General features: G+C 69.6%; 52 protein-coding genes, 1 pseudogene and 1 riboswitch (2 of these 54 cut by a window edge). Of the genes and pseudogenes, 20 read left to right on the top strand and 33 right to left on the bottom strand.

Annotated features, from left to right (window positions below; all coding sequences use genetic code 11):
- Both OED01_RS05325 and nudC read right to left on the bottom strand, forming a co-directional pair.
- Positions 1 to 711: the start of an ATP-dependent helicase gene (locus OED01_RS05325; protein WP_264157341.1), read on the bottom strand. 1011 nt of this gene lie to the left of the window's left edge; 711 of the gene's 1722 nt are visible here — the first part of the coding sequence; it begins with the start codon at positions 709 to 711; its stop codon lies off the left edge, out of view.
- Entirely contained in the window at positions 708 to 1586 is an 879-nt protein-coding gene (gene nudC / locus OED01_RS05320; RefSeq protein WP_264157340.1) for an NAD(+) diphosphatase, read from the bottom strand. The genes OED01_RS05325 and nudC overlap by 4 nt, the downstream gene beginning before the upstream one ends.
- A 64-nt stretch (positions 1587 to 1650) precedes the next feature.
- Here nudC and OED01_RS05315 point away from each other — a divergent pair, with 64 nt between their 5' ends.
- Positions 1651 to 2916 (top strand): phosphotransferase, encoded by a 1266-nt coding sequence (locus OED01_RS05315; RefSeq protein WP_264157339.1) that lies wholly within the window; start codon positions 1651 to 1653, stop codon positions 2914 to 2916.
- On the opposite strand, the gene OED01_RS05310 is transcribed toward OED01_RS05315, so the two are convergent.
- Complete coding sequence (locus OED01_RS05310) at positions 2862 to 6365, bottom strand: ATP-dependent helicase (RefSeq protein WP_264157338.1); 3504 nt, start codon at positions 6363 to 6365, stop codon at positions 2862 to 2864. The two genes, OED01_RS05315 and OED01_RS05310, sit on opposite strands and share 55 nt — an antisense overlap.
- Complete coding sequence (locus OED01_RS05305) at positions 6362 to 9607, bottom strand: ATP-dependent helicase (protein WP_264157337.1); 3246 nt, start codon at positions 9605 to 9607, stop codon at positions 6362 to 6364. The genes OED01_RS05310 and OED01_RS05305 overlap by 4 nt, the downstream gene beginning before the upstream one ends.
- A gap of 140 nt (positions 9608 to 9747) precedes the next feature.
- Between OED01_RS05305 and OED01_RS05300 the strand changes: the two genes are divergently transcribed.
- Both OED01_RS05300 and OED01_RS05295 read left to right on the top strand, forming a co-directional pair.
- Positions 9748 to 9972 carry a DUF3107 domain-containing protein gene (locus OED01_RS05300; RefSeq protein WP_264157336.1) on the top strand — a complete coding sequence of 75 codons (225 nt, stop codon included), beginning with the start codon at positions 9748 to 9750 and terminating at the stop codon, positions 9970 to 9972.
- Position 9973: 1 nt separating this feature from the next.
- Positions 9974 to 10261, top strand: coding sequence for a hypothetical protein (locus OED01_RS05295; RefSeq protein WP_264157335.1), 288 nt, complete (start codon positions 9974 to 9976; stop codon positions 10259 to 10261).
- An 18-nt stretch (positions 10262 to 10279) separates the two neighbouring features.
- Here OED01_RS05295 and OED01_RS05290 read toward each other — a convergent pair whose 3' ends face one another.
- Positions 10280 to 10990 (bottom strand): ferritin-like domain-containing protein, encoded by a 711-nt coding sequence (locus OED01_RS05290; RefSeq protein WP_264157334.1) that lies wholly within the window; start codon positions 10988 to 10990, stop codon positions 10280 to 10282.
- Positions 10991 to 11180: 190 nt separating this feature from the next.
- Here OED01_RS05290 and OED01_RS05285 point away from each other — a divergent pair, with 190 nt between their 5' ends.
- A complete protein-coding gene (locus OED01_RS05285) occupies positions 11181 to 12704 on the top strand; it encodes a DEAD/DEAH box helicase (RefSeq protein ID WP_264157333.1) in 1524 nt (507 codons plus the stop codon).
- Here OED01_RS05285 and OED01_RS05280 read toward each other — a convergent pair.
- Together OED01_RS05280 and OED01_RS05275 are read right to left on the bottom strand one after the other, a co-directional pair.
- Positions 12680 to 13609: a DUF817 domain-containing protein gene (locus tag OED01_RS05280; RefSeq protein WP_264157332.1), complete on the bottom strand. Its 930-nt coding sequence runs from the start codon at positions 13607 to 13609 to the stop codon at positions 12680 to 12682. The genes OED01_RS05285 and OED01_RS05280 overlap by 25 nt on opposite strands.
- A gap of 62 nt (positions 13610 to 13671) precedes the next feature.
- Complete coding sequence (locus tag OED01_RS05275; RefSeq protein WP_264157331.1) at positions 13672 to 14541, bottom strand: PHP domain-containing protein; 870 nt, start codon at positions 14539 to 14541, stop codon at positions 13672 to 13674.
- A gap of 99 nt (positions 14542 to 14640) precedes the next feature.
- Here OED01_RS05275 and OED01_RS05270 point away from each other — a divergent pair, with 99 nt between their 5' ends.
- Complete coding sequence (locus OED01_RS05270) at positions 14641 to 15660, top strand: endonuclease/exonuclease/phosphatase family protein (RefSeq protein WP_264157330.1); 1020 nt, start codon at positions 14641 to 14643, stop codon at positions 15658 to 15660.
- Positions 15661 to 15664: 4 nt separating this feature from the next.
- Here OED01_RS05270 and OED01_RS05265 read toward each other — a convergent pair whose 3' ends face one another.
- Positions 15665 to 16051, bottom strand: coding sequence for a DUF3054 domain-containing protein (locus tag OED01_RS05265; RefSeq protein ID WP_264157329.1), 387 nt, complete (start codon positions 16049 to 16051; stop codon positions 15665 to 15667).
- 42 nt (positions 16052 to 16093) lie between these two features.
- Between OED01_RS05265 and OED01_RS05260 the strand changes: the two genes are divergently transcribed.
- Positions 16094 to 17512: an aminopeptidase P family protein gene (locus OED01_RS05260; protein WP_264157328.1), complete on the top strand. Its 1419-nt coding sequence runs from the start codon at positions 16094 to 16096 to the stop codon at positions 17510 to 17512.
- An 85-nt stretch (positions 17513 to 17597) separates the two neighbouring features.
- A pseudogene (locus OED01_RS05255) lies at positions 17598 to 18287 on the top strand (phosphotransferase); the annotation flags it as partial.
- A 186-nt stretch (positions 18288 to 18473) separates the two neighbouring features.
- Here the strand turns inward: OED01_RS05255 and OED01_RS05250 are convergent.
- The 5 genes from OED01_RS05250 to OED01_RS05230 are packed head-to-tail and all read right to left on the bottom strand — an operon-like array spanning position 18474 to position 21797.
- On the bottom strand, positions 18474 to 19139 hold the full coding sequence (locus OED01_RS05250; protein ID WP_264157327.1) for an SDR family oxidoreductase: 666 nt from the start codon (positions 19137 to 19139) through the stop codon (positions 18474 to 18476).
- Positions 19140 to 19149: 10 nt separating this feature from the next.
- Entirely contained in the window at positions 19150 to 19575 is a 426-nt protein-coding gene (locus OED01_RS05245; protein WP_264157326.1) for a VOC family protein, read from the bottom strand.
- The gene (locus OED01_RS05240) at positions 19575 to 20321 is read right to left on the bottom strand and encodes a metallophosphoesterase family protein (RefSeq protein ID WP_264157325.1); all 747 of its coding nucleotides are present in this window, start codon (positions 20319 to 20321) and stop codon (positions 19575 to 19577) included. Before OED01_RS05240 ends, OED01_RS05245 begins: the two co-directional genes overlap by 1 nt.
- A 19-nt stretch (positions 20322 to 20340) precedes the next feature.
- Positions 20341 to 21015, bottom strand: coding sequence for an alpha/beta hydrolase family protein (locus OED01_RS05235; RefSeq protein ID WP_264157324.1), 675 nt, complete (start codon positions 21013 to 21015; stop codon positions 20341 to 20343).
- Positions 21016 to 21017: 2 nt separating this feature from the next.
- Positions 21018 to 21797, bottom strand: coding sequence for a general stress protein (locus tag OED01_RS05230; protein ID WP_264157323.1), 780 nt, complete (start codon positions 21795 to 21797; stop codon positions 21018 to 21020).
- Positions 21798 to 21875: 78 nt separating this feature from the next.
- Here OED01_RS05230 and OED01_RS05225 point away from each other — a divergent pair, with 78 nt between their 5' ends.
- The 4 genes from OED01_RS05225 to OED01_RS05210 are packed head-to-tail and all read left to right on the top strand — an operon-like array spanning position 21876 to position 25348.
- Entirely contained in the window at positions 21876 to 23141 is a 1266-nt protein-coding gene (locus tag OED01_RS05225; RefSeq protein ID WP_264157322.1) for a magnesium transporter MgtE N-terminal domain-containing protein, read from the top strand.
- Entirely contained in the window at positions 23141 to 23710 is a 570-nt protein-coding gene (locus tag OED01_RS05220; RefSeq protein ID WP_264157917.1) for a DUF1003 domain-containing protein, read from the top strand. The genes OED01_RS05225 and OED01_RS05220 overlap by 1 nt, the downstream gene beginning before the upstream one ends.
- Positions 23707 to 24825, top strand: a complete 1119-nt coding sequence (locus OED01_RS05215; RefSeq protein ID WP_264157321.1) for an Mrp/NBP35 family ATP-binding protein — start codon at positions 23707 to 23709, stop codon at positions 24823 to 24825. The genes OED01_RS05220 and OED01_RS05215 overlap by 4 nt, the downstream gene beginning before the upstream one ends.
- A 22-nt stretch (positions 24826 to 24847) precedes the next feature.
- Positions 24848 to 25348, top strand: a complete 501-nt coding sequence (locus OED01_RS05210; RefSeq protein WP_264157320.1) for a hypothetical protein — start codon at positions 24848 to 24850, stop codon at positions 25346 to 25348.
- 21 nt (positions 25349 to 25369) lie between these two features.
- Here OED01_RS05210 and OED01_RS05205 read toward each other — a convergent pair whose 3' ends face one another.
- Complete coding sequence (locus OED01_RS05205; protein ID WP_264157319.1) at positions 25370 to 25768, bottom strand: Sec-independent protein translocase family protein; 399 nt, start codon at positions 25766 to 25768, stop codon at positions 25370 to 25372.
- A gap of 84 nt (positions 25769 to 25852) precedes the next feature.
- On the opposite strand from OED01_RS05205, the gene OED01_RS05200 reads away from it, so the two are divergent.
- Positions 25853 to 26491 carry an O-methyltransferase gene (locus tag OED01_RS05200; protein ID WP_264157318.1) on the top strand — a complete coding sequence of 213 codons (639 nt, stop codon included), beginning with the start codon at positions 25853 to 25855 and terminating at the stop codon, positions 26489 to 26491.
- Positions 26492 to 26566: 75 nt separating this feature from the next.
- Here OED01_RS05200 and OED01_RS05195 read toward each other — a convergent pair whose 3' ends face one another.
- From OED01_RS05195 to dapE, 3 genes are all read right to left on the bottom strand, one after another.
- Positions 26567 to 26737, bottom strand: coding sequence for a DUF3117 domain-containing protein (locus OED01_RS05195; protein ID WP_264157317.1), 171 nt, complete (start codon positions 26735 to 26737; stop codon positions 26567 to 26569).
- Positions 26738 to 26830: 93 nt separating this feature from the next.
- On the bottom strand, positions 26831 to 28042 hold the full coding sequence (locus tag OED01_RS05190; RefSeq protein ID WP_264157316.1) for a hypothetical protein: 1212 nt from the start codon (positions 28040 to 28042) through the stop codon (positions 26831 to 26833).
- Entirely contained in the window at positions 28024 to 29097 is a 1074-nt protein-coding gene (gene dapE, locus OED01_RS05185; RefSeq protein ID WP_264157315.1) for a succinyl-diaminopimelate desuccinylase, read from the bottom strand. Before dapE ends, OED01_RS05190 begins: the two co-directional genes overlap by 19 nt.
- 62 nt (positions 29098 to 29159) lie before the next feature.
- On the opposite strand from dapE, the gene dapD reads away from it, so the two are divergent.
- On the top strand, positions 29160 to 30113 hold the full coding sequence (gene dapD, locus OED01_RS05180) for a 2,3,4,5-tetrahydropyridine-2,6-dicarboxylate N-succinyltransferase (RefSeq protein ID WP_264157314.1): 954 nt from the start codon (positions 29160 to 29162) through the stop codon (positions 30111 to 30113).
- A 219-nt stretch (positions 30114 to 30332) separates the two neighbouring features.
- Positions 30333 to 31808, top strand: a complete 1476-nt coding sequence (locus OED01_RS05175) for a DEAD/DEAH box helicase (RefSeq protein WP_264157313.1) — start codon at positions 30333 to 30335, stop codon at positions 31806 to 31808.
- Between the two features lie 90 nt (positions 31809 to 31898).
- Here the strand turns inward: OED01_RS05175 and OED01_RS05170 are convergent, their stop codons facing one another.
- The 6 genes from OED01_RS05170 to OED01_RS05145 form a co-directional block, all read right to left on the bottom strand.
- Positions 31899 to 33194, bottom strand: a complete 1296-nt coding sequence (locus tag OED01_RS05170; protein WP_264157312.1) for a citrate synthase — start codon at positions 33192 to 33194, stop codon at positions 31899 to 31901.
- Positions 33195 to 33354: 160 nt separating this feature from the next.
- Positions 33355 to 34467 carry a succinyldiaminopimelate transaminase gene (dapC, locus tag OED01_RS05165; protein WP_264157311.1) on the bottom strand — a complete coding sequence of 371 codons (1113 nt, stop codon included), beginning with the start codon at positions 34465 to 34467 and terminating at the stop codon, positions 33355 to 33357.
- Positions 34468 to 34469: 2 nt separating this feature from the next.
- Positions 34470 to 34790: a ferredoxin gene (fdxA, locus tag OED01_RS05160; RefSeq protein WP_264157310.1), complete on the bottom strand. Its 321-nt coding sequence runs from the start codon at positions 34788 to 34790 to the stop codon at positions 34470 to 34472.
- Between the two features lie 9 nt (positions 34791 to 34799).
- Positions 34800 to 35258, bottom strand: a complete 459-nt coding sequence (locus OED01_RS05155; protein WP_264157309.1) for a histidinol dehydrogenase — start codon at positions 35256 to 35258, stop codon at positions 34800 to 34802.
- A gap of 40 nt (positions 35259 to 35298) precedes the next feature.
- A complete protein-coding gene (locus OED01_RS05150) occupies positions 35299 to 35613 on the bottom strand; it encodes an AzlD domain-containing protein (RefSeq protein ID WP_264157308.1) in 315 nt (104 codons plus the stop codon).
- Positions 35610 to 36317, bottom strand: a complete 708-nt coding sequence (locus tag OED01_RS05145; protein WP_264157916.1) for an AzlC family ABC transporter permease — start codon at positions 36315 to 36317, stop codon at positions 35610 to 35612. The genes OED01_RS05150 and OED01_RS05145 overlap by 4 nt, the downstream gene beginning before the upstream one ends.
- Positions 36318 to 36410: 93 nt before the next feature.
- Here OED01_RS05145 and OED01_RS05140 point away from each other — a divergent pair, with 93 nt between their 5' ends.
- Complete coding sequence (locus OED01_RS05140; protein WP_264157307.1) at positions 36411 to 36959, top strand: helix-turn-helix domain-containing protein; 549 nt, start codon at positions 36411 to 36413, stop codon at positions 36957 to 36959.
- A gap of 39 nt (positions 36960 to 36998) precedes the next feature.
- On the opposite strand, the gene OED01_RS05135 is transcribed toward OED01_RS05140, so the two are convergent.
- From OED01_RS05135 to typA, 4 genes are all read right to left on the bottom strand, one after another.
- On the bottom strand, positions 36999 to 38114 hold the full coding sequence (locus tag OED01_RS05135; RefSeq protein WP_264157306.1) for an aggregation-promoting factor C-terminal-like domain-containing protein: 1116 nt from the start codon (positions 38112 to 38114) through the stop codon (positions 36999 to 37001).
- Positions 38115 to 38250: 136 nt separating this feature from the next.
- Positions 38251 to 39888, bottom strand: coding sequence for an MFS transporter (locus OED01_RS05130; RefSeq protein WP_264157305.1), 1638 nt, complete (start codon positions 39886 to 39888; stop codon positions 38251 to 38253).
- Entirely contained in the window at positions 39885 to 40895 is a 1011-nt protein-coding gene (gene glsA, locus OED01_RS05125) for a glutaminase A (protein ID WP_264157304.1), read from the bottom strand. Before glsA ends, OED01_RS05130 begins: the two co-directional genes overlap by 4 nt.
- A gap of 87 nt (positions 40896 to 40982) precedes the next feature.
- Positions 40983 to 42893 (bottom strand): translational GTPase TypA, encoded by a 1911-nt coding sequence (gene typA / locus OED01_RS05120; RefSeq protein ID WP_264157303.1) that lies wholly within the window; start codon positions 42891 to 42893, stop codon positions 40983 to 40985.
- Positions 42894 to 42991: 98 nt separating this feature from the next.
- Here typA and OED01_RS05115 point away from each other — a divergent pair, with 98 nt between their 5' ends.
- Entirely contained in the window at positions 42992 to 43765 is a 774-nt protein-coding gene (locus OED01_RS05115) for a CPBP family intramembrane glutamic endopeptidase (protein ID WP_264157302.1), read from the top strand.
- A gap of 1 nt (position 43766) precedes the next feature.
- On the opposite strand, the gene OED01_RS05110 is transcribed toward OED01_RS05115, so the two are convergent.
- From OED01_RS05110 to OED01_RS05090, 5 genes are all read right to left on the bottom strand, one after another.
- A complete protein-coding gene (locus tag OED01_RS05110) occupies positions 43767 to 44345 on the bottom strand; it encodes a PH domain-containing protein (protein WP_264157301.1) in 579 nt (192 codons plus the stop codon).
- The gene (locus OED01_RS05105; protein WP_264157300.1) at positions 44338 to 46011 is read right to left on the bottom strand and encodes a dipeptide ABC transporter ATP-binding protein; all 1674 of its coding nucleotides are present in this window, start codon (positions 46009 to 46011) and stop codon (positions 44338 to 44340) included. Before OED01_RS05105 ends, OED01_RS05110 begins: the two co-directional genes overlap by 8 nt.
- The gene (locus OED01_RS05100; protein WP_264157299.1) at positions 46008 to 46949 is read right to left on the bottom strand and encodes an ABC transporter permease; all 942 of its coding nucleotides are present in this window, start codon (positions 46947 to 46949) and stop codon (positions 46008 to 46010) included. Before OED01_RS05100 ends, OED01_RS05105 begins: the two co-directional genes overlap by 4 nt.
- On the bottom strand, positions 46942 to 47868 hold the full coding sequence (locus tag OED01_RS05095; protein WP_264157298.1) for an ABC transporter permease: 927 nt from the start codon (positions 47866 to 47868) through the stop codon (positions 46942 to 46944). The genes OED01_RS05100 and OED01_RS05095 overlap by 8 nt, the downstream gene beginning before the upstream one ends.
- A gap of 94 nt (positions 47869 to 47962) precedes the next feature.
- Positions 47963 to 49597, bottom strand: coding sequence for a peptide ABC transporter substrate-binding protein (locus OED01_RS05090; protein ID WP_264157297.1), 1635 nt, complete (start codon positions 49595 to 49597; stop codon positions 47963 to 47965).
- A 284-nt stretch (positions 49598 to 49881) separates the two neighbouring features.
- Positions 49882 to 49973: riboswitch (glycine riboswitch) on the top strand.
- A gap of 130 nt (positions 49974 to 50103) precedes the next feature.
- Between OED01_RS05090 and OED01_RS05085 the strand changes: the two genes are divergently transcribed.
- The 4 genes from OED01_RS05085 (at position 50104) to OED01_RS05070 (ending at position 53782) form a co-directional block, all read left to right on the top strand.
- Positions 50104 to 50865, top strand: a complete 762-nt coding sequence (locus OED01_RS05085) for a DUF5058 family protein (RefSeq protein WP_264157296.1) — start codon at positions 50104 to 50106, stop codon at positions 50863 to 50865.
- Between the two features lie 32 nt (positions 50866 to 50897).
- Positions 50898 to 51632, top strand: a complete 735-nt coding sequence (locus OED01_RS05080; protein WP_264157295.1) for a hypothetical protein — start codon at positions 50898 to 50900, stop codon at positions 51630 to 51632.
- Positions 51633 to 51657: 25 nt separating this feature from the next.
- Positions 51658 to 53112: an amidohydrolase gene (locus tag OED01_RS05075; protein WP_264157294.1), complete on the top strand. Its 1455-nt coding sequence runs from the start codon at positions 51658 to 51660 to the stop codon at positions 53110 to 53112.
- Between the two features lie 67 nt (positions 53113 to 53179).
- Positions 53180 to 53782 carry a TetR/AcrR family transcriptional regulator gene (locus tag OED01_RS05070; protein WP_264157293.1) on the top strand — a complete coding sequence of 201 codons (603 nt, stop codon included), beginning with the start codon at positions 53180 to 53182 and terminating at the stop codon, positions 53780 to 53782.
- Positions 53783 to 53821: 39 nt separating this feature from the next.
- Here the strand turns inward: OED01_RS05070 and gcvP are convergent, their stop codons facing one another.
- Positions 53822 to 56465, bottom strand: the 3' portion of a protein-coding gene (gcvP, locus tag OED01_RS05065) for an aminomethyl-transferring glycine dehydrogenase (RefSeq protein ID WP_413231626.1). Its footprint extends 230 nt past the window's final position; the window shows 2644 of its 2874 coding nt (coding positions 231-2874); its start codon lies off the right edge, out of view — the gene reads right to left on this strand; it ends in the stop codon at positions 53822 to 53824.

The following is a 56465-nucleotide window of genomic DNA, read 5'->3' as shown; positions in this document are numbered from 1 at the left end:
GCGCCGGTCCCCCAGCCACAGTTCGAGCAGGCGGTTCTGCAGCGGCGAGACGTCCTGGTACTCGTCCACGGTGAAGTGGCGGTACTGCTCGTGCACGGATGCCGCGACCCGCGTCTCGGCCTCCAGCATGCCGGCGCAGGCCAGCAGGACGTCCTCGAAGTCCAGCTGATGCCGTTCGTCCTTGAGCTGCTCGTAGCCGTGCTGCAGGTCGACCAGTTGCTCGCCGGTGATCCCGCTGACGCTGCGCCCGAGCGCGGCGTGCTGATCGATGCCGATCATGGAGACCTTGCGCCACTCGATCTCGCTCGCGACGTCCCGCAACGTGGCGCGATCGAGCCGCAGTCGCAGCGCGTCGGCCGCCTGCCCGAGCACGCGCACCTTGTTGTCGACGATCTTGGGCGCGGGCGATCCGGTCAGCGTCGGCCAGAAGAAGTTCAGCTGCGCCAGAGCGGCGGCGTGGAACGTGCGCGCGGCCACGCCGACGGCGCCGAGAGCGCGCAGCCTGCCGCGCAGCTCGCCGGCCGCCTTGGAGGTGAACGTCACCGCCATCACCCGCGAGGGCGAATAGGCACCGGTGTCCACGCCGTGCGCGATGCGGTGGGTGATGACCCGCGTCTTGCCGGTTCCGGCTCCGGCCAGTACGGCTACCGGGCCTCGGAGCACCGTGGCCGCCTGTCGCTGCCGTTCATCGAGCGCGTCGAGCGCGCTCACTTCGACTCGAACCAATCGACGATCAGTGCACGGGCGATGGACGCGGGGCCCGGCAGTCCGACGGGGCCGTCGCCGGCCAGCGCCGAGCGGATCTCGTCCCGGGTGAACCACCGGACGTCGACGATCTCCTCGCCGTCCGGGCGCGCGCTGCGGTCGGTGCCGGCGGTGGCGCGGAAGCCGAGCATCAACGAGCGCGGATACGGCCACGCCTGGGATGAGATGTAGCGGACCTCGGTCAACCGGACGCCCGCCTCCTCCTCGATCTCGCGATGCACAGTCGTCTCGAGTGACTCCCCCGCCTCGACGAATCCCGCGAAGGTCGAGTACATCCGACCCTTCCACTGCGCGTTGGCGCCCAGCAGAAGACGCTCGCCGTCCTCGCTCTGGACCGCGACGATCACGGCGGGATCGGTCCGCGGGAAATGCTCGCGTCCGCAGTCCTCGCACCAGCGCGACCAACCGCTCTGACGCACCTGCATCGCCGCTCCGCAGGTCGGGCAGAATCGGGCATCGCTCAACCAGCCGGCGAGGGTCACGGCTTCGACGAGGAGCTCGGTGTCCAGTTCGTTCAGCATCCCGCCGGTCTCGCGCAGACCCAGCCACGTCTCGGCGGGGGCGGCGTCCATCGACTCGGTCGAGGTGTCGACAACGGCCAGCAGCAGCGGTGTGCCGGAGGCCCGTCTGCCGAGCAGCGCCCACTGCGCATCGCCGACGGCGGAGGGGGCTGTCGTGACCAGCGCGCCGTCCTCGACGCGCGCGCGCCCTTCGCGCACCACGACGACCTCGACATCGTCCGACGAGCGCAGCGCATCCAGGATGCCCGGCTCATCGCGCAGGTGGGCTGCGCGATCCAGCAGGGCGCGACCGATGGTCATCGACTCCCCCTTCTCCGGGCGTGGCGTGGACGGATGGGGCGTGCGGCCGACCTACCCTGGGGGCATGGCACGCTCTGCATTCACTCTAGCGGCGGCGGTGACGGCGGCATTGCCCGGCGCGGAGGTCGCGGGGGCGCGAGCGCTCAGCGCAGGCGGCGACGGACGATTCGATTCCGCGGTCGCCACACTCGCCGACGGCCGGGAACTCGCGATCCGCGTCGCGGACGCCGACGACACCGCACGCGAACTCGCGTCCGAAGCCCTCGCGCTGCGTGCGCTGACTTCGGGAGCGCGAGCCATCCTGCCGTTCCGCGCGCCGGAGTACATCGGAGAGACGCGGCTGGGTGACAGCCGGGCCCTGGTGACGGAGCTGCTCGACGGCTTCCTCGTGGATGCCGCCGACATCCCCGCCGGACGCGGGGCCGCCGTGTCGATGGGGCGCGCGATCGCCGCCATCCATGCTCTTCCGGCGTCCGTCGTCCGGACCGCCGGTCTGCCCGCGCGGTCCGCCGACGAGGTGCGCGCCGAGATCCGTCAGCTCGTCGACCGCGCCGCGTCCACCGGGCGCGTACCGGCGCGTCTCACCGTGCGCTGGCGTGAGGCGACCGACGACGACGAACTCTGGCGCTTCGAGTCCGCCGTGACTCTCGGTGGTGTCCAGGCGACGTCGTTCCTGTTCACCGACGACGCGACGGAAGGCCCGCAGGTCACGGGGGTCATCGGCTGGCACGGGCTCTGCCTCGGCGATCCGGCCGTCGATCTGGCCTGGCTGTCGACCGCGCCGAACGCGGCGGCGGACGTGCAGGCCGCGTACACGGCGGCATCCGGTCGCGCTCCGGATGCGGCGCTCGGCGTCCGGGCGAGGCTCACCGCCGAACTCGAGTTCGCGCGCTGGCTCGTGCACGGCGACGCGCTGCGCCGTCCCGACATCGTCGACGACGCTGCTGCACTTCTCGATTCGCTCGCCGCCGGCCTGCGCGACGACGACCTCGCTGTGATCGCCGAGCGCGGAGACGGCGTGGATTCGGCGCTCGCAGCCCTCGATCGGGTGCCGGAGCAGCCGTCGACCGGGGTCGACACATCGATGCAGACCGACGCCTACAACCCGGAGGATCTCTGGCTGGAGACGGCCGAGGCCGAACCGGTCGGCGACCCGCACGCGACCGAGGACCTCACCGCTCTCGCCGATTCGGGCGTCCTGCCACGGGACGATGACCGCGCTGATCGCGGCGCCCGCGCATCCGAGGACGCCGACGAGGCCTCGGAGGACGAAGCTCAGCGTGCGGCGCGTGCCGCGCTCCAGCGCTGGACCAACTCCTCCTCCGAGTAGACCCGGTCGCCGCGGATCACCAGGTCGTCCGCGACGTAGTAGAGCGCGACGTCGATGTCCTCCAGAGGGACGCCGAACCGCCGATGGTAGGCGAGCCGGTACAGCGCGAGCTGCAGCATCCGCTCGTCCTTCTCGGCAGCCGTGCGAGGCGCCTTCCCCGTCTTCCAGTCGACGATCTCGATGCGGCCGCCGCGGTCGGCACGTCGGTACACCGCGTCGAGCTTGCAGATCACGATGTGACCGGCCGGATCGGGCGAGGTGACACCGTCCCTGTGGGACGCCCCCAGCGCGAAGTCGATCTCGATCTCGACCGCGATCGGCCGCAGGCCCGCCCACTCGCTGCGCTCGAAGATCTCCTTGAGCCGGTCCATGTCGGCCTGATCGGCGGCCGATCCCTCCTGCGCCTCCGGCTGCTCCTCGTCCAGTTCCCAGAGCGCTGCGTCGGGTGCGCGGCCCGCGCCGACCAGGCCGGAACGATGCTCGACCCAGGCGTGGAACAGGGTGCCGAGGCGCGTCTGCCGGTACGGCCGCTCCGGCATCGGTCGGGCGAGCGAGCGGACCGTGCCGCCGTAATCGGTCACATAATCCTTGAAGCGCGACGCGGGAATGCGCGTCGGTGCATCGGCGGCGGTGCCGTTCTGTCGCGCCGCACGTTCTGCGAGCAGCCGGGACAGCTCGGGACTCGGCTCGAGCTCGGTCCGTCCGAGCGCCGCGCGCACCGCATTCGCCGCCGCTGTCACCGCCTGTCGTCGTGCGCCGAGCGGATCCAGGGGCCAGTGGCTGGTCTTGCCAGGACCGTCGTACGGGTTCTCGTCCCCCGGATCGCCGGGGAGCACGGCGCCCAGGACGTCGAGCGCCTCGAGCAGGTACGGCGAGGGCTTGCGGGGGCTCTTCTGCCCCGCCCAGTGGGACCCGGTCAGCAGCAGATCGGTGCGCGCCCGGGTGACCGCGACGTAGGCCAGCCGGCGCTCTTCCTGCTTCTGGTACTCGCGATAGCGGTCCTTGAACACGGTGAGCGCACCCGGCGTCGCCTTGCTCGCGCTCGTCAGCGACGCGACACCGGCCTTCTTCCGCTTGACGGGGTCGAGCTCCTCGTCCGTGGGCGGGATCCAGGTGAAGCGTGGCAGCGCATCGGCGTCGCCGCGCAGCGCGAACGGGAGCACGCCGAACCCGAACCAGCCGGACGTGTCGGAGGGCCGTGACGGGAGTTCGTCGTCCACCAGGCGGACGACGGCGACGGCATCCCACTCCAGGCCTTTCGACCCGTGGATCGTGAGCAGCTGCACGACACCCGGTTCGGGGGGCTCCGGGCGCGGCATGAGCTCATCCGTGCTCTCGGCCTTGTCCAGCCAGGCGATCAGGCTGCCGATGGTCCCGCGGTCGTCTGCGGCGAGGAACGCGCGCACCTCGTCGGAGAAGGCGCGCAACTGGGTCGCCGCGACACGGGCCGGTCCGCGCGTCTCGTTGGCGGCCAGCTCGATGTCCAGTCGCAGCTCCAGCTCGATGAGCCGGATGAGCTCAGGGATCGGCTGGGCCGCCGCCCTCCGAAGCCGCTCCAGCATCTCCCCCGCGGCGCGCAACCGCGCGCGGCCGTCGGGGGTGATGCCCTGGACGAGCCGGTAGTCGTCGCGCAGGCCGCGCACGACATCGACCGCGTCGATGATCGACACCGCCTCGTCCGCTCCGCGTGAGGCACGGATGCGCTGACGCAGCTCGTCCGGCAGCGGGAGCAGTCCGCTGTCGCGTCTGGCCAGCTCGCCGGCGAGATCGTACAGCGCTGCCATGTCCGCGACGCCTACGGCGAAGCGCGGTCCGACGAGAAGCCGGATCAGCGACGAACCCGCGTTCGGGTCATGGATGATCCGCAGGACGGAGACCACGTCGACGACCTCGGGAGTCGTGAGCAGTCCTCCGAGGCCGAGGATGCGGTGCGGGATGCCGCGGCCGGCCAGCGCCGAGGCGAAGGTCTGCATGTGCCGCTTCGAACGGAACAGGATCGCGCCGGTGTGCGGCTTCGTCCCCGTGTGGGCCGCGCGGCGCTCGGCGAACCAGTCGGCGACCTCGGCGGCTTCGTCGTCGACCGTGAGCGGGAAGCGGACACCGACCTCCCCGCGGCCGGCGCCGGGGCGCGGCTCCAGCGGCGGGACGTCGAGGCCCGGACGCTGCAGCGGGCCGAGGATTCTGTTGGCGACGTCGAGGATGCGGGCGTCGTTGCGCCAGCTCGTCATCAGGCTGTAGGTGCCGGCGGTCGTGGACTCGGTGAACGTGCGCGCGAACGCGTACAGGTTGTCGGCGCTCGCGCCGCGCCAGCCGTAGATCGACTGATGCGGGTCGCCGACGGCCATCACCGCCGAGTCGCGGAACAATGCGGCGAGGAAGCGGGTCTGGATCACGGAGGTGTCCTGGTACTCATCCAGCAGCACCACGCGATGCTGCTCGCGCAGCTCCGCGCGCACGTCCGGCGACGACTCCACGATGTCGAACGCGCCGGCCACCTGATCCGCGAAATCCAGCACGCCGCGACGCTGCTTCTCGGCGATGTACTCGCGCACCAGCGCCGTCAGGGTCGGCAGCGCCAGCAGGTTCGCCGTCGCCTTGTCGATGTCTCCGGTGCCGCCGCTCGTGTACGGTTCGAACGCCTCGGCCTGGCGGAGGGCGATCCGGTCGGCCCTGTCCAGGTCGGCGCGATGGTCGAGCGCATCTCCCGCGAGGCGCTGCACGGCGTCGACCACCGTGCCGACCGCGCGGTCGATCTCCTCGAGGCCCGGGAGTTCGGCTCGCAGCACGACCTCGCGCGCGAGCATCCAGGATGCCGCCTGACTGAGCATGGCGACGTCGGGGTCGCGGCCGATCCTGGCGGCGTGTGCGCGCACGATCGAATCGGCGAACGCGTTGTAGGTCGACACCCGCGGTCGGATCAGCAGATCTTCGGCTGTGCGAGCGGATGCGGGGTTCCACCCCGTCTCGTATCGAGCGGCGAGCTCGTCGAGCACCTGCCGCCGCACGGTGTCGCGCTGCGCGCCGGCAGCCGCGGCATCCACGCGGTCGAGCACGCCGGACGCGACGATGTCGCGCAGGTGCGGCAGCAGGCCGCGTCGACCGTATTCGTCGATCAACGACAGGCGGACCCCGATACGCTCGGCCAGTTCACCAGCCGCCTTGCGCGTGAACGTCAGTCCGAGGATCTCGTCTCGGCGGACGTGGCCGTTGGCGACCAGCCACACCACGCGGCCGGACATGGTCTCGGTCTTGCCACTGCCGGCGCCGGCCACGACCAGCGCCGGGGTCGGATCGGCCTCGATCACGCGTTGCTGCGCGAGCGTCGGGGTCGGCAGGCCGAGCGCTGCGGCGACGTCCGTGGCCGAGATGCCGTGGCCGGCATCCGTCCAGTCCGTGTGTGCGGCGCCGACCTCGGCTGTCGTCGTCGCGGTTCCGGCGATCTGCGTCATGCGCTCACCGCCGGGACCGTGTGGATGCGGCACGGTTGCACGCGCCACTGCGTGTCGGCGCAGTGCGCTTCGACCTGCGCGGTGAAGCTGCTCGCGGACATCCCGCGCGCGGCGTCCGCGATGCGGTTGAGGAAGACCGTCCGCGTCTGATCATCCAGCGTGTGCTGGTGCGCGACGCGATAGTCGCTGCCGGACAGCGTCTTGGCGACCAGGACGAGACGGGCACCGGTGAGGGCCGCGGGGTCGGCGCCTGCCACGAGGCCCTGCTGCACCGCGATCTGGTAGGCCGCGAGTTGCGCGTGCTCGGCGACCTTCTGCTCGCTCTCGGGCTCGTACTTGCCGGTCTTCAGGTCGACCACGACCACGCGGCCGCCATCGGTCCCCGCCGCCATCCGCTCCCATTTCTGCCCTCGGGCCTTGGCGTGCTCACCCGCGCCGGGCGGGTACGCCTCGACCCGGTCGATGAAACCGTGCACCACTGCGCGCTGCGGGTTCGGCGCTGCGTCGCCCGTGACGCCGTGGACCGCTGGCGCCGCCGCGTTCCCGCCGTCCGGCGTCTCCAGGTCGACCGCGAACCGGAACTCGACCTCGCTCGCGAGGACGCGACCGCCCTCGGTCGCGACGTCCTGGATGTAGGAGTGCAGGCGTTCGATGTACTGATCTGCACGGCGGCGCTCCTTGCGACCGATCCATGCCGTCTCGAAGTCCAGCTCCGGCCAGTGCGCGGCGAGGATCTCGCGCATGCGTTCGAGATCGCCGTCCGGCACCTTCTCCATGGCCTCGTGCACGATCGTGCCGATCCCGGCCGATGGCGGAAGCACGGTGTCACCGCCCAGCGCGGACACCACCCAGTTCAGCTCGCACTCCTCGAACGATTCCATCCGCGACGGCGACACGCGCGCGGCCTCCACGGAGAGGTCGTGCAGCGGAGCGAGCGTCGACGGATCCGCTACGCCGTACCACTCGTCCGGATGGGCACCGGCGACCCCCTCGTCCGCGAGGATCGCGAGCTGTGCGGCGGCCTCCTCGCGGACCCGAGGGGAACCGGATGTCGTCAGCGCGCGACGGTGGCGGGCGACCAGCCCCCGCAGCGTGAGCGGATGCTCGGCCGATGGATGCAGTTCCGGAGCATCCGGCGCCGGCAGGAACGCGAAGAAGCCGCTCGGTGTCATATCGTCGTCGTCGACCGCGGTGATCAGCAGACGCGAACGCGCACGCGACACGGCGCGAACGAACAGCCGCAGCTCGTCATGGAGAGCGGATCGTCTCCGATCCAGTACACCGGGCGCGGGCACCGCCGTTCCGGTACGCGCAGCCATGACCGCGTCCGCGAGACGCCAGGTGCCCAGCATCCCGCCGCGCAGACGCACGTTCGGCCAGACGCCGTCCTGGACACCGGCGACGATGACGGCCTCGTACTCGCCGCCGAGCGCGGTCGCCGGCGTCAGCAGAGTGACCAGGCCCGGGCGGTCCGGCGTGGACAGTGTGTCCTCCGGCACTTCACTGTCGAGGATGTCGTGGATGAACACCACCGGCTTCTCCTCCGGCGAGCGCTCCACGAAGCGCTTGGCCGCATCGAACAGCGCGACCAGACTGTCCAGCGCACGCGCGAGGTCGGCGCCGCCCGGCTGCTCGGCCGAGGCGCGCCAGGACTTCTCCAGTCGCGCGCCGTCGAGTCCTCGAGCGCGGTCCCAGACCCGCCAGAGCAACTCGTGGATGGTCTCGCCCGACTCCGCGGCCGCTGCCACCTCGGCCAGCGTCGCGGCGAAACGGTCGGCGGCCCTGGCCTCCGGAGCGTCGATGCGGTCGAACTGCGCGGGATGCATCATCGCCAGCCGCAGCAGTTCACCCGCCGGAGTCGCACCGCCGTCGGCCAGTTCGAGGTGGCGCAGCCGCGCGCGAAGACGGCGCAGACCGACGGCGTCCATGCCACCGAACGGTGTGCGAAGCGCCTCGGTCAGCGCGTCGATCTGACGCTCGTCCGCGGGTGTGAGCGCCAGTCGCACGATGCCGACGATGTCGCGCACGACCCCTTCGCTCCCGAGCGGGCGCTGCACGCCGGCGGCGCGGGTGGGCACCTCGCGGGCGGCGAGTTCGGTCTCGAGGGCGGTCACCTGACGCGTGTCGTGCGCGATGACGGCCATGTCGCTCCACGCGACGCCGTGGGAGAGATGCCAATCGCGCAGCACACCGGCGATCCGGTCGAACTCCTCGTAGGGGCTGGATGCGACGAACGTCGACACGTCCGCGGCGGACTCCGCGGACACGGCCTCCGGGGCACGACGATGCTCGACCCGGCCGGCGACGCCGATCGCCTGCGTCACCGTGCGCGTGAGCGCGGTCAGCGCCGGTGCCTGCCGATGCGGGCGGTCGAGCACGTGGACGTGCTCGAGCAGGGCCGCGAGTTCGTGGAAGAGCTGCGGAGTGGCTCCGCGGAACGCGCCGGAGGAGATGTCCGGGTCGCCGAACGCGAAGACCGCGATGCCTCTGGCTCGGAGTGCCCGCACGAGCTCGATGCCCCCGCGCGTCAGTTCCTGCGCGTCGTCGATCAGGACGATGCGCAGGTCGGCGAGGGGGCCCAGGACGGCGGCATCCGCGCCGCGCAGCAGCGCGGCCGCCTCGCTGACGAGATCCGGGATGTCGCGGTGCGCGGCCCGCATGCCGCCCAGCACCTGGCGGTAGTCGCGCAGGAAGCCGCCGATCGCTCGCCAGACCTCGTCGTCCGAGCCGCTCAGCTCGTCGGCGTCCACGCCGAGTTCGGTGCACTCGGCGAGGAACGCGCGCAGCTCGGAGCGGAACCCGGTCGACGCCCGCATCGCGGGGCTCAGCTGCGCCGGCCAGCGCGATGTCTGCCCGTCGCCCTCGTCCGCCGCGTCGCCCTCGAGCAGGTCGGCGATGATGCGGTCCTGGTCCGCCCCGGTCAGCAGAGCGGGCGGCTCTGCACCGGCGTGCACGGTCGCGCCCCTGACCACCTGGAAGGCGAAAGAGGCCAGTGAACGTGCGAGCGGCCCCGGTGTGGCCTGGCGCGTCCGCACCCCGATGGCGTCGCGCAGCGCCGTCGCGGCCTGCCTGCTCGGAGTCAGCACGAGCAGAGCCTCCGGGGGCATGCCATGGCGCTCGAGGAGGGCGGCCACCCTCGCGACGAGCGCGTGCGTCTTGCCCGTCCCCGGGGCTCCGATCACGACGGCTGACGCGTCTGCGGCGGCGCCGATGACGGCGAGTTGCGCGGCGTCCTCTGTCATGTCATCCACGGTAGCCGGACGCACGGACACCGCCCCGCACGAACGGTTGTGCGCCGTGGGCGAAACCGCGCCGCAGCCCCGATCCGGCCCGTGCCCTGCGCGGTAGAGTTGCCTGAGTCCCCGATCTTCAAGGAGCACGCGTGGAAATTCGCATCGGCATCGTCAACACCGGCCGTGAGCTGAACTTCGAGTCCGCTTCCAGCGCCGACGAGGTGCGGACGCAGGTGACATCCGCGCTCGAGCAGAACGCCACCCACGTGAGCTTCGTCGACGTGAAGGGCAGCTCGTACCTGGTGCCGACCGCGAACCTCGCGTACATCGAGCTCGGCACAGAGGAATCGCGTCGCGTCGGCTTCGTCGCCTGACATGTACATCCTGCTCGCGCTCATCGCCGCGTGCGCGCTCGGAATCGGCATGCACTACCTGCTGCCGGCCCGCGAGCTGCGCGGTGTGATGGTGACGCCCGGCATCGCGACCGCAGCCGCGGCCATCATCTACACCGGCATGCAATGGGCCGGCGTCGGCCAGGACAGCTTCTGGCTGTGGCTGGCGAGCATCGTCGGGTCGCTCGCGGTCGCCGCCCTCGCGACGATCGCCCTGTCATCGGCGCGGACGCGCTCGGATGCCGCGAGGCGGGCCGCGCTCGGCCTCTGAAGGCGGCAGGCCGCGAGGCTACGCGGCCAGACCCAGAGCGTCCATGCGGCGCGCATGCGCGCCCATGAGCTCGGTGTAGACCGGTTCGATGCGGTCGTCGTCAACGACCAGGCGCTCCGGGCGCAACGCGGAACGTGCGACCAGCAGCGTGTCGCCCACGAGTCGGCGCGCCCACATCGACAGCAGCGACCGCCACTCGACGTCGGACTCGATCGTCGCGGTGAGGATCGCGACGATCTCGTCGCTGCGATCATCCTCCCGCAGGATCTCCGCCACGCGGCGGCCCGTCTCGCCGTAGCTGCCGGCCAGTGCCAGGTAGAAGTCGTCGAGCATACCGGCGGTGATGTGCACCGCGAGCAGGGTCTCCCGCGGTCGGGCACCGATCGTCTTACGACGGAACGCGTCCAGGTGCTCGCGGAACGGCAGCATCAGTTCGGTCGGATCATCCCCGCGCTCGGTGATGAGGTCGACGATCCCGCGGTGCTTGTCCAGCGCCGCACCAGCCGCGCGCGAGATGGCTTCCTTCTCGCTGAGCTCGGGCGTCGCCCGGATCAGACGGCTGAGCGTCTCGAAGTAGCCGAGCTGCAGATACGCGGCCTGGCCGAGGAAGCGCGCCTCCTCGGGCGCCAGCTCGGCGAAGTCGATGCGCGTCGCGCCGCTGTCCTCTCCGCGGCTGCGCAGGGTGAGCGTGCGCCGCGGCGCCTTGCGCTGCCAGAACCACTGAACCATGGACTTCAGACTACCGACCCGCTCACCGCCGCAGCATCCGCTCTACCGGCCGCGACGGGGTGCTCGGGTAGGCTGGTCCCACGCCCTGCCATCGGAGCAGGGCCCCGCGCCTGTGGCACATGAGACGGCGTGGATCCGTATATACGTGGCGCGCCCCGCGCACGGGCCGCCGGACAGGCAACATCACATCGTGACAACCTTCGCCGAACTCGGCATCGATCAGGACATCGTCGACGCCCTCGCCGCCAAGGGCATCGTGGACGCGTTCCCCATTCAGGAGCAGACCATCCCCCTCGGCCTTCCGGGCCAGGACATCATCGGCCAGGCCAAGACCGGAACCGGAAAGACGTTCGGCTTCGGCATCCCCGTCGTCCAGCGCCTGGGTGAGAACCCGGAACCTGGCGTCAAGGCGCTCATCGTCGTCCCGACGCGCGAGCTCGCCGTCCAGGTCTACGAGGACATGGACCTGCTCACCAGCAACCGCTCCACCAGCGTCGTCGCCATCTACGGCGGCAAGGCCTACGAGGGGCAGATCGACCAGCTCAAGGCCGGCGCACAGATCGTCGTCGGCACACCGGGTCGTCTGATCGACCTCGCAGGCCAGCGTCTGCTCGACCTCTCCAACGCGACCGAGGTCGTGCTGGACGAGGCGGACAAGATGCTCGACCTCGGCTTCCTCGCCGACATCGAGAAGATCTTCCAGAAGGTTCCGGACAAGCGCCACACCCAGCTCTTCTCGGCGACCATGCCGGGCCCGATCGTCGCGCTGGCGCGCCGGTTCATGTCGAACCCGATCCACATCCGCGCCAACGACCCCGACGAGGGGCTGACCCAGGCGAACATCAAGCACCTCGTCTACCGCGCGCACTCGCTCGACAAGGACGAGGTCATCGCCCGCATCCTGCAGGCCGAGGGCCGCGGCAAGACCGTCATCTTCACGCGCACCAAGCGCGCGGCGCAGCGCCTGGTCGACGAGCTCGGCGACCGCGGATTCAACGTCGGCGGCGTGCACGGAGACATGGGACAGGAGCAGCGCGAGCGCTCGATGGCCGCCTTCAAGGCGGGTAAGCGCGACGTGCTCGTCGCCACCGACGTCGCCGCCCGCGGCATCGACGTCGACGACGTCACCCACGTCATCAACCACACCATCCCGGACGAGGACAAGACGTACCTGCACCGCGCCGGCCGCACCGGCCGCGCAGGCAAGACGGGTATCGCGGTCACGTTCGTCGACTGGGAGGACCTGCACAAGTGGGCCCTCATCAACCGCGCCCTGGAGTTCGGCCAGCCCGAGCCCGTCGAGACGTATTCGTCGAGCCCGCATCTGTACAGCGACCTGAACATCCCCGAAGGCACGAAGGGCCGGCTGACGACGGCGCCGAAGACGCAGGCGGTCAAGACGCAGCGCCAGCGCCCGGAGAAGGCCGCGGATGCCGCAGCCGAGGGCGCTTCCGAGGGAACGACCCGCCGCCGCCGTCGCCGTCGCACCGCGACCGAGCCCGTCGGCTCGACGTTCGCCGAGGGCGACGCGTCCAAGGACGAGACGTCGAAGGACGCCCCAGCCGTCGATCGCAGCGCTGAGGGCGCAGGCACCCACGACGGTGCGGGCAAGGAGCACCACGACGGCAAACCGGCTCCGGCACGTCGCCGTCGTCGCCGTCGCGGCGGATCCGGTGGCGGTACGGTTCCTCAGGCTCCGGCCGCCGGGGCCTGAGACTCTTCCTCGAGGGGCGGATGCTGCGGCATCCGCCCCTCGTCGTCTGCGCCGGTGGAGGCCGGCGCACGCGGCGGATACACCCAGGTCACCATGACCACCGAGATGATCATGAGCAGGAACCAGGAGCCGAGCTTGCTCGGCGAGACCGGCTGCCATGCGGCCACCTGGTCCGGATACGCCCATGCCCCGGCCCAGGTGCCGATGTTCTCGGCGAGATAGATGAACACCGCCACGCCCGCGAACACGATCAGCAGCGGCAGCCGGAGCACGCGCCGCCACACGCGGGCGTACATGACCGTCGGCAGCCAGAGCAGCACGACCGCGCCGAGCAGGACCCACCGGGCATCCCACCAGAAGTGATGCGCGAAGAAGTTCAGGTAGACGGCCGCCGCGACCGCCGTCGTGAGCCAGCGGCGGGGATAGCGGACGAACCCGAGGTCGAAGAGCCGGTGGACGCGCACCATGTACGACCCCACCGCCGCGTACATGAACCCGCTGAACAGCGGGACTCCGCCGAGGCGCAGCACGCCGTCGGCGGCGTACATCCACGAACCCACGTCGGTCTTGAACAGCTCCATCACCGTCCCCGTGACATGGAACAGGACGATGACCCACAGCTCGCGGCCCGTCTCGAGCCGGAACACGAGCATGGCGACCTGGATCAGAACGGCCGCCATCGTCAGCGCATCGTTGCGGGCGATGACCGCGTCATCCGGATACCACAGGCGAGCAGCGACGATCGCGACCAGCAGGGCGGCGCCGAACACGCACGCCCAGGCCTGCTTGAGCACGAAAACGGCGAACTCGATCAGACCGGCACGGATGCCGTTCGCCGAGGCATCCCGGAGGAGGCGATGGGCGACCTCGTCGATGCGCCGTTCCAGGGATGTCGCCCGCTGCATGCCGGACAACCTATCGGCCGGACCGCACAGGTGTCCGGGAGAATCCCGACAGTTCGCCCGGCTCAGGGATACCGCGGATCCGTGCCGGTCGCGCGGTCGATGATCCGCGCCACCATCTCATCGGCCGTGGTGTTCTCACCAGGCACGTTGGGTTTGCCGGCACCGTGATAGTCGCTCGACCCGGTGACGATGAGATCGTGCTCGGCCGCGAGCGCCCGCAGCAGCCGCTTGCCGTCCTCGGTGTTCTCGCGGTGATCGATCTCGAACCCGCCCAGCCCCTCGGCGATCAGACGCTCGATGAACGAGACCGGCATCATCCGATCTCGTCCTGCCGTCACCGGGTGCGCGATGATCGCCACGCCCCCGGCGCGCGTGATGAGCCGCACCGCCGTCAGCGGGTCGGGCGCGTAGTGCGGTTCGTAGTACCCCTCGCGCGGGTGCAGGATGCCGTCGAACGCCTCGGCTCGGTCGCGCACGATGCCGCGGGCGACCAGAGCATCCGCGATGTGCGGGCGGCCGACCGTGGCATCCTGCATCGTCTGCGCGATGACGTCCTCCCAGTTCAGGTCGTAGTCGCGGCCGATGTTGCGCACGATCCGTTCGGCTCTGCCGATGCGGTCTCCGCGGATGCGATCGGTCTCGGCGGCGAGCGCCGGATCGACCGGATCGAAGAGATAACCGAGGACGTGGACGCTGCGCCACTCGTGCTTGGCGGACAGCTCCATCCCCGGAAGGAACGTCATCTCCAGCTCGCCGGCGGCGCGTGCGGCCTCGTCCCAGCCGGTGGTGCGGTCGTGATCGGTCAGGGCGAGGGTGCGGATGCCGTGCGCCTTCGCCTGTCGGACGACCTCGGCCGGTGACTGCGTCCCGTCGGAGTGATTGGAGTGCAGGTGCAGGTCGCTGGGACCCTCGAACCGTTGCGCGCTCCTCATCCTCCGAGCGTATCGCCCGCCAGGAGCGCGGGATCCATCCGCCGCGCGGTGCCTGCCGCACCAGATGATTCACAGATCCCGCCCCTAGGCTGATGGGCGATGTTCCGAGTACTGGGGATTCTGCTGACCGTGCTGTTCGCGATAGCGACGGCCGTCGTGGTGTGGCCGCAGTTCTTCAAGCTCGAGCAGACCTATCCGTTCGCCCAGCTCGTGGCGGTGCGCGGTGCTGTCGCGGCGGCGTTCGCGGTCGTGGCCGTGCTGGCGCTGCTGCTGCTGCTCGCCAAGCCGCTGCGCGGTTTCGCGGCGTCCATTCTGATCGTCGCGATCATCGGGGCCGGAGCATCCGTCGCGATCGGCGCCGTGCGCGGCCTCGGTTCCGAGACTCTTCCGGAGAAGACCGACGGCAGCGTGCGGGTGCTCACCTGGAACACCGCAGGCGAGGCCATCTCCGCCGACGCCATCGCCGCCGAGATCCTCGAGCAGGATGCCGAGATCGTCGCCCTTCCGGAGACGGCCGAGTCGGTCGGCGCCCGCATCGCGGTGATGCTGCGCGAGCAGGGGCATCCGATGTGGGTGCATCACGTGCAGTTCAACCCCGACGTCGAGAACGGGCCGCAGGCCTGGCAGACGACGATCCTCATCTCCCCCGACCTCGGCGACTACTCGGTGATCCAGTCCTCGGTGGACGGGACCAGCAACACCAGCTCCGTGCCGAGCGCGGTCGCGATGCCGGTGGACGGCGACGGCCCGACTGTCGTCGCCGTGCACGCGGTCGCCCCCCGCCCCGAAGCGATGGATCGCTGGCAGAGCGACCTCGCCTGGATCGCCGACCAGTGCCCTCAGGGCGATTTCATCCTCGCCGGTGACTTCAACGCGACGATCGACCACATGGCCTCGCTCGGCGTCGACGGGGGCGACATGGGCTATTGCCGCGACGCGGCCGCGCGCACCGGGAACGGTGCGGTGGCGACCTGGCCGGCGTCCTACCCCGAGCTGCTCGGGGCGCCGATCGACCACATCATGGCCAGCCCCAACTGGGAGCCGACCGGATCCGTCGTGCTCGATGCCGACGGCAGCGACCACCGCGGGCTCGTCGTGCAGCTGGAGCCCGTGGGCTGAGCGCTCAGCGGCGGCGCCGGACGATCGTGTTCACGGCGCGCCAGCCGATGAGGAAGACCGCCAGCGTCACCGCCGCGACGATCACGAACGCCCACGCCGTACCCTGCCCGGTCAGCGCCCGCAGCGCCATGCCGCCGCCGAGGGTGACGAGCCAGATCAGGATGCCCGGTACCACCCGCGTGGCATCCGTGCCCACGGCCAGCGCGACTGCGTGCACGACGATGAGCGCGGCGAGGAACGGCCAGATAGAGACCACGATCCGGGCGACGGCATCCGGCTCGCCGACCGAGTGCGACAGTCCTCCGAGCACGCAGAACACGACGACCAGCGCCGCGTCGATGACGATGGTGACGGCGGGTGACGGGCGCTGGGCGGGGCGTTCTGGGCTCACCCATCCACCCTACGCGGCGACGCGGAGTGAGAGACTGGAGGCATGAGCACCGGATCCAGCGACACGATCGCACAGGCCACCGACGACGACGCGGCGAAGACGCCCGTCACCAACCGCAAGCAGCCGTTCCCTCGCGGCTTCCTGGACACGATCTCGACCGGATGGGCCGAGCGCCCGGAGTCGCTTCCCGCGGCGCGGCCCCAGGCCGCCTACGCGGCTGCGCGCCGGGACAAGGTCTCCGCCGCGTTCGCGGGCAGGCGTCTGGTGATCCCCGCCGGATCGCTGAAGCAGCGCAGCAACGACACGGACTACCCGTTCCGTGCGCACTCCGCGTTCGCGCACCTGACGGGCTGGGCGGCGGATGCCGAACCCGACTCCGTGCTCGTGTTCGACCCGACGGATGCCGGACACGACGTCACCCTGTACTTCCGCGAGCGCGCCGACCGGACGACGACCGAGTTCTACGCGGACGCGACGGTCGGCGAGTTCTGGATCGGCCCCCGCCCGTCGCTCGCCGGCGTCGCCGCCGACCTCGCCATCGCGACGGACCACCTCGCCGCCTTCACCGCCGGAGCCGACGATGTGGCGCTCGACGACGCCGACCTCGCGCGGTTCGTCTCGGAGCTGCGCCTCGTGAAGGACGAGTACGAGATCGCCGAGATGCGCCGGGCCGTCGACATCACCGCGCAGGGCTTCGACGACATCATCCGCGCCCTCCCGGAGGCCGCGGTGCACGCTCGAGGCGAACGGGTCGTCGAGGGGGTCTTCCACCGTCGCGCACGCGAGGACGGCAACGGCGAGGGGTACGACACGATCGCCGCCTCCGGTCCGCACGCCTGCTACCTGCACTGGACCCGCAACGACGGCACGGTCGTCCCCGGCGACCTCATCCTCGTGGATGCCGGTGTCGAGGCCGACAGCCTCTACACGGCCGACATCACGCGCACCCTGCCGGTCAACGGCACGTTCACCGAGGTGCAGCGCAAGGTCTACGAGGCGGTCCGAGAGGCGGCCGACGCCGCCTTCGCCGCGGCGAAGAACGGCGTCCGGTTCCGCACCGTGCACGAAGCGGCGATGCAGGTCATCGCCGCACGGGTCGCCGAGTGGGGTCTGCTGCCTGTGACGGCCGAGGAGGCGCTCGACGCGGATGCCGGCGGCCAGCACCGCCGCTACATGGTCCACGGCACCAGCCACCACCTGGGCATCGACGTGCACGACTGCGCTCAGGCCCGCCGCGAGATGTACTACGACGGGATCCTCGAGCCGGGCATGGTCTTCACGATCGAGCCTGGGCTGTACTTCCAGATCGACGATCTGACCGTTCCCGAGGAGCTCCGAGGGATCGGCGTCCGGATCGAGGACGACATCGTCATGACCGAGGACGGCCCCGTGAACCTGTCCGCCGGCATCCCGCGGACGGCCGACGAGGTCGAGGCCTGGATCGCCCGGGTTCAGGCCTGAGCCACGGTTTCGACACCGGTATCCCGGGGCGGCGCGTCCGACGCGCCGCCCCGGTTCCGTCGCCCGCGGACCCCGAAGGAGCGGCATGGGCATCGATGAGGCTCTCGCGACGTGTCTGATCGCCGAGCAGTTCGGTGACCTGCGCCGCCTGCCCGTACGCCGTCTCGCGTCGGCAGGCACGGTGAACGCCCTCTTCCGGGTCGGCGACGAACTCGTCGCCCGATTCCCGTTCGATCCCGCGCCGGCGGACGAGCTGCGGCGGGAAGCCGACGCGATGGCCGATTTCGCCGCTGTCAGCCCCTTCCCCGCGCCGACCCCGGTGGGCATCGGCGAACCGACCGAGCGTTACGCCTCGGCATGGAGCCTGCAGACCTGGATCGACGGCGCACCGGCGGATCACGACGCATCCGGGTCATCGCAGACGCTGGTGGACGACGTCGTCCGGCTCATCGCAGCGCTCCGGAGCGCCCCGGTGGGCGCGCGTTCGTTCGACGGGCGCGGACGCGGCGGCGATCTGCGCGACCACGACGAGTGGATGTCGGAGTGCTTCGCCCGCAGCGGCGGCCGGATCGACGTCGGACGGGCGCGTGCGCTGTGGCAACGGCTCAGGGAGCTCGGCTCGCCGGATGCCCTCTCGATGTCGCACCGCGACCTGACCCCGCCGAACCTGCTCGTCGAACGCGGCCGGCTCACGGGTGTGCTGGACAGCGGTTCGTTCGGCCCGGCCGATCGTGCGCTCGATCTCGTCGCGGCCTGGCACCTCTTCGACGCGACCGGCCGCGCTCGCCTCCGAAGCGAGCTCGGGATCGGCGACGGCGAATGGCTGCGCGGTGCGGCCTGGGCGTTCCAGCAGGCGATGGGTCTGGGCTGGTACTACGTCGATTCCAACCCGACCATGAGCGCGCTCGGCTGTCGACCACGCGCCGACTGCTCGCGGCCCCGGAGCTGGGCTGACGCGGGGTCAGTAGCGCGCCGAGAACCCGCCGTCGGCGTGCAGGAGCTGCCCGGAGACCCACCGGCCCTCCGGCGAGACCAGGAACGACACGAAGGCGGCGATGTCGGCCGGCGTCCCGATGCGCCCGAGCGGATGCGCGGGCACGAGCGACTCCGCGAACCCCTCCGGCATCCATCCCGTGTCGATCGGACCGGGGTTGAGCACGTTCGCGGAGATGCCGAGGGGGCCGAGCTCGCGGGCCGCCGAGATGACGAGGCGATCGAGTGCGCCCTTGGACGAGCCGTAGGGCAGGTTCCCGGTGGTGTGATCGCTTGTGAGGGCGACGACCCCTCCCCCGGCATCCGGGATCTGCCGTGCGAAGGCAGCGATCAGCAGCAGACTCGCTCGGGCGTTGATGGCCACGTGCCGGTCGAAGCTCTCGGCCGTCGTGTCCAGGATGCCGGATTCGACGTCGTGCGCGTGCGAGAGGATCAGCGCCGAGATCGGTCCTCGTTCGCGCACCACGTCGGCGATGAGCTCAGCGGGCCCTTCAGGGGTGGAGAGATCGCACGGGTGGTCGGCGTCAGCGAGGTCGCTGGTCGCGACCTCCCAACCGTCCGCGCGCAGACGGGGGACGATGCCGGCGGCGATGCTGTTCGCGCGTGCGGCGCCGGTGACGAGAGCGAGAGGCATGAGCGATACCCTAGCGACTCTCCTCGACCCCGTCCGTCGTACCCGGCGAGCTCAGCGCCGCGACGACTTCGACCTTGAACCCCGCCGCGTTCTCCAGCCAGCCGGCGTAGTGGTCCTCGCCGCCCGCGTGCGGATACCGATCGGCGTACAGCGGCGTCCACCCGTTCGCCGGTGCCGCCCGGATCAGCGCATCCACCTGCACCGACGAGCCGCCGTGGAAGGCCAGATGATTGACGCCCGGTCGTCGGCGATCGTGATCGGCTGAGGACAGGTTCGGCGACGTCGTCAGGGTCAGGGAGGCGCCGCCTGCCGCCCAGGACATCCCGTCCGACCATTCCTGCTCCGGGACGAATCCCAGCTCGGACAGCAGCCACCGCCAGCCGGCATCCTCCGAGCGGTCGGCGACCCACACCTCGACGTGATGGAATCCGCTCATCACTGCCGGCCCCGGTACACGCCGGTGCGCAGCTCGACCGCCCACACGTCGCGGGTGGGCATCTGCACCGACTCCGCCACCGCGATCTCGGCCTCGACGTCGTACGGTACCCGGATGAACTGGATGCCGAAGGGCGCCTCGTGCTCGGCATCCGCAATGCCCTCCAGGATCACGTACGAGGGCTGCGGAACGTCCAGCGGATTGCCGACGCTGCCCACGTTGAACAGCGTCTTCCGATCGGTGGATTCGATGTAGGCGTCGTGGATGTCGGCGTAGCCGACGACGTCGGGCTCCGGTCCGTCTCCGGTCATCGCGGTGTTGGCGAACATGCCCGCGAACTCCTCTGGTGTGTGGTGGAAGTGCACCCGCACGTGCGGGCTCTCCGCCGAGGCGTGGAACAGGCGGATCCGCCTGCCGCTCATCAGCAGATCGTGGCTGAGTGGCAGGGCTCCGAGCCAGCTCAGGCTCTCCGCCGAGAGCTCTGCGTGCCACCAGCGCAGCGGTTCCTGCGCGGTCGGGTCGTCGGGGATCCCGGGGAGGAAGTCGTCCCAGTTGCCCCGCACGTTGACTTCGCACGCCTCGCGGCAGCGCTGCACCGCAGCCTCGCCGCGAGGCCCCTTGCCTGCCGTGTCGCCGAGGTTGAACACGCGATGAATGCCGCGGCCCGCGATGTCGGCGAGCACCGCTTCCAGGGCGGTCATGTTCCCGTGGACGTCGGAGATGAGGGCGATGCGGTCGAGGCTCACCCGACCATCGTGGCAGACGTCACCGGCGCGTCATGGCGAACGACGTCACGAGCGGGCCCAGCGACGCGCCGATCACGTCCGTGGGACGCTTGCTGCCCTTGACCTCGAACGAGTGCCCTCCGCCGTCGATCCAGACGACGCGTGCGTCGCGGCACGTCTCGATGACCGCGTCGAACTGCTCCACAGGCTGGATGAACGGGTCGTTCGTCCCCTCGATGAACAGCTGCGGCGCCGCGACGTCCGGCAGATGCTCGGCTCGCGGCTTCTCCGGCTTTCCCGGTGCGTGCAGCGGATAGCCGAGATAGACGAGCCCGGCGACATCCATCCCCTCGGCAGCGGCCATCGACGCCATCCGGCCGCCGTACGACTTGCCCGCCGCCCACACCGGACCGTCGGTACGCGAGCGGACGGCGTCCACCACGGCGTGCCAGGTCGCGATCGCATGTGCGGCCGGCCCCGGCATCCGACGCCCCTGGGCGCGGTAGGGGAAGTCGAAGCGGACCGTCGCGAAGCCGTCGTCGTTCAGTGCGGCGGCGAAGCCGACGAGGAAAGGATGCTCCATCCCTGCTCCGGCGCCGTGCGCGATGATGACGGTGCCGCGATCGACGCCACCGGTGCGCTGGGACAGAGACGCCGGAACCGTCACGACCCCGGCCGGCAGCGCCACGTCGATGCGCAGCGGCTCCTCGGTCATGGTCAGTCGTCGCTCGTGGGCTTGCTCGGAGTCGTGTCGGCCTCGGGCGCGCCGGCTTCGGCATCCGCAGCGGACCCCTCCGCAGGGGCGTCAGTCGACCCCGTCGAGGTCTGGGTGTCGGAAACCCGCTCGCCGTACCGCGGACGCGGGTCGGCGGGACGCGGCGGAATGACCGGCGAGGGGCTGGACGTCGCCGCTGCCGACGGTGCCGCGGCAGGGCCGGAGGGCGCCGGGTCGTTCTGCGGCTGACCGGGCGTCACCCGTTCGCCGTACCGCGGAGGCTCGTTCAGATCGACCGGCGGCCGCGCGGCGGCGGGGCGCTGGGCACCCAGCACCTGCCTGGCCTTCGACAGCGAGGCCGCCAGCACCGTCACCTCGTAGTGGTCGGCGGCGAGCTGCGTGACGCTGGCGAAATCGCGGCGTCGACGGACGATCGCGAACGTGACCAGGCTGAGCATCATGCCGATCGCGACGCCGATGAACAGGTACGCCACGAACATCTGGATCGGCACCTCCGGGTTGCCGACCATGAGAATGGCCGACAGCAGGAGACCGATCAGCAGACCGTTGATCGCACCGGAGCGCGCGGCCGTGGCGTATCCGAGCCGTCCGGTGATCTTCTCGATCGTCCGCACGCCCTGCCCGACGATCGCGATGTCGCGCGCAGGCACTTCACCGGCGATGAGCTTCGACACCGTCTTCTGCGCACGTTCGTACTCGCGCATCGAAGCGACGGTCTCGCCGACGTCGGCACCGTCTGCAGGGCGGTTGAGCATGGTCATCCACCCATTCTTCCACGCGTGCGCCCCGGCGGTGCCGTGGACCCCCGCAGGTCCGGCCGCGCGGACTACGCTGGGGACGTGAGCACTCAACGGGTATTCGTCGCGCGCCTGGCCGGGTGCGCCGTCTTCGACCCCGTGGGCGACCGGCTCGGCAAAGTCCGGGATGTCGTCATCGTGTACCGAAAAACGGCCGCGCCGCGCGTGATCGGCCTCGTGGTCGAGATCCCCGGTCGCCGGCACGTGTTCCTCTCGATCGGCCGGGTCACCTCGATCCGCGCCGGGCAGGTCATCTCGACCGGCCTCATCAACGTCCGCCGATTCCAGCCGCGACCCGGCGAGGTCCGCGTCCTGGCCGAGCTGCTGGGTCGTCGGGTCGGATTCGTCGACGGGACGGGCAGCGCGGTCATCGAGGATGTCGCGATCGAGCCGAACCGGCTCGGCGAATGGAGCATCACACAGCTGTTCCTGCGCAAGCCCAAGACGAGCGCATCCCCGTTCGCGAAGGGCCCGACCGCCTTCGCCGCCTGGAACGAGGTCGCCGAAGACCGTGCGCCGGGCGAGGCCCAGTCCGCCGAGCAGCTGGTCGCGTCCTACTCCGAGCTGCACGCGGCCGACCTCGCCAACACGCTTCTCGACCTGCCCCAGCAGCGCATGATCGAGGTCGCCGAGGAGCTGCCGGACGACCGTCTCGCCGACGCCCTCGAGGAGATGCCCGAAGAGGAGCAGGTGCACATCCTCGACCGGCTCGGCGATGAGCGCGCGGCCGACATCCTCGATCAGATGGAGCCGGATGACGCGGCCGACCTGCTGGCACAGCTTCCGAAGAAGCGCCTGGAGCAGCTGCTCGAGCTGATGGAGCCCGAGGAGGCCGAGGACGTCCGCACGCTCCTCTCGTACGGCCCCGACACCGCCGGTGGTCTGATGACGACCGAGCCGATCATCCTGTCGGCCGATGCGACGGTCGCCGAGGCGCTGGCTCTGATCCGCCGGCACGAACTGCATCCGGCTCTCGCCGCGGCCGTGTTCGTGACGCTTCCGCCGTTCGAGACGCCGACCGGCCGACTCCTGGGTGTCGTGCACTTCCAGCGGATGCTGCGCTACCCGCCGCACGAACGCCTCGGCGCGATCGTGGACGACAGCATGGAGTCGGTGCGCGCCACCGCCTCCGCCGCGGAGGCGGCCCGCATGCTCGCCAGCTACGACCTCGTCTCCCTGCCCGTCGTCGACGCCGCGCACCGCCTGGTCGGCGCGATCAGCATCGACGACGTGCTCGACTACCTGCTCCCGGATGACTGGCGTTCGCACGACATCGACGACCCGGCGACGGATGGGAGCGCGCGATGATGGCGAAGAACACCCGCGCCGGCCTCGATGCTCCCCTCGGGCGCGGTACAGCACGGCAGCGACCGACCTCCCGTGACCGCTTCGGCCGCTTCACGGAGTGGGTCGCGAGGGCGATGGGGACACCGGCGTTCCTCCTGATCCTGACGCTCTTCTGCGTGCTGTGGATCAGCTGGAACACGCTGATGCCCGAGAACCTGCGCTTCGACGACGCCGCGCTCGGTTTCACCGCGCTGACCCTCATGCTCTCGCTGCAGGCCTCGTACGCCGCTCCCCTCATCCTTCTCGCGCAGAACCGTCAGGACGACCGCGACCGGGTGCAGATCGAGCAGGATCGTCAGCGGGCCGAGCGCAATCTCGCCGACACCGAGTACCTGGCGCGCGAGATCGTCGCGCTGAGGCTGTCGCTCGAGGAGCGCAATTCTCAGGTCGTGACCCGGGACGTGCTCCGTCAGGAGCTGCGCGCCCTCCTCGCCGAACTCGACGACGAGCACGCGGACGGACGGGATGCCGGCTCCGACGGGCCGTCTCCCCGCACCGGCCCCATCACGATCCGGCGCCCCAGGCGATGACGGCGGAGCAGGTCAGACGCGCCGTCGAAGCCGTCACCGACCCCGAGCTGCGCCGTCCGATCGGCGAGCTCGACATGGTCCGCGAGGTGACCGTGCGCGGCTCGACCGCGCACGTCGCCATCGTCCTGACCATCGTCGGGTGCCCCGCCGCGAACCGCATCGAATCGGATGTGCGCAGCGCTGCGGCATCCGTCCCCGGTGTCGACGACGTGGACGTGTCCGTCGGTGTCATGACACCGGATGAGCGCAAGGCGCTCACCGAGAAGCTGCGTGCGGGGCGGCCTGCACGGCAGATGCCGTTCGGCCCTGATTCCCTGACCCGCGTCATCCTCGTGTCCAGCGGCAAGGGCGGCGTCGGCAAGTCGACCCTCACCGCCAATCTCGCCGTCGCACTAGCGGAGCGCGGTCTCGCGGTCGGGCTCGTGGATGCCGACGTGCACGGATTCTCGATCCCCGGCCTCCTCGGCATCCCCGCGGGGACGCAGCCGACCCGCATCGACGATCTGATGCTGCCGCCGGTCGCGCACGGAGTGAAGACGATCTCGATCGGCATGTTCCTGCGCGACGGGGAATCCGTCGTGGCATGGCGCGGACCGATGCTGCACCGCACGGTGCAGCAGTTCCTCACGGACGTGTTCTTCGGCGACCTCGACGTGCTGCTGATCGACATGCCGCCCGGCACGGGCGACATCGCGATCTCGATCGGCCAGATCCTGCCGCATGCCGAGGTGCTGGTCGTCACCACACCGCAGACCGCGGCATCCGACGTCGCGATCCGCAGCGGTCTGGTCGCCCGGCAGACCGGTCAACGCGTGATCGGCGTCGTCGAGAACATGGCGGCCTTCGCACTACCGGACGGCACTGTGATCGACCTGTTCGGCTCCGGCGGCGGTGCCGAGGTCGCGAAGGCACTGTCGACGCCGGCCGAGCCGATCGCGCTGCTCGCGTCCATCCCGCTCAGCCCGGCACTGCGCGAGGGCGGGGATGCCGGCATGCCCGTCGTCCTCGAGGACCCGTCGGATGCCGCGGCCGCCGCGATCGACGCACTCGCGCAGCGCGTCGTGACCAAGGGGCGCGGGCTCGCCGGTCGCTCGCTCCCGTTCGCACCGGCGTGACGCCACGGGAGGCGATGCCACGATGACCGAAGCGCCCCGCCGCGTCAGGGTCGACCGCGATCTGCTCACCCGCATGTCCCGAGACGCCACGATCTTCCTGTTGACCCGCCCGCTGTCGATCGTCGTCTGGGGACTGCTCGGAGCCGGTCTGCTCTGGACGCTCGCGCCGTTCGGGACGGCGTTGGCGAACGCGCCGTCGCAGGCCGGGCGACTGGTCGTGATGCCCGCCCTGTTCGCGGGCGTCATGGTGCTGTACGTCATCCTCACGATCACGAGCGTGCGTCGTTCGCTGGCCGTCACGATGCCGGAGGGATCCACCGTCTCGGTCATCGTGGGTCAGCGCGAACTACGGGTGGAGAGCGCCCGCGGCACCTCGCGGATCGCGTTCTCGTCGTTCCGCCGCGTGCGGGCAGGCCGCGACGCGGTGATGCTTCAGCTGCGCGACAGCTCCGCGATGACGGCGCTGCCGCGAGCGGTCGTGTCCGACGCCGACATCGCCCGTCTGCGCGCCGAGATCGGCTGATCCCGGCGGCGGTGAGTCGGATCAGGTCGCCTCGGGATCGAACGGCGGCGGGCTCTTCTTCGAGAACACGGGGGTCTCCCGAACCGCTGTCGTGGCTGTGGCCTTGGTCGCCGTGGTCTCCGACGCAGCGCTCGTGGTCGACGGCGTCACGGGGGCGGGGGCTGCGTCCTCGAACAGCGCGTCACGGATGATGCGCCGGGGGTCATACTGCCGGGGGTCGAGCTTGCGCCAATCGACGTCCGAGACCTCGGGGCCCATCTCCTCCTGCACACGGCTCTTCGTGTCGCGCAGCATCTCGCCGCCTCGGCGCACGAGCTTGGCGAACTGCTCCGCGTAGTGCGGCAGCCGCTCAGGACCGATCAGCAGCACAGCGATGAAACCGATCACCAGCAGCTTCTCGACGTCGAGTCCGAACCCCATGGCTCCAGGCTACCGCGCCGCGCCTGTCCGCTGAGAACGCGGCGTGGACGTAATCTGGGAGAGACCACCATTACGGGAGATGCCATGAGCGAGCACGACGCCAACGCGCGGTACATCCGCGAGGCCACAGCGGAGCCGGACGCCATCGCCCGCGCCCGCGCGCGCGCCGACGAGATCGGTGCGGCTCCCATCAGTCCCCTGGTGGGCGCGCAGTACGCGCTGCTCGCCGCCGCCGTGAACGCGCGGACGATCGTCGAGATCGGCACAGGCGCGGGTGTCTCCGGTCTCTGGCTGCTGCGCGGCGCTCCGCAGGCCGTCCTCACCTCGATCGACAACGAACCCGAGCACCTCGCCGCCGCGCGGCAGGCGTTCGCCGAAGCCCGCATCCCGACCACCAGGGCCCGCTTCATCACCGGTCGCGCCGCCGATGTCCTGCCGCGCATGAACGAGGGCTCGTACGACATCGTCCTCGTCGACGCGGATCCCGACAACGTGATCGAGTACGTCGAGCACGGCCTCCGCCTCGTGCGCACCGGCGGAATCGTGCTGGTTCCTCGGATCCTCGTCGGCGGCAAGGTCGCCGACCCTGTGCAGCGCGACGCCGTCACGTCCGCCTACCGTTCGCTCATCCAGGAGACGCAGCAGTCGCAGGCCGTGCTGGCGTCGATCTCCTCCTCCGGCGAAGGACTGCTGCAGCTGATCAGCGTCGCGGAGACCGACTGAGGCTCGAAGACACGAAAAGGGCGGCGGATCCTCGGATCCGCCGCCCTTTTCGTCCCGCTGGATGCGGGAGAGGACTCAGGGGTTCACGACGGCGGCGAGCACGTCGTGAAGCTCCTTCGCTTCGGCGTCGTTCACGGAGACGACCAGACGGCCGCCGCCTTCGAGCGGAACACGCACGATGATGAGGCGCCCCTCCTTGACGGCCTCCATGGGTCCGTCTCCAGTCCTCGGCTTCATCGCTGCCATCGTGGCTCCTTTTCCTCGGTGGTATGCAGCAAGTTTATCGGTAGGGCCACGACCCTGTGTCCGCGCTGGGAAGAATCCGTCATGAACAACCGATCACGGGACCTGCCAGAACGTGTTTCCGAGCGCGTAGACGTGGAGGATCCACACCCATTGCCCGAGGAGGCACAGCACCAGGACCGCGATCCGGTAGCCCCGCCCGCGGGGCACGACGGCGCCCCACAGCGGGCTGAGCGGCATGAGCAGACGGAACGTGGACGACTGCGGGAAGAACACCGCGAGCAGGTAGAGCAGGTAGCTCGCGCTCCACAGCCGGACGTCGATCCCGAGGCGGCGGACGGACGGCGCGAACAGCAGCGCCGCGGCGATCCCGGCGACCAGCAGCGCGAGGGCGACGTACCCCCAGTGCCCCGGCATCCCCCAGTGCGCGAACCAGAACGACGACGCCTCGATCCACCCCTGGAAGGGCACGAATCCGCTCTCGCCCATCCCCCAGGCGCGTCTCCATGCGAGTTCGGTGGCGAGATACGACCCCGGATCGCCCGTGACGATGCCGGCGATCACCTGCCAGGCGAAGCCGGTGACGGTGGCGAGCGCACCCAGCGCGATGATGTGCGCGATGTCGCGGCCGGGCAGCGGTTCACGGCCACGGCGCAGCCAGCGGGCGATGCCGTGCAGTCCGAGGAAGAGCGCGAAGGCGAGGATCCCCGGGCGGGTGAACGCCATGAGCGGGATGAGCAGGTACAGGATGCCGTATCGCCGCCGCTGCACGGCATCCACCGAGAACAGCAGCATCATGGCGAACAGCGCCTCGGCGTAGCCGACCTGGAACAGTGCGGCCAGCGGACCGGATGCGAAGAACGCGACGGCCCACAGCGCGGCTGCCGAACCGAGCCGATCGTGCAGCAGGCGGTACAGCGCGATGCACGCGAAGTACCCGGCGACGAGTGAGATCAGGAGTGCGCCGGCGCCCCAGGAACCCAGCGGGAGTCCGACGATCCTGGCGGCGTATGCGTAGATCGGCATGAAGGCCCAGGCGTTCTCGGCGACTTCCCCGGCTTCCGTCAGCGGCAGTTCGGCTGGGTACCCCTCGACCGCCACCAGCCAGTACCACTGCGCATCCCAACCGAGCACGAAGTCGGCGACGTCGGCGTCGGCGCCGAAGCGCGATGCCTGGCCGGACAGCGCAGCGGCGAGCGCGAGCAGACCGGTCGTGACGAGCCGGGAGGCGACGTAGATCGCCGCGATGCGTGCGACGACCGGCAGGTGCGCCCAGCGCCTGACCGGCGTCAGGCCCCGGTGAGCCATGCGCGCAGGCCGCGCTCGACGGCGTCGATCTGGGCGGTGGGCACGCGCTCCTGGTCGTGGTGCGCGAGATGGGGGTCGCCAGGGCCGTAGTTCACGGCCGGGATGCCCAGCGCGGAGAAGCGCGCGACGTCGGTCCAGCCGTACTTCGGGCGGGGCTCGGCACCGACGGCCGTCACGAACTGCTGCGCGATGGGCGCGTCCAGGCCTGGCCGCGCGCCTTCTGCGGCATCCGTGATCTCCACCTCGAACCCGGCGAGGACGCCGCGCACATGCGCCTCGGCGTCAGCGGCGCTCTTGCTGGGCGCGAAGCGGTAGTTGACCTCGACCTCGCAGAGATCGGGGATGACGTTGCCTGCTACGCCGCCCGAGATCCGCACGGCGCTGAGGCTCTCGCGGTACACCAGCCCTTCGACCGCGACCTCCTTGGCGCGGTATTCGGCCAGCCGAGCGAGAATCGGCGCTGCGCCGTGGATCGCGTTCTCGCCCACCCAGGCGCGCGCGCTGTGCGCCCGCATGCCGTGGGTGCGCACGATGGCGCGGAGCGTGCCGTTGCAGCCGCCCTCGACCTGCCCGTTTGACGGCTCTCCGAGGATCGCGAAGTCGGCCTGGAAGAGGTCGGGGCGGGCGGCCGAGAGCAGGTTGAGTCCGTTCAGGGCTGCGGCGACCTCCTCGTTGTCGTACCACATCCAGGTGATGTCGACCACGGGCTCGGTCAGCTCGGCGGCGAGCTTCAGCTGCACGCCGACCCCGCCCTTCATGTCGACGGTGCCGCGGCCCCACAGATGAGGTTCGCCGTCGATGTCGACATCCTTGGTCGGCACGTTGTCGTTGATGGGCACGGTATCGATGTGCCCGGCGATCACGACCCGCTGCGCACGGCCGAGCTGCGTGCGCGCGACGATGGTGTTGCCGAATCGGATCACCTCGAGATGCGCCAGCGGTCTGACCGCTTGCTCGATCGCATCGGCGAGCATCGCCTCATCCCCGGAGACGCTGGGGATGTCGCAGATCGTCCTGGTGATGTCGAGCGAGGAGGCGGTGAGATCGAGTGCCATGCCCTCAGCCTACGGCGCACCACCCGGCGTGGCCGTCGCGGCGTTCGCGGTAGCGTTGTCCCATGAGCAACGCGCGCACGGTATGGGGTGTCGGACTGTCCACGATCGCATCGGACGGCACGGTCCTGGATGCCTGGTACCCTGAGGTCGGCTTCGGTTCGCTGGAGGCGACGGACGCCGTCGCCGCGGTCGCGACGTGGGATGCCCTGGCCGAAGCCGACGAGCGGCGCAACGTCCGCACCGAACTGGTCCAGCTGCGGATCGACCTCGACGAGGCGCCGGGGTCGACCGCGGACGCCTACCTCCGCCTGCACGCGCTGTCGCGCCTGCTGGTGCAGCCGAACGACCTGAACCTCGACGGCATCTTCGGGCACCTGCCGAACAACGCGTGGACCACCGCCGGTCCGATGCTCCCCGCCGACGCCGAGCGGCTGCGCCCGCTGCTGCAGCGCAACGGGATCCAGGTGCAGGGGCTCGACAAGTTCCCCCGTCTCACCGATTACGTGCTCCCCGAGGGCGTCCGCATCGCCGACACGTCCCGTGTGCGCCTCGGCGCACACCTCTCCCCCGGGACCACCGTCATGCACGAGGGCTTCGTGAACTTCAACGCGGGCACCCTCGGGCCGGTCATGGTCGAGGGCCGCATCTCGCAGGGCGTCGTGGTCGGCGCGAACAGCGACATCGGCGCGGGAGCCTCGATCATGGGCACGCTCTCCGGAGGCGGGACAGTCCGAGTCTCGATCGGCGAGCGCTCGCTGCTCGGCGCGAACGCCGGCATCGGCATCGCCCTCGGCGACGACTGCGTCGTCGAAGCCGGTCTCTACGTGACGGCCGGTTCGAAGGTCGTTCTCGCAGACGGTCCGAGCACGGCGGACGGCGTCAAGCGCACGGTCAAGGCCGCCGAACTGAGCGGCCGGGACGGCATCCTGTTCTGGCGCAACTCGGTCACCGGTGCCATCGAGGCCAAGCAGCGCGCTGGCGTCGGGGTCACCCTGAACGAGGCGCTGCACGCCTGATCTGGACGCATGCGCCCGACGGCATGCGCGCACTGGTAGGCTGGCGAGGTTGCCTTCGGGTGACTGCGTCGTCGTCACGGGTCTCTGAGGACCGAAGCGAACTGATCCGCTCCAGCTTCCGGCTGGCGTTTCGAACGGCGAACCGGTGCGCAGCTCTTGCGCCCTCGCCCACCTCACACCCACTATGCGCGCACACTCGCGCGCCGATGGAGCATCTCTATGCCTACTTTCCTCGAACTCGGCGTCCCGGCGCCCCTCGCTGCGGTCCTCGCCGCCGAAGGCAAGACCGAGGCGTTCGCGATCCAGCGCGACACCCTCCCCGACTCGCTCGCGGGTCGTGACCTGCTCGGCCGCGGCCGCACCGGCAGCGGCAAGACGATCGCCTTCGCGCTCCCCCTCGTCGCCCGCCTGTCCGAATCCGGCAAGCGCACCCGCCCGGGGCACCCGCGCGGACTCGTCCTCGCGCCGACCCGCGAACTGGCCACTCAGATCGCCGCGACCGTCGCCCCCTTGGCGAAGGCCGCCGGCCTGACGGTCGCCACGATCTTCGGTGGCGTCAGTCAGCGCCCGCAGGAGCAGGCGCTGCGGGCCGGTGTCGACATCATCGTGGCCTGCCCCGGCCGCCTGGAAGACCTCATGAAGCAGAAGATCGCCTTCATGGATGCCGTGGAGGTCGCCGTCCTCGATGAGGCCGACCACATGGCCGACCTGGGCTTCCTGCCCGGTGTCACCCGCATCCTCACCGCGACCCCGGCCGGTGGACAGCGACTGCTGTTCAGCGCGACGCTGGACCGCGGCATCGACTCTCTCGCGCGCCGCTTCCTCGTGAAGCCGGTCAGCCATGAGGTCGATGAGGCGAGCGTGCCGGTCGGCGAGATGACGCACCGCGTACTGCTGGCCGACGCCGAGCGCAAGAAGACGCTCGTCAACGAGCTGGCCTCGGGTCTGGGGCGCCGCATCCTGTTCACGCGCACCAAGCACCAGGCGAAGAAGCTCGCCAAGGCGCTCACCGCGGCGGGCATCCCGGCGGTCGATCTGCACGGCAACCTGTCGCAGAACGCCCGTGAGCGCAACCTCGCGGCGTTCTCGGCCGACCCGGCCGACGGGGGCGTGCGCGTCCTGGTCGCGACCGACGTCGCCGCCCGAGGCGTCCACGTCGACAACGTCGACCTCGTGGTGCACGTCGACCCGCCGGTCGAGCACAAGGCGTACCTGCACCGCTCCGGTCGCACCGCGCGTGCCGGCGCCGCCGGAACCGTCGTCACCGTGGTGCTCCCCGAGCAGCGTCGCGACGTCAAGGACCTCCTGCGCAAGGCGCAGATCGATGCACCTCTCGAGCCCGTGACGGACGGCATCGTCGACGACCTCGTCGGCGAGCGTGCCGCGTACGTCAAGCCGGTTCCCGTGCAGCAGCAGACGCAGGGCGGGGGCCAGCGCAGGCCGCAGGGCGGACAGTCGCGCGGCGGCCAGGGCGGTCAGCGCACCGGTCAGAAGCAGGGCGGCGCACGCTCTGGTGCCCGCGGCCAGGGCGGTCGCACCGCGGCATCCGGTGCCGCGCGCAGCGACGTGCCCCGCGGCGGTTCGGTATCGCGGTACGCCAGCGAGAGCGGTCAGCGTTCGCACGCTCCCGCCTCCGGTCAGCCGGCGCCCCGTCGTCGTCGTTCGCAGCGACCGTCCGGCGCACCCCGCGCCTGAGCGCACACGAAAAACCACTTCCTCCACGAGGAATCACCTGCCGGGTGGTTTCTCGTGGGGGAAGTGGTTTTTCGTCGTCCGGGCGTCGCGTCAGCGATTCGGGAAGGCGCGCTCCGCGGCCCCCGTGTACAGCTGCTGCGGGCGGCCGATCTTGGTCTGCGGGTCGAGCTGCAGCTCGCGCCACTGCGCCAGCCAGCCCGGGAGGCGGCCGATCGCGAACAGCACCGTGAACATGCGGGTGGGGAAGCCCATCGCCTTGTAGATCACGCCGGTGTAGAAGTCGACGTTCGGGTACAGGCGGCGCTCGACGAAGTAGTCGTCCGCGAGGGCGATCTCCTCGAGCTCCTTGGCGAGGTCCAGCAGCGGGTCGCTGACGCCGAGCGAGGCGAGCACCTCGTCCGCTGCGCTCTTGACGAGCTTGGCACGGGGGTCGTAGTTCTTGTAGACGCGGTGCCCGAAGCCCATGAGCTTGACACCGTCCTCCTTGTTCTTGACCCGCTCGACGAAGCGCTGGACGCTCTGACCGGACTCGCGGATCTGCCCGAGCATGGTCAGCACGGCCTCGTTCGCGCCGCCGTGCAGCGGGCCGGAGAGCGCCTGGATGCCGGCGGAGATCGACGCGAACTGGTTGGCACCTGTGGAGCCGACCAGACGCACGGTCGACGTGGAGGCGTTCTGCTCGTGATCCTCGTGGAGGATCAGCAGCAGCTCGAGCGCCTTCGACATCACCGGGTTGACCTCGTAGGGCTCGCTGTGCACGCCGAAGTTCAGCTTGAGGAAGTTGTCGACGAAGCTCAGGGAGTTGTCGGGGTACAGGAACGCCTGTCCGACGCTCTTCTTGTGCGCGTACGCCGCGATGACCGGCAGCTTCGCGAGCATGCGCACCATGTTGAGCTCGACGTGCTCCGGGTTGTTCGGATCGGTCTGACCCTCGTAGTACGTCGAGAGCGCCGCGACGGCCGACGACAGCACCGACATCGGGTGCGCGGTGTGCGGCAGGGCCGAGAAGAAGTGCTTGATGTCCTCGTGCAGCAGCGTGTGCCGACGGATGCGCTCGTCGAAGTCGGCCAGCTCGGACGGCGTGGGCAGCTCGCCGTAGATGAGCAGCCAGGCCACCTCGAGGTAGCTGCAGTTCTTCGCGATCTCCTCGATCGAGTAGCCGCGGTAGCGCAGGATGCCCTTGTCGCCGTCGATGAACGTGATCGCCGACTTCGTCGACGCCGTGTTCACGAAGCCGTAGTCGAGTCCCGTGTAGCCGGTCTGGCGGGTCAGCGTCGAGAAGTCGATGCTGTCGTTGCCGCTCGTGCCGCGGACCACCGGGAATTCTGCCGTGGTTCCGTCGATCGAAAGCGTCGCCTTCACCTGCTGGTCTCCCGTCGCGCTCACGCGGGCCTCCTCTTACGTCTGTATCGACCGTGTTGGTCTTGCTCGTCGATTCACGGCGTCGTGCGCCGGGCAGATCTCGACCGAATCGCCTCTACAGCCTAGTGCGCACTCCGGCCAACTGTGACATCCGCCAAGAGATGCGGGGGCAGGATGCCGAAATCTACAGTTCCGCGGAGTGCAGCCGTCCCGCCGCCTCCGCCACGCGCTCGGTCGGCGCCGTCAGTGCCAGTCGGATGTGCTCCGCCGAGCCGTCGCCGTAGAACGGCCCCGGACCGGCGAGGATGCCGAGATCGGCCAGCCGCGCCATCGACTCCCAGGCGTCACGGCCCTCCGTGGCCCACAGATACAGGCCGGCCTCCGAGCCGTCGATCCGGAACCCGGCGGCCGCGACCGCGGGCAGCAGTACATCGCGCCGCTCGCGGTACAGCTGCTTCTGCGCCGCCACGTGCGCGTCATCGCCCAGAGCGACAGCCATGGCGTGCTGCACCGGAGCCGGCGGCATGAGGCCGAGATGCTTGCGCGCCGTCAGCAGGTCGGCGATCACGCGGGAGCATCCGGCGACGAACGCGGCACGGTAGCCGGCGAGGTTGGACTGCTTGCTGAGCGAGTACACGCTCAACAGATCCGCCCTGCTGCCGCCGGTCACGCGCGGGTCGAGCACCGAGGGGATCGGCTGCGTGGCCCACGGACCGTCCCAGCCGAGTTCGGCGTAGCACTCGTCACTGGCGAGGATCGCGCCGATCTCGCGGACGCGGCGTACCGCCGCCGCCAGTTCGTCGACAGTCCAGGTGCGACCGTCCGGGTTTCCCGGCGTGTTGATCCAGATGAGCTTCGCGCCCTCGGGCCACTCCGACGGGTCATCGGCCCGCACGGGGGTGGCTCCAGCCACGCGTGCGCCCACCTCGTAGGTGGGGTAGGCGACGGTCGGATGCACGACGATGTCGCCTTCCCCCAGGCCGAGAAGCGTCGGCAGCAGTGCGACGAGTTCCTTCGATCCGATCGTCGGCAACACGTTCGCCGTCGTCAGATCGGGCACACCTCGTCTGCGGGCGTACCAGTCGACGATCGCCTCGCGCAGGGCGGGGGTGCCGACGGTCTGCGGGTAGGCGTGCGCGTCTGTCGCCTCGGTCAGAGCAGCGCGGATGATCGCGGGAGTCGGGTCGACCGGCGAACCGACGGACAGGTCGACGAGGCCGGCGGGATGCCGTGCGGCGCGCTCGCGGAACGGAACGACCGCATCCCAGGGGTAGTCGGCCAGATCGCGGACCGACACCGTCACTCCCCCTGCGGCGGCAGGGCGGCGATGATCGGGTGGTCGAAGTCGTAGACGCCGACCTTGGCCGCGCCTCCGGGCGAGCCGATCTCCTCGAAGAACTCGACGTTGGCCTTGTAGTAGTCGGCCCACTCTTCGGGGAGGTCGTCCTCGTAGTAGATCGCCTCCACGGGACACACGGGTTCGCAGGCACCGCAGTCGACGCACTCGTCCGGGTGGATGTACAGCGACCGTTCGCCCTCGTAGATGCAGTCCACGGGACACTCGTCGATGCAGGCGCGATCCTTCACATCGACACAGGGCAGAGCGATCACATACGTCACTCCCCCAGTCTACGTCCCGTCGCCGACGCGCTCCTCCCGGATGCCGGGGATCGACGTCACGATCGGCGCCGACGGGGCTGGTTCATCCTGCCCCGCGACGGCTCGACGCTCGCGCGGTTGCGGCAGCCGCGGCCACGCGACCGCCAGGAACACGAGCCCGGCGACGAGATAGATCCACACGCGACCCCAGATCGAGTCCTCCACGACGACGGAACCCCCTGGTCCGACGCCCGAGATGAGCGTCACCGTCGCCAGCATCCCGAGACCCGCGGCGAGCGTTGCTCCACGGTCATGAGTCAAGGCGCGGATCGCGGTGAGCAGAGCGCCGCAGGCGATGGCGGCGATGATGAGGCCTGCAGGCACCGGACCCCACATCAGACTGTGCGCGATGGTCCCGGCGATCCCGTACACGCCGCCGACGACGGCAGCGGCGACCCAGGAGAGGATGCGGGAGAGCCAGGTGTTCACTCCGCGAGTCTACCGGCGCCGCCCTCGGCGGCCGCTGGCATCACGCGGCCCAGCCCGCCCAGCGCAGCAGCGCTGCGACCGCCGCGGCGGCGAAGACGACCAAGAGGAAGGACTGGCGCAGCCACAGCAGCACCGCGGCGACCAGGACGGCCGGCACGCGCGCGTCGACGACGATCGACTGGCCGTCGCCGAGGGTCTGCACCGCGACGAGCGCCGCCAGCAGCGCGACCGTGAGCAGATCGGAGATCCGCGCCGGACGCGGCGCGGCCAGCACGCGCGCCGGAATCAGGTATCCGAACGCCTTCAGGGCCACGCAGATGCACGCGGCGAGTAGCACCGCACTCCAGATGCTCACGACTGCACCCCCTGGGGCGCAGCAGGCACGACGTCTCCACCGAGCCAGTTGAACCAGCCGACGACGATGGCGACCACGGCTGCGAGCAGCACCGGGATGCCCGGCATCAGCCAGGGAGTGACGGATGCCGCGACGACGGCCGCTGCCACACCGACCGCCACCGCCTGGCGCTGTTTGAGCCGAGGCCACAGCAGTGCGAGGAACGCGGCGGCCGCCGCGGCATCCAATCCCCAGGTCTTCGGGTCGCCGAGCACGTCGCCGAGAAGCGCACCGACGAGGGTCATGACGTTCCAGCCCAGGAAGATGCCGATGCCGGTGACCCAGAACCCGACGCGGCTCAACCGCGGATCGGGCTGCGAGATCGCCACGGCGGTGGATTCATCGATCGTGAACTGCGCCGCTGCGGCGCGACGCCAGAATCCGCGGCCGATGATCGGCGACATGCGCATGCCGTAGGCGACGTTGCGCACGCCGAGAAGCGCGGCGGAGGCGATCGCCGACGGCAGCGCCGAGACGCCACCGGACGCGAGGACGCCGATGAACGCGAACTGCGATCCACCGGTGAACATCAGCAGACTCAGAACGCACGTCTGCCAGACGTCGAGCCCCGAGGCCACCGCGAGTGCTCCGAAGGAGATGCCGTACGCACTGGTCGCGAGCGCCACGCCGAGACCCTCGCGCCAGACCTCGCGCTCGGCCGTCATGCCGATCCTGTTCGATTCGATGAACACACGATCATCATTCTGAACACCGTCATCGGCGTAGTCAAGCGAACGATCGTTTGACATGATGAACGCATGGATCATCTCCGCACCCGCATCGCACGGACGCTGCGGCGCGAGCGCGAGGCTGCGTCGCTGTCGGTCTCAGGACTCGCCCGTCGTGCCGGCATCTCGAAGGCGACCGTGTCCCAGCTCGAATCCGGAGCGGGCAACCCGAGCGTGGAGACGCTGTGGGCGCTCGGCGTGGCCCTCGGAGTCCCGTTCGCGGCACTGGTGGATCAGCAGGCCAACGCGCCGACCCTCATCCGCGCCGACGATCTCGCCGGCATCCCCTCCGCCGCGGCGGCCTACAGCGCGACCCTGCTCTCGGCCAGTCCGCCGGGAGCGCGGCGCGACATCTACCTGGTCCAGGCGGAGCCGGGCGATCCACGCCGCTCGGAACCGCACCATCCCGGCACGGTCGAACATGTGGTGCTGATCTCCGGTCAGGCGCACATCGGCCCGACCGGAGACACCGAGCTGCTGAACCCCGGCGACTACCTGAGCTACGCGGGTGACGTCGCGCACATCTTCGATGCCACCGCGCCGGGAACGAGCGCGGTGCTCATCTCAGAGCTCCGATGACGCGCGCTGCGCGCGGCGGACGCCGGGGTCGCGCAGGATTCAGTACCAGTCGGTGGCCTGCGAGTGGCCCCACGCCGCGCAGGGCGACCCGTAGGCGCGGTCGATGTAGCTGAGGCCCCACGCGATCTGGGTGGTCGCGTTCGTCCGCCAGTCCGCGCCGGCCGTGGCCATCTTGTCGCCCGGAAGCGACTGCGGGATGCCGGTCGCACCCGACGGGTTGTACGCCTTGTAGTTCCAGCCGGACTCCTTGGTCCACAGCGACTCGAGGCAGGAGAACTCCCCGTCGCCCCAGCCGTATTGGCTCGCTGCCATCGCGCGCGCCGTGGCCTTGGCACCCGCGGGCGTGTTCGCTGCGGCCTGCGCAGCCGCAGCGCGCTCCGCGGCGGCCTTGCGCTCGGCCTCCGCCTTCTGCGCGGCGGTCAGTGCCTCGCGCAGAGTCGCCGTCGCCGCAGCGATCGTGGCAGTGGTCGCGGTCACGTCGGCGGTGTCGACGACCAGCTCGAGCGGCGCCTTCTCGACGTCGTCCGCAGGGGCATCCGACGAATCCGCTTCGGTGGCCGACGCGGGCTCGGGGAGGGCAGGTGCCGCTGCCGCGGCGGCCGCAGGTGCGGTCAGGTCGGCGGGCGCCGCAGCGGCGGGCGCGGCAGTGGCGGGCGCGGCGTCATCGACGACGGCGGCGAGTTCGGCCACGTCCGTCTCGAGGGCGGATGTGTCGATCGTCGTGGTCGCGGTGTCCAGCGTGAGTCCCGACGCGGCCACTTCCGCTGTCAGCGCCGCGGCGTCGGCGAGCGTCGCCTGCGCCGTCTCGACGGCGACCTGCGCGTCCTCGGTGATGCCGGCCATCGGCACGGCCATACGCACGGCGCCGGTCGCCGGCGCGAACGGATCGGCATCCGTCACCGTCGCCAGCGAAGCGATGGCGCCGGAGTGGGCTTCGGCAGCGGCCGCGGCCGAAGAGGCGGTACCCGCCGTGATGGCGACGCTCAGGGCGGCGCCCAGCGCGATGCCGAGAACGAGCGGGTGGCGGGAGGTGACGTCGGCGTGCGCGTGCGCCAGGGTTGCGGCGCGCGCGGACGCACGGGTGTTCGGGGAATGCAGCATGAAGGGTTCGACTTTCGGGTCGTCGTCGGCCCGGACCCTCGCGGGGCGGCTCATCGGGAGCCGTTTCCCGGGCACGAGGATCGAGTCTGTCGCCCCGACCTGGACGAAACCGATCGCCCACCTGGACGCTGCGTGGGTTTTCCCCGGGAATCCGTGCTCGCGGCTCCCGGGAAACTATGTTATGAGTTCGTTATCTTCCGGCGGCGACCGGCGATGGGTCGGGGATCTCCTCCGGCTTGTAGCGCGGCAACCGGGATGCCGGGAGAATCGCCAGGGCGCTGACACCGGCGAGGATCAGCAGCCCTAGTTTCAGCGCTCCGAGACGCGCCTGCTCGTTGATCTCCACGGCCGCGTCGACCTGCTCCGCTGTGGCGTCCGTCTCATCCAGGACGGTGCGCAGGTCGTCGTTGCTGATGAAGTTCAGGTCGTCCATGTTGACCTGCTCGACCAGAGTCGGCGGAATCTCGGGATGCTCGACGACGGCGCTCGCGACGCCGATACCGAGCAGCGAGACCAGCAGCGCTCCCGCCACCGCGGTCCCGACGGCGGAGGCGAGATTCTGCGTCGTCCCTCGCATCGACCCGACATCGCCGGCGAGTTCGGCCGGCGCCGACGTCACGAGGACGTTGAACACCAGAGTCACCAAGGCGCCCTGCCCGATGCCGAACACGATCAGGCCGAGGATCGTCGGCAGCGTCTCCCAATTGTTCGTCACGACGAAGGACAGCCACAGCAGTGCCGCCGTGGTCAGGATGAAGCCGAAGACGCCGATCGTCCGCGGCGGATACCGCTTGTAGAAGCGCACGACGAGCGTCGCGGTGATAAACACCGTCAGGTTGAATGGCATCATGGCCAACGAGGTGTCGAACGGCGTCCGCCCCTGCACGATCTGGATGTAGAGCGGGATCGTGAAGTTCACGCAGGCTTCGAGCGCCACCACGATGAACATCGCGTAGACGGCCGCCCGTTCCCGCGAGGACTTCAGGATGCTCAGGTCGATCAGCGGCACTTTGCCTTCGCGCATGCGACGCCTGGTCCACCAGAAGAAGGTCTGGCCAAGCATGATCCCGATGACCACGAACACGGGAGCCGGCGACAGCCCCAGGACGTCGAAGGGCGCGGCGTCGGTCGCCTGGACCGCACCCCACGCGTTCAGGTTGTTGAACCCGAGCGTCAGCAGCACGATGGCCGCGCCGATCAGCGCGGACGCCACCAGATCGATGCGGACGGACGCATCGCCTCGGTCCCCGCGCAGTGTGAAGCTGAAGGCGAAGACGACGACGGCGATCGCGAGCACGATCATGAACACCGGACGCCATCCGACCAGTGTCCCCAGCGTGCCGCCGATGAGGAACGCGCTGACGCCGGAGATCGCACGGGCGGAGCCCAGCCCGCCGATCGCGGTGGCCTGCTGCGCACCCCGGTAGTTCTCGGCGATGAGCGCGACCAGCGCGGGCACGATGATGGCCGCCGACGCGCCGGCCAGTGCCTGGCCTGCGATGGCCCACGCGACCGTCTGAGAGAAGATCATCAGCACGGAGGATGCCGCGAACACCACGATCACGATGCGGAACATGAGGACCCAGCCGATCCGCTGCCCCAGTTTCGCCCCGGTCATCACCAGAGCGGCGACCGCGAGACCGTAGACGACGATCGTCGAGCTGACGACGGTCGGCGGAACGCCGAAGTCCTCGACCATCCCGCCGAGGGAGATGGGCAGCGCCGCGACGTTGAACGACATCAGCACCTGGGCGAGGAACAGGCTCACCATCGGCAACCAGCTGGCCCGAGTCTCGAGGTTTGTCGTCGGATCGTTCCGGGTGGTCATGGCTGCTCCTCGAGTCGGGCCGGCGCGGATGCGAACAGATTGAGGCCGAGGGCTCTGGACAGATGGCCGATCGCCAACTGCCCCCTGACCGAGTTGCCTGCGCTGTCGAGCGGAGGCGAGAACGCGGCCGCCGCGCCCTTGCCCGGTGCGACGGCGACGATGCCGCCGGCCACACCGGATTTGGCAGGAAGCCCGATCTCGAACAGCCATTCCCCCGACCGCTCGTACAGACCGCTCGACGCGACCACGGCGAGCGTGTCGCGGCAGACGTCGGCGGAGACCACGCGATCGCCGGTGACGGGGTTCACGCCACCGTCCGCGAGCGTCGCCCCCATGACCGCCAGGTCGTGCGCCGTCACGCTCAGGGCGCACTGGCGCGTGTACACGTCGACGATCTCATCCGGATCCTCGTTGAGCCGCCCGTAGCCGACGAGCAATCGGCCGATCGCCCGGTTGCGGTCGTTGGTCTCGGCCTCAGAGCGGTACACCTCGCCGTCCATGCGGAGCTGACGGCCGGCGAAGGCCGACAGCCCCTCGCGGATGCGTTCCCATTTCTCTGCGGATGTCGCGCCGGGCACGAGCGCCGTCGTCGCGATGGCACCGGCGTTCACCATCGGATTCATCGGGTGGCCGCCGTTGAGTTCGAGCGCCATCAACGAGTTGAATGCGAGGCCGGTGTTGTTGACTCCGACGACGTCGCGCACGTGGGCGTGGCCGTGCTCGGCGATGGCGAGCGCGTACACGAACATCTTCGAGATCGACTGGATCGAGAAGGCGTGCAGCGCGTCGCCGGCGTCGTGGACACCGCCGTCGACGTCGATCACCGCCAGTCCGAACAGCCCCGGATCGGCAGCGGCGAGGACCGGGATGTAGTCCGCGACGGACCCCGCGGCTTCAGACGCGTAGCGCGCGTGCGCCTCGCGCACGAGCTCATCCACACGCAACCATCCGGGCAGAGCCCCGGTGGACACCGACTGCGGCACTTCCTGGAACGGTGTCGGATCCACGTGGTCTCTCCTCGAATGAACGGCGCCCCCTGCGGCTAGGTCAAACCTAGCGGCAGGGGGCGTCGTCTCGAGCGCTATGCGCTGGGGTCAGGCGTTCGAGTCCTGGCGCTTCAGGCGTGATGCCTCGCGTCCACGGATCGTCTGGTCGAGGATCACCTTGCGGATGCGCACGACCTCGGGCGTGACCTCGACGCATTCGTCGTCACGGGCGAACTCGAGGCTCTCCTCCAGCGTCAGCTGACGCGGCGGCGTCATCGACTCGAAGGTGTCGGAGCTGGCCGCACGCATGTTGGTGAGCTTCTTCTCCTTGGTGATGTTCACGTCCATGTCGTCGGCGCGCGAGTTCTCACCGATGACCATGCCCTCGTAGACCTCCTGCGTGGGCTGCACGAAGAAGGACATGCGCTCCTGCAGGGCGATCATGGCGAACGGGGTGACGACGCCCTGACGGTCTGCGACGATCGAGCCGTTCTGACGCGTCGTGATCTGGCCTGCCCACGGCTCGTAGCCGTGCGAGATCGCGTTCGCGATGCCGGTGCCACGGGTCGTGGTGAGGAATTCGCTGCGGAAGCCGATCAGGCCTCGCGAGGGAACGATGAACTCCATGCGCACCCAGCCGGTGCCGTGGTTGGTCATGTTCTCCATGCGACCCTTGCGGTTCGCGAGCAGCTGCGTGATCGCGCCGAGGTGCTCCTCCGGCGTGTCGATCGTGAGGTGCTCGAACGGCTCGTAGGTCTTGCCGTCGATCTTCTTCGTGACCACCTGGGGCTTGCCGACGGTGAGTTCGAAGCCCTCGCGGCGCATGTTCTCGACGAGGATCGCCAGGGCGAGCTCGCCTCGGCCCTGCACCTCCCACGCGTCGGGGCGGCCGATGTCGACGACCTTGAGCGAGACGTTTCCGATGAGCTCCTTGTCGAGGCGGTCCTTCACCATGCGGGCGGTGAGCTTGTGCCCCTTGACCTTGCCCATCAGCGGCGACGTGTTGGTGCCGATCGTCATCGAGATGGCCGGGTCGTCGACCGTGATGGCCGGAAGCGGACGGACGTCCTCGGGGTCGGCGATGGTCTCGCCGATAGTGATGTTCTCGAAGCCGGCGATGGCGACGATGTCGCCCGGACCGGCCTCCTCAGCGGGGTAGCGCTCGAGGGCGCGGGTCTTGAGCAGCTCGGTGATGCGGGCGTTGCTGGTCGTGCCGTCCGCGCGGACCCAAGCGACGGTCTGGCCCTTCTTCAGCGTGCCGTTGAAGACGCGCAGCAGTGCGAGACGACCGAGGAACGGGCTGGAGTCGAGGTTGGTGACCCACGCCTGCAGAGGAGCCTCGTCGTCGTAGGACGGCGCGGGCACGTGCTGCAGGATCGCCTCGAACAGCGGCTCGAGGTCGTCGTTGTCGGGCAGCGAGCCGTCAGCGGGACGGTTGAGCGAGGCCGCACCGGCGCGGCCGGAGGCGTACACGACCGGGACGTCGAGCAGAGCGTCCACGTCGAGGTCCGGCACGTCGTCGACGAGGTCGGAGGCAAGGCCCAGCAGCAGGTCGTGCGCCTCCTCCTCGACCTCGGCGATGCGCGCGTCGGGACGGTCGGTCTTGTTGACCAGCAGGATGACGGGCAGCTTCGCCTCGAGCGCCTTGCGCAGCACGAAGCGGGTCTGAGGCAGCGGGCCCTCCGACGCGTCGACGAGCAGCACGACACCGTCGACCATCGACAGGCCTCGTTCGACCTCGCCGCCGAAGTCGGCGTGGCCAGGGGTGTCGATCACGTTGATCGTCACGGGCACATCGGTGTGTGCGCCGTTGTAGGTGATCGCGGTGTTCTTCGCGAGGATCGTGATGCCCTTTTCGCGCTCGAGATCGTTCGAATCCATGGCGCGTTCATCGACGTGCGCGTGCTCACCGAAGGAGCCGGTCTGACGGAGCATGGCATCGACCAGAGTGGTCTTGCCGTGGTCCACGTGCGCCACGATGGCGACGTTGCGGAGGTCGGAGCGGAGGGCGTGCGCCATGAAGGAGTCCTCAGGAGAATGTGGGATGCGCCGGGATGCCGACTCCTCAGGATATCGCACGCTCGCTGGAGCCTCTCTGAGCGGCTTACGATCGACGGATGACGACTCCCCCGGCATCCCGCGCGCGCCTGTGGTGGGAGATCGCGATCGTGCTGGCGCTGGGTCTGGGGCAGTCCGCGATCTACGCGATCGTGCAACTGGCCTACCGGCTGACCGACACCACGCCGCTCGCCGACCAGACGACGACCCTGAACCCCTCCCGCAGCGACCGCGAGGTCTTCGACTTCATCCACCAGGTGCTCTCGATCGGCTTCTCGCTCGTCCCGGTGCTGCTGGTGTGCTTCCTGCTCTGGCAGAACTCGCGCCCGCACCTGAAGCGGCTGGGTCTGGACGGCACCCGCATCGGCGGGGACACCGGCCGCGGCATCCTGCTGGTGCTCGCCATCGGCATCCCCGGTCTCGCGCTCTATCTCGCCGGCCGGATGCTGGGGTGGTTCGTCGCCGTGAACCCGGCCGGGCTCGATGCCCATTGGTGGACGGTGCCGATCCTGCTGCTCTCGGCCGCCCGAGCCTCGATCCAGGAGGAGTTCGTCGTCCTCGGCTACCTGTTCGCGCGGCTGAAGCAGCTCGGCTGGGGTCCGTGGCCGATCATCGTCGCGACGAGCATCCTCCGCGCCAGCTACCACCTGTACCAGGGGCCGGGCGCGTTCGTAGGGAACTTGGCCATGGGGCTCCTGTTCGGCTGGCTGTTCTCGCGTTCGGGGCGGTTGATGCCGTTCCTCGTCGCCCACTTCCTCATCGACGCCACGGTCTTCGTCGGGTACCCCTGGGCGGCGGCGACGTGGCCGACGCTGTTCGGGCTGCCCGGCTGATTCACCCCTGCGCGACGAGAATCGCGACCGCCGCCCACACGACGATGACACCGAGAGCGATCAGCGCCGGCGCGTCCCAGGAGCGGCGGATCGGGTCGTCGGCGGTGGAGGGCGCCTGGTCGCGTCGTTCGGTGATCTCGGTCAGGACGCGGACGCCCGTCGGCACGCGCGGCCCCTCGACCTCGCGTTCCTGGTCGCTCTGTCGCGGCGGACGCGCACGTGCCGGCCCACCGAGCGCGGTCGCAGTCGTGTCGTCGTCGAGCGCGAACTCCAGCTGCCAGCGGAAGTCGACGCCGCGCACCCGCTGCCAGCCGAACGACGTCCGGCGCAGCCCGTTCTGCACCGTCACGCCCACGGCATCCATGCGGACGAAGGACGCGGCCGCCGCCTCATAGGTGACCCACAGCACCAGCAGCGGCCAGGGGGCGAGCAGGAGCATCTGCGCCCAGCTGCCGCGGACGACGGCGTCGACGAGCAGGAGCAGCACCAGTACGGCGACGGCGCACACCAGCGCGAGTCCACCGATCGGACGCAGTGTGCGCACGTCGGGATCGGTGCGCGCCGCCCGCCCGTCAGCCATCGAGGACCGCAGCCCCCGGGATCGCCGCCAGCAGCCTCTCCGTGTAGGCCTGCTGCGGATCGGCGAAGATCTCGTCGACCGTCCCCTGCTCGACGACCCTGCCCTGCTCCATCACGCACACGAGATCGCTCGAGACGCGCACGACGGCGAGGTCGTGGGTGATGAACAGGTACGTGAGGCCGAGGCCGGACTGCAGTTCGGCGAGAAGCTGCAGGATCTGGTCCTGCACCAGCACGTCGAGCGCCGAGACCGCCTCGTCGAGAACCACGATGTCCGGCTTGAGCGCGAGGGCCCTGGCGATCGCGACACGCTGACGCTGTCCGCCGGAGAGCTCGTTGGGATACCGCGTCGCCAGCGCCTGCGGCAGGGAGACCTGGTCGAGGAGTTCCCTGACGCGTTCGCGCCGAGACGCCGTGTCCCCCACGTCGTGGATGTTCAGGGGCTCCGCGATCGTGTTGCCGATGTTGCGCAGCGGGTCGAGGGACCCGTACGGGTCCTGGAACACCGGCTGCATCCGACGGCGCAGGGCGAAAGCCTGCGCGTTGGACAGACGCGAGACGTCGATGCCGTCGATCTCGATGCTTCCGTCGGTGGGCTCTTCGAGCTTGAGGACCATCTTCGCCACGGTGGACTTGCCCGATCCGGACTCCCCCACCAGGGCGAGCGTCTTGCCGCGCGGGATGTCGAAGCTCACATCGTCGACGGCTCGGAACGGGATGCTGCGGAAGCCGCCCTGCCGGATCTTGTAGTCCTTGACCAGCCCGCGTACGCGGACGGTCGGAGGGATCGCCGCCAGCTGGTCCGACGTCTCGACTCCGCGATCCTCGACGACGGCCTGGATGCGCTGCGACGCGAGGCTGGGGGCTGCTGCGACCAATCGCTTGGTGTAGGGATGCTGCGGGTCGGTGAGGATCTGGCTGCTGGGACCGGCCTCGACGATGTTGCCGCCGTTCATGACGATGATCTTCTCCGCGCGCTCGGCCGCGAGGCCGAGGTCGTGCGTGATCAGCAGAACGGAGGTGCCCTTCTCTCTCGTCAGCTTCGCCATGTGGTCGAGGATGACGCGCTGCACGGTGACGTCGAGGGCCGAGGTCGGCTCATCGGCGATGAGCAGACGCGGGTCGGCTGCCAGTCCGATGCCGATCAGCGCGCGCTGCCGCATGCCGCCGGAGAACTGGTGCGGGTACTGATGCAGGCGTCGGTCCGCGTCGGCCAGCCCGGCCTGGCGCAGCACCTCGATCGCGCGTTCCTTGACGGCGGCGCGCCCCTGCACGATCCCGTTGGCGCGGATCGCCTCCTTCACCTGGAAGCCGATGCTCCACACCGGGTTGAGGTTCGACATCGGGTCCTGCGGCACGAAGCCGATGTCGCGACCGCGAACCTCCTCCATCGCGTTGCTGCTCAGCGCGGTGAGGTCTCGGCCCTCCAGCTCCACCGTCCCGCCGGTGATCTTCCCATTGCCGGGGAGCAGATTCACGATCGCCGTCGCCGTGGTCGACTTGCCCGATCCGGATTCGCCGACGATCGCGAGGGTCTCGCCGGGCATGACGTCGAAGCTGATGCCGTGCAGCACCTCGTTCTCGCCGTCCTGCGTGTGGAAGGCGACCTTCAGGTCTCGGACGCGGAGCATCGGGGCCTGGAGGTCGGCCTGCGGATAGCGGCTCATCGGCGTGCCCTCGCCTTCGGGTCGAGGGCGTCGCGGATCAGCTCGCCCAGTGTCACGAACGCGAGCACGGCCAGCGTGAGCGCGATCGACGGATAGATGAGGGATGCCGGTGCGACGCGGAGCGCTGCCTGCGCCTTGCTGATGTCATTGCCCCACGACACGATCGAGCCGCCCAGGCCGACGCCGAGGAAAGACAGGGTCGCCTCGGCCACGATCGCGGTCGCAAGGCCGAGGGTCGTGACCACCAGCAGCGGCGCGATCGAGTTGGGCAGCACGTGGCTGAGCAGTGTGCGGAACTTCGACTGGCCCAGAGCTCGGGAAGCCATCACGAAATCGGATTGTCGGACCCGCAGCACCTCGGCGCGCAGCACCCGGGCGCTGGCGGCCCACGCGAATCCGCCGATCGCGAGCGAGAGCGTCCAGACCGATCGGTAGTCCGAGAACACGGTCATCACGACGACCGCCGCGAGGATATACGGGATGGCGAAGAAGATGTCGCCGATGCGCGAGAGCAGACCGTCCAGCCAGCCGCCGTAGAACCCGGCGAGCGCCCCCATGATGAGGCCGATGGTGGAGGAGAGCAGCGTCGCGAGCAGACCGACCGACAGCGATGTGCGCGCCCCCCACACGATCCTGGCGTAGATGTCGCAGCCCTGGAACGTGTATCCGAGCGGGTGCCCGGGTGCGGGCCCTTCGTTGCTGTAGTCGAGCGAGCACTGCCGCGGCGAGACAGGGGTGAACAGGGTCGGCCACGCCGCCATCACGATGAAGATCAATGCGAGGACGATGGAGAACCAGAACAGCGGACGGCGCCGCAGATCGCGCCAGGCGTCGCGCCACAGGTTGCTGGGCTTCTCGGCGACTCTGACCGCGTCGACCGCGATGGTCTCGGTCACGACCGGGGCGACGTAGTGCGTGCGTGAGGTGGAGTCAGACATAGCGGATCCTCGGGTCGAGTAGGCCGTAGAGCAGGTCGACGATGAGGTTCACGAGCACGTAGAGCACAACGAACACCGTGACGAAGGAGACGACGGTCGGCCCCTCTCCGCGGATCGCCGCCTGGTACAGCGTGTTGCCGACGCCGGGAACGTTGAAGATGCCCTCGGTCACGGTCGCACCGACCAGCAGGACCCCGAAGTTGGTCGCCGAGTTGGTGATGACGGGCAGGAGGGAGTTGCGCAGCACGTGCACGGGCAGCACACGGTAGCGGGACAGGCCCTTGCTGTAGGCCGAGCGCACCCAGTCCTGGCCGAGCGTCTCGATGACGGAGCCGCGCATGAGGCGCATGCTCACCGGATAGAGGCTTATGCCGAGGACGATGGCGGGCAGCCAGAGATCCCCCCAGTCGTTCTGGGCCCCGACGGTGGGGCGGAACCAACCCCATTGGATGGCGAGGAAGTACTGCGCCAGGAAGCAGAGCACGAAGATCGGCACGGCGATGGCCAGCAGCGCGATCACGAGCGACGTGTTGTCGAACAGCCTGCCCTTGCGCAGTGCCGAGATCGTGCCGATGACGATCGCGAGCACGAACTCGATGCCGATCGCCATGACGGCCAGGCGCCCGGTCACGGGCAGAGTCTCGGCGAGCACTTCGCCGACCGCCCTCCCGGAGAACGTGACACCGAAGTCGCCCTGCAGCACACCGGTGATGTAGTACCAGTACTGCACCAGGAACGGTTCGTCCAGGTGGTAGCGCTCGTGCAGCGCCGCCAGCAGCGCCGGATTCGGTGTCCTGTCACCGAACAGAGCCAGGATCGGATCGCCCGGCATCGCGAAGACGAGTGCGTAGATGAGAAGCGTGGCGCCGAAGAACACGGGGATGACCTGCAGGAGGCGCCGGATGATGTAGGTGAGCATTCGCTGTCCCTTCGGGATAGCGAGCAGGCTCGACAGGGAGCGTCATACGGGGCGGCGATGCTCTCGCCGCCCCGTAGCGCTCGATCCGCCGTTACTACTCGGCGGCCTTCGTGATCTCGTGGAAGATCGGCACGGAGTTCCATCCGAACGTCACGTTGTCGACGTTCTCTCCGTACCCACCGGTCACGTTCTGATACCAGAGCGGGATCGCCGGCAGGTCGTTGAGCAGGATCTCCTGCGCCTTGCTGAAGTCCTCGACCTGAGCGTCGACATCGGTGTTGCTGATGCCCGAGCTCAGCAGCTCGTCGAACTCCGGGTTGCTGTAATCGCCGTCGTTGGAACCGGCGTTGGTGGCGTACAGCGGTCCGAGGAAGTTGTACAGCCCCGGGTAGTCGGCCTGCCATCCGGAGCGGGCCGCGGTCGTGATCGTTCCGTCGTTGACCTTCTCGCGGATGGCGGCGAAGGTCGGGTACGGCTCACCGGACGCCTCGATGCCGAGCGTGTTCGAGATCGAGTTCGTCACGGCCTCGACCCACTCCTCGTGGCCGCCGTCGGAGTTGTACGCGATCTTGAACTCGCCCTCCCACGGGGAGATGGCGTCGGCCTCGGCCCACAGTTCCTTGGCCTTCTCCGGGTTGTACTCGAGCACCTCCTTGCCCTCGAGCTCGTCGGTCCAGCCGTCGATGACCGGGGACGTGAAGTCGGATGCCGGCGTTCGGGAGTCGAAGAAGATCTTCTCCGTGATCTGCGCGCGGTCGAAGGACATCGAGATGGCCTGACGCCGCAGGATGCCCTCTTCGCCGCCGAAGTGCGGCAGGAACTGTCCGATCGTGAACGACTGGAACAGCGCGGACGGCTGGTTCACCGCACGGTCGCCGAGGTCGTCCTGGAAGGTGGGCAGGGACACGGGTGCGATCTCGTCGATCACATCGACGTTGCCGCCGAGCAGGTCGGCGTACGAGGCATCCTGCGTGGCGTAGAAGTTGATCGTCAGACCACCGTTGGCCGGCTTGCGACCGCCCTGGTAGTCGTCGTTGCGGACCAGCTCGATCTTGACGTCGTGCTCCCAGGCCTCCTCGTCCGCGAGCATGTACGGTCCGTTGCCGATCGGGCTCTCCCCGAAGGCCGCCATGTCCTCGAAGGCCACGTCAGGGAGCGGGTAGTAGGCGGAGTAGCCCAGGCGCAGCGCGAAGTCCGCGGCCGGCTTGTTCAGCGCGATCGTGAACTCGTAGTCGCTGACCTGCTCAAGCCCCGTCAGCTCCGAGTCCGCGTCCCAGCTGAAGCCTTCGATGTCCTCGAAGAAGTAGCTCGAGAGGTGGGCGTTGGAGAGCTTCGCGCCCTCGTTCCACGCCTTGATGAAGTTGTCGGCCGTGACCTCTTCCCCGTCGGTGAAGGTCTGCCCCTCCTTGAGCTTGACGCGGATGAGCTGCGGGTCCTCGACGATGATCTCCTCAGCCATGTCGTTGACCGGCGCACCCTCGGCGTCGTAGTAGACCAGGCCGGCGAAGATGTTGTCGAGGATCTTGCCGCCGCCGACCTCGTTGGTGTTGGTCGGGATGAGCGGGTTCTCGGGTTCTGTGCCGTTCGTCGTGATGATCGCGTCCGCGTCGGCCGCGGCGCCGGAATCGCCTTCGGGATCCGGATCACCGCCCGACGAGCATCCGGCCAGTGCGATCAAGCCTGCGGTCAGCAGCGCCGCGCCTGCGAGGGCGCCTCTGTTTCGCTTCATTTTGTGTCCTCCTGTGGACATCGATGAACGCGCACTCCTCGTCGAGTACGTCGCGATACTCAGAGCGTAAGCCCGTCAGTGCTTCAGCGGCAGTCTCCGTTAATCAACTGTTACTGAACGAGCGGTCGGAAAATACTCGCGCCGCCTTTTCGACGGCGATCCCCCCGCGCCGGCGGACCGTTACACACCCGTAACCGCACCGGTCTTCCGCTGTAATCGGACAATGTCCATTATTGACCCACAACACGAAACACCGGCGGTCGCACATCCGCGACCGACGCCCGAACAGTCACCGGGGAGAGATCCGCACGAGATGCGGACGCCGAAGGGGCAAGCCACCCGCCAATCTCTCAGGCAGAAGGACCCGCTGACTGGGGAACTCTGGAGAGAGGCCTCGCGAGGCCCGCCGAAGGGGAAGCGCACAGCGCGACACTCTCAGGCACAACGGACAGAGGGGAACCGGAACTCCGCCCGGAGTTCGGCAGCTCTACGCAAGGAGACCGCCCGTGTCCTTCGTCCCCATCGTCCTCGATCCGAACTCCACCGATATCCTGGCCGCGGCGAATCAGCCGGTTCTCTGGCTGTGCGCGGCAGGCGTCTTCGCCGTGATAGCCGCGCAGACGATCATCTACTACCGCGCTGCCAGACGCGCGGCCCCCGCCGTCGAGATGAGCGCGACCGATGTGAAGCGCTCGTTCCGCTCCGGCGCCGTGGCGGCGATCGGCCCTTCCATGGCTGTGGCGCTGATCGCCGTCACTCTGCTCAGCGTCTTCGGAACACCCGGAGTGCTCACCCGCATCGGCCTGATCGGCTCAGCCGCGTTCGAGGTGGGCGCGGCCGGAATCGCCGCCGAGACCCAGGGCGTCGTGCTCGGCGGCGACGGCTACACGCAGCAGGTCTTCGCGACGGTGATGCTCTGCATCGCCCTCGCGGGATCCGGGTGGATGCTCGTCACACTCATCGTGACGCCGCTGCTCAAGCGCGGCACCGACCGTCTGGAGGCGAAGCAGGCTGCAACCACCGGCGGCGCGATGGCGATCATCCCGACCGCCGCGCTGCTCGGCGCCTTCGGCACCTTCGGCATCCAGCAGCTGCAGAAGGGACTCGCGGTCGCCATCGTCGCCATCGCGAGCGCACTCGTCATGCTCCTCTGCCTCTGGATCGCCAAGGCCTTCCGCCAGGACTGGCTCAAGGAGTGGGCACTCGGCATATCGATGATCGTCGCGATCGGCGTCGGCATCCTCGTATCGAACGCAGGCATCCAATGAACGTCCCAGCGCAGCAGAGCGGAGCATCCCTCATGTCGACATCCACCTCCCCGACGACCTCGCCCGTGACCGCAGGGGCCTGGAAGCAGTTCGACACGACGACGTCTCGGTGGGGGCGGATCACGATGATCCTCGCGCTCGTCCTCATGCTCGCGGGACCCCTCGTGCTCGCGATCGAGTTCGGCGTTCAGGTGTCCGCGGTCGCGGCCGGTGTCGTGGCGATCGCCTTCGCCTTCGGCGTGCTCTGGTTCATCGAACCTCTCTCGTACTTCCCGATCCTCGGGGCGGCGAGCATGTACCAGGCGTTCATGATCGGCAACATCAGCAACAAGCTCGTTCCGGCCGCGATCGTGGCCCAGTCCGCCATCGGGGCGAAGCCGGAGACCAAGCGCGGCCAGCTCGCGGCCGTTCTCGCGATCTGCGGCGCCGCCGCGACGCATCTGGTGAGTCTGCTCGTGTTCGTCGGCCTCTTCGGGTCCCTGCTGCTGCGGCTGCTCCCCCCTGAAGTCATCACCCAAGTGCAGACCTTCGTGCTGCCGGCGGTGATGGGAGCGGTCGTCGTGCAGATGATCTCGTCGAACCCCAACATCCGGATCCTCACGATCGCGGTCGTCGTCGGCGTCGTCGTCCAGCTCGTGCTCACGCCGCTGTTCCCCGCCGTCGCCCTGTTCGGCATCGCGCTCTCCGTGATCGCGACCGTCGTCTTCGCGCTGATCCTCCCCGTCGGGAAGAAGAAGCCGAAGCCCGCCGCCGAAGACCTCTCCTGAAACACCGAGTCCTGGAGGACCGAACATGATCACCGAAACGACAACGACCGTCGCCGACATCGCCCCGATCGTCGACGAGCTCTCGCCGCGATTCGTCCGACTCAGCGACGACATCTGGGCCGAGCCGGAACTGCGCTGGGAAGAACACGCGTCGATGGCCAAGCAGATCGCGGCCGCCGAAGAGTTCGGCGGCCGGATCACCCGGGCCGCGGGCGGCGTCCCGACCGCGTTCAGCGCCGAGTGGGGCGCCGGATCGCCGGTCATCGCGTTCCTCGGCGAGTACGACGCCCTCGCCGGGCTCAGCCAAGCGGCGGGTGCGACCGAACGCACCCCGGATCCGGACAGCGGCAGCGACGCGGGTCATGGCTGCCACCACAACCTCCTCGGCTCCGGATCGCTCCTGGCCGCCGTCGCCGCCGCTCGGCATCTCGAGACCGCCGGCCTGCCGGGGACGGTCCGCTACTACGGCTGCCCGGCTGAGGAGGGAGCAGCCGGGAAGACGTTCATGGTGGCCGCCGGCGCCTTCGACGACGTCGACGCGGCCGTGACGAACCATCCGATGCCCCTCGCCTCCGCTGCGCAGTGGAAGACCCTCGCGTACACGCAGGCGTACTTCCGGTTCCGGGGTCTGGCCGCTCATGCCGGCGCCAACCCCCAGCACGGCCGCAGCGCCCTGGACGCGGCCGAACTCATGAACGTCGGCGTGAACTTCCTGCGCGAGCACATGGACGACACCGATCGCATCCACTACGCCTTCGTCGACGCGGGCGGAACGTCGGCCAACGTCGTCCAGGCGACGGCCGAGCTCTACTACATCGTGCGCTCGCCCACGGTCGCGCGCATGCGCACGCTGTACGAACGGGTCAAGAAGGTCGCCCACGGCGCGGCGATGATGACGGAGACCGAGGTGGAGATCGAGTTCGACGGCGCCTGCGCCGAAGTGCTGCCCAACGCGACGCTGGAGAAGCACATGCAGGCGGTGTTCGAGGAGCTCGGCGGGGTCGACTTCGACGAAGCGGACCAGGCCTATGGACGGGTCCTGTCCGCCGGCCTCCCCGATGGGGCTGCCGAGGCGATGAAGCGCCAGCTCGGCATCCCCGCCGACAGCCCCGCGTACTTCGACGGGGTGCTGCCGCTGCCGCCGGCCGCCCTGCGCCCGCAGATGACGGGCTCGACCGACGTCGGCGACGTGAGCTGGGTCACCCCGACGGTGCAGATGGGAGCGGGGACCGCGATCGTCGGCACGCCAGGACACTCCTGGCAGATGGTCGCGCAGGGCAAGACCGCGGCCGCGCACAAGGGCATGATCCACGGGGCGAAGGTCATGGCGGCCACAGCGATCGATCTGTTCACCGACGCCGAGCTGCTGGCCGCGGCGCAGCGGGAGTTCGCGGACATCATCGCGGTCACGCCCTACGACAAGCCGCTGCCGAAAGGACTCATCCCGCCGTCGCTGCGCCCGTCGTACCGCCCGGCCTAGACGGCGCACAGGATGCCGGGGCGGCTCGCTCGCCCCGGCATCCTGCTGATCGGGGAGAATGGCGGGGATGATCGAGGCCGGATCCAAACAGGAGACCCTGCGGACGCGACGCGTGGACAGCAGCGATCGACGCGTGCTCAAGACGCGACGGAAGCTGCTCGACGCGTTCAGAAGGCTCGTCGACGCCGACGAAGTGCGCACGGCCGGGGTGGCGAGGATCGTTCGAGAGGCGGGGACGACCCGGTCCTCGTTCTATGCGCACTTCTCCGGGATCGGCGACCTCGCTGCGACGGCGCTCAGCGACTTCAGCGAATCGCTGATCGCCCAGGCCCGCGTCGCGATCGTCGATGGCGCGTCCAAGACCGCGGTCAACCGGCAGGTGCTGTTGGACATCGCCCGCTTCATCGCCGACCACCGCACGACCTACGGCGTACTGCTCACGTCCGACCCGGCCTTCGTCGAAGGCTTCGCAACCGGACTCACCGAGTCGGTGCTCATCACCCTGCGCACGCGAGTGACGCTCGCCGCGGACCCGGAGGTCACAGCCCGCTATATCGCTGCCGGGACGCTCGCTGCGATCTCCTGGTGGTTGACGGACGGTCGCGAACGCACGGCGGAAGAGCTGGCCGACGCGTTGATCGCGATCGCACCGCCTGATCTGCGCGACTGACCCGGCGTGCCGGCATGATGCCGGCACGCCGGGGACGCGTCAGGCGAACGCCTCGATCGGCGGGCACGCGCACACGAGGTTGCGGTCGCCGTACGCCTGATCGATGCGCCGCACCGGCGGCCAGTACTTCCCTGCGACGAGCGCCGGCACAGGGTACGCAGCCTCCTCACGGGTGTAGGAGTGGTTCCACTCCCCCGCGATCAGAGACACAGCGGTGTGCGGCGCGTTCACGAGCGGGTTGTCACCGGCACCCCAGCGACCGGCGGCCACGGCTTCCGCTTCGGCCTTGATCATGATCATGGCCTCGATGAACCGCTCGATCTCGCCGAGATCCTCGGACTCCGTCGGCTCGACCATCAGAGTCCCAGGGACCGGGAACGACATCGTCGGCGCGTGGAAGCCGTAGTCGATGAGGCGCTTGGCGACATCGTCGACCGTGATGCCGGTCGCCTCCTTGAGCGGACACAGATCCAGGATGCACTCGTGCGCGACGCGACCGTTCTCGCCCGTGTACAGCACCGGGAAGTGCTCGCGCAGACGCTCGGCGATGTAGTTCGCCGACAGGACAGCCGCAGCCGTCGCGTCGCGCAGCCCTGCCGCACCCATCATCCGCACGTACGCCCACGAGATCGGCAGGATGCCTGCTGATCCGTAAGGAGCCGCCGAGACGACGCCGCCGTCGAAGACGAATCCGCCGAAGTGCTCCGCGCGCTGGGCGAGAGGGTGCGAGGGCAGGAACGGCGCCAGGTGCGCCTTGGCCGCCACCGGACCCACACCGGGTCCGCCGCCGCCGTGCGGGATCGCGAACGTCTTGTGCAGGTTCAGGTGCGAGACGTCTCCGCCCAGGTCGCCGAACCGGGCGTAGCCGAGCAGCGCGTTGAGGTTCGCACCGTCGACGTACACCTGTCCGCCGGCGTCATGCACGGCGGAGGTGATCTCGACCACCTGCTGCTCGTAGACGCCGTGCGTCGACGGATACGTGATCATCAGAGCCGACAGCTCGTCCGCGTTGGCGGCGATCTTGGCGCGCAGATCGTCCAGGTCGACGTTTCCGAGCTCGTCGCAGGCCACCACGACGACCTTCATCCCGGCAAGGACCGCGGATGCCGCGTTCGTGCCGTGCGCGGACGACGGGATGAGGCACACCGTGCGGTGGTCGTCGCCGTTCGCGAGGTGGAACCCGCGGATCGCCAGGAGCCCGGCGAGCTCGCCCTGCGAACCGGCGTTCGGCTGCAGCGAGACGGCGTCGTATCCGGTGACCTCGGCGAGCCAGCCCTCGAGCTGATCGATGAGCTCCAGGTAGCCGGCGACGTCGGATGCCGGGGCGAACGGGTGGATGCCCGCGAACTCCGGCCACGTGATCGCGGCCATCTCGGTCGCCGCGTTCAGCTTCATCGTGCACGACCCCAGCGGGATCATGCCGCGATCGAGCGCGTAGTCGCGGTCTGCGAGACTCTTGAGGTACCGCATCATGGCGGTCTCGGAGCGGTGCACGTGGAACACCGGGTGCGTCAGGTACTCGTCCTGGCGACGCAGCGCGCCCGGCAGCGCGTTGGCGTCGCCGGTGAGTCCGAAAGCCCGCTCCTGCCTGCCGCCGAACACCATGGCGATCTGGTGCAGCTCCGCGACAGTGGTCGTCTCGTCGACCGAGATGCCGAGCGTGTCACCGTCCGCGACGTGGAACAGGATGCCGTAGCCGTGGTGCGCCTGCTCAGCGTACTCGGCTGCACGGCCGGGCACACGCAGCGACAGTGTGTCGAAGAAGGCGTCGAAGGCGATCTCGACGCCGGCTTCCACGAGCCAGTCGCGCAGCAGGGCGGCCTTCGCCGCCGTCTCGGATGCGATCGCCCGCAGTCCGTCTGGGCCGTGATAGACCGCGTACATCGAGGCCATGACGGCCAGCAGCACCTGCGCGGTGCAGATGTTGCTCGTCGCCTTCTCGCGGCGGATGTGCTGCTCGCGCGTCTGCAGCGACAGACGGTAGGCCGGCTTGCCGTCGGCATCCACCGAGACGCCGACGAGGCGGCCGGGGAGCTGCCGCTCGAGGCCCTGACGAACGGCCATGTACCCGGCGTGCGGTCCGCCGAAGCCCATCGGAACGCCGAAGCGCTGCGTCGTGCCGACGGCGACGTCCGCGCCGAGCGATCCGGGCGAGGCGATCAGGGTGAGCGCCAGGAGGTCCGCCGCGACGACGGCGAGGCCTCCGGCGACGTGAGCCGCGTCGATCACCGCCGACGGGTCCCACACGAGTCCGGAGGCGGCCGGGTACTGCACGAACACTCCGAACAGCTCATCCGGCAGCGCCTCGCCTGCGGCGAGATCGCGCTCGACGAGTTCGATGCCGACGGCATCCGCGCGGGTGGCGAGCAGCGCCTTGGTCTGCGGGAACGCACCGGAGTCGACCACGAACACGTTCGTGGTGGCCTTCGACGCGCGCCGCGCCAGCAGCATCCCCTCGGCGACGGCCGTCGACTCGTCCAGCATGGACGCGTTCGCGGTCGTCAGCCCCGTCAGCTCGGAGACCATGGTCTGGAAGTTGATCAGCGCCTCGAGCCGTCCCTGCGAGATCTCGGGCTGATACGGCGTGTACGCCGTGTACCAGGACGGGTTCTCCAGGACGTTGCGCTGGATGACGCTCGGCGTGATCGTGCCGTAGTAGCCCAGACCGATCATCGGCGTGTTG

The sequence above is a fragment of the Microbacterium sp. M28 genome (assembly GCF_025836995.1).
Classification (GTDB): domain Bacteria; phylum Actinomycetota; class Actinomycetes; order Actinomycetales; family Microbacteriaceae; genus Microbacterium.
This window is presented reverse-complemented; position numbering and strand designations above follow the sequence as displayed.

What these genes read in the sequence shown, in the direction of transcription:
- OED01_RS05235 (WP_264157324.1), bottom strand. Translation starts at nt 21,015, where the DNA reads ATGACCGAGGAGCCGCTGCGCATCGACGTGGCGCTGCCGGCCGGGGTC.
- dapD (WP_264157314.1), top strand. Translation starts at nt 29,160, where the DNA reads ATGAGCAACGCGCGCACGGTATGGGGTGTCGGACTGTCCACGATCGCA.
- OED01_RS05095 (WP_264157298.1), bottom strand. Translation starts at nt 47,868, where the DNA reads ATGCTCACCTACATCATCCGGCGCCTCCTGCAGGTCATCCCCGTGTTC.
- OED01_RS05250 (WP_264157327.1), bottom strand. Translation starts at nt 19,139, where the DNA reads ATGCCTCTCGCTCTCGTCACCGGCGCCGCACGCGCGAACAGCATCGCC.
- OED01_RS05205 (WP_264157319.1), bottom strand. Translation starts at nt 25,768, where the DNA reads ATGGGGTTCGGACTCGACGTCGAGAAGCTGCTGGTGATCGGTTTCATC.
- OED01_RS05110 (WP_264157301.1), bottom strand. Translation starts at nt 44,345, where the DNA reads ATGGCTGACGGGCGGGCGGCGCGCACCGATCCCGACGTGCGCACACTG.
- OED01_RS05075 (WP_264157294.1), top strand. Translation starts at nt 51,658, where the DNA reads ATGATCACCGAAACGACAACGACCGTCGCCGACATCGCCCCGATCGTC.
- OED01_RS05130 (WP_264157305.1), bottom strand. Translation starts at nt 39,888, where the DNA reads ATGACCACCCGGAACGATCCGACGACAAACCTCGAGACTCGGGCCAGC.
- OED01_RS05070 (WP_264157293.1), top strand. Translation starts at nt 53,180, where the DNA reads ATGATCGAGGCCGGATCCAAACAGGAGACCCTGCGGACGCGACGCGTG.
- OED01_RS05200 (WP_264157318.1), top strand. Translation starts at nt 25,853, where the DNA reads ATGAGCGAGCACGACGCCAACGCGCGGTACATCCGCGAGGCCACAGCG.
- OED01_RS05280 (WP_264157332.1), bottom strand. Translation starts at nt 13,609, where the DNA reads ATGCAGCGGGCGACATCCCTGGAACGGCGCATCGACGAGGTCGCCCAT.
- OED01_RS05100 (WP_264157299.1), bottom strand. Translation starts at nt 46,949, where the DNA reads ATGTCTGACTCCACCTCACGCACGCACTACGTCGCCCCGGTCGTGACC.
- nudC (WP_264157340.1), bottom strand. Translation starts at nt 1,586, where the DNA reads ATGACCATCGGTCGCGCCCTGCTGGATCGCGCAGCCCACCTGCGCGAT.
- OED01_RS05090 (WP_264157297.1), bottom strand. Translation starts at nt 49,597, where the DNA reads ATGAAGCGAAACAGAGGCGCCCTCGCAGGCGCGGCGCTGCTGACCGCA.
- OED01_RS05245 (WP_264157326.1), bottom strand. Translation starts at nt 19,575, where the DNA reads ATGAGCGGATTCCATCACGTCGAGGTGTGGGTCGCCGACCGCTCGGAG.
- OED01_RS05295 (WP_264157335.1), top strand. Translation starts at nt 9,974, where the DNA reads ATGTACATCCTGCTCGCGCTCATCGCCGCGTGCGCGCTCGGAATCGGC.
- OED01_RS05270 (WP_264157330.1), top strand. Translation starts at nt 14,641, where the DNA reads ATGTTCCGAGTACTGGGGATTCTGCTGACCGTGCTGTTCGCGATAGCG.
- typA (WP_264157303.1), bottom strand. Translation starts at nt 42,893, where the DNA reads ATGGCGCACGCCCTCCGCTCCGACCTCCGCAACGTCGCCATCGTGGCG.
- dapE (WP_264157315.1), bottom strand. Translation starts at nt 29,097, where the DNA reads ATGGCACTCGATCTCACCGCCTCCTCGCTCGACATCACCAGGACGATC.
- OED01_RS05145 (WP_264157916.1), bottom strand. Translation starts at nt 36,317, where the DNA reads ATGACGGCCGAGCGCGAGGTCTGGCGCGAGGGTCTCGGCGTGGCGCTC.
- OED01_RS05210 (WP_264157320.1), top strand. Translation starts at nt 24,848, where the DNA reads ATGACCGAAGCGCCCCGCCGCGTCAGGGTCGACCGCGATCTGCTCACC.
- OED01_RS05105 (WP_264157300.1), bottom strand. Translation starts at nt 46,011, where the DNA reads ATGAGCCGCTATCCGCAGGCCGACCTCCAGGCCCCGATGCTCCGCGTC.
- OED01_RS05220 (WP_264157917.1), top strand. Translation starts at nt 23,141, where the DNA reads ATGGCGAAGAACACCCGCGCCGGCCTCGATGCTCCCCTCGGGCGCGGT.
- OED01_RS05195 (WP_264157317.1), bottom strand. Translation starts at nt 26,737, where the DNA reads ATGGCAGCGATGAAGCCGAGGACTGGAGACGGACCCATGGAGGCCGTC.
- OED01_RS05215 (WP_264157321.1), top strand. Translation starts at nt 23,707, where the DNA reads ATGACGGCGGAGCAGGTCAGACGCGCCGTCGAAGCCGTCACCGACCCC.
- OED01_RS05315 (WP_264157339.1), top strand. Translation starts at nt 1,651, where the DNA reads ATGGCACGCTCTGCATTCACTCTAGCGGCGGCGGTGACGGCGGCATTG.
- OED01_RS05290 (WP_264157334.1), bottom strand. Translation starts at nt 10,990, where the DNA reads ATGGTTCAGTGGTTCTGGCAGCGCAAGGCGCCGCGGCGCACGCTCACC.
- OED01_RS05135 (WP_264157306.1), bottom strand. Translation starts at nt 38,114, where the DNA reads ATGAGCCGCCCCGCGAGGGTCCGGGCCGACGACGACCCGAAAGTCGAA.
- OED01_RS05115 (WP_264157302.1), top strand. Translation starts at nt 42,992, where the DNA reads ATGACGACTCCCCCGGCATCCCGCGCGCGCCTGTGGTGGGAGATCGCG.
- OED01_RS05305 (WP_264157337.1), bottom strand. Translation starts at nt 9,607, where the DNA reads ATGACAGAGGACGCCGCGCAACTCGCCGTCATCGGCGCCGCCGCAGAC.
- OED01_RS05140 (WP_264157307.1), top strand. Translation starts at nt 36,411, where the DNA reads ATGGATCATCTCCGCACCCGCATCGCACGGACGCTGCGGCGCGAGCGC.
- OED01_RS05310 (WP_264157338.1), bottom strand. Translation starts at nt 6,365, where the DNA reads ATGACGCAGATCGCCGGAACCGCGACGACGACAGCCGAGGTCGGCGCC.
- OED01_RS05275 (WP_264157331.1), bottom strand. Translation starts at nt 14,541, where the DNA reads ATGAGGAGCGCGCAACGGTTCGAGGGTCCCAGCGACCTGCACCTGCAC.
- OED01_RS05175 (WP_264157313.1), top strand. Translation starts at nt 30,333, where the DNA reads ATGCCTACTTTCCTCGAACTCGGCGTCCCGGCGCCCCTCGCTGCGGTC.
- OED01_RS05260 (WP_264157328.1), top strand. Translation starts at nt 16,094, where the DNA reads ATGAGCACCGGATCCAGCGACACGATCGCACAGGCCACCGACGACGAC.
- OED01_RS05230 (WP_264157323.1), bottom strand. Translation starts at nt 21,797, where the DNA reads ATGACCATGCTCAACCGCCCTGCAGACGGTGCCGACGTCGGCGAGACC.
- OED01_RS05080 (WP_264157295.1), top strand. Translation starts at nt 50,898, where the DNA reads ATGTCGACATCCACCTCCCCGACGACCTCGCCCGTGACCGCAGGGGCC.
- OED01_RS05190 (WP_264157316.1), bottom strand. Translation starts at nt 28,042, where the DNA reads ATGGCTCACCGGGGCCTGACGCCGGTCAGGCGCTGGGCGCACCTGCCG.